This is a genomic window from Azospirillum agricola (genome assembly GCF_020005195.1).
Taxonomy (GTDB): domain Bacteria; phylum Pseudomonadota; class Alphaproteobacteria; order Azospirillales; family Azospirillaceae; genus Azospirillum; species Azospirillum agricola.
Genome location: NZ_JAIFZR010000003.1, coordinates 115,343 through 173,013 on the forward strand (window position 1 = coordinate 115,343; position 57,671 = coordinate 173,013).

The window sequence follows — 57,671 nt, forward strand, 5'->3', positions numbered from 1 at the left end:
AGCATCATTTCACAGATCGCCGTGCAGGCCACCCCGGCCCCCGGCTCGACGAACTCGATGCCTTGCAGGAACGGTGATTGCCCGAACAGGGCCGTGGTGTTCAACGGCACTTGGACGATCAATCGGCCGACACGCTCGCGCACCGCGGGCAGGAACCTGGAATACTGGATGAAGTCACCCAGACCGTTGCTGTTGATGATGAGCAGGATGTCGGTGCGGCCGCCCCGCCACATCGTCGGCAAGGCGTCACGGAAGATGGGCTCCCAGCTTTCCCATGCCCAGGCCGACGCGTAGTCGCCCCGCGACAGGTGCGCGTACATCCGCTGCCCCAGCGCGTGCAGGGACGCCGGATCGTAGCGCACGGCGCATTCGGCCAGTTCCAGGACCTTGTCCCGCGGCCCCTGCTCCATCGCCACGCAGGACGCGTTGTGCAGCATGATGGCCACGGCCTCGCGGACCGGCGGATCGAGGGCATCTCCATGCCGATCGTGCAGCGCGCGGGCCTCCTCGATCAGCCCGGAGAAGTCGCGCGCCTCGTAACGCCCCTTGATCGCAAGAACACGACCCGCCTGAGTGCCGTCCTCAACCATCACCCACCCAGCCAATCTCCGCCGCCGGGCACAGCCCGCCTCGCCACGGACTTCGTCGCACGCCGCTCCTCCGCAGGCAATCGCCGAACCGAGACGCGTCAGCCGACCGCCGCCAAGCCGGGAACTTCGGCGGTGACGCCGGGCTTCCGGCCCGCGCGCAGATCCTCGATCAGCCGGAGCTGGGCGGGCAGGCAGATCCGCTCCAGATCGAAACGCTCCACCACCGTGCGACGCGCCGCCGAGCGCAAGGCCGCCACCCCGTCCGGATCGTCGCACGCGCGGTCGAGCGCCTCCACGACCCGGTCGGCCACCGACCTGGAATCGAAGAAATCGGCCAGAAGGCCGTTGCGGCCATCCTCGATGACCTCCTGGACTGGCTGGGTGGCGGAACCGATCACGAGGGCTCCGCAGGCCATCGCTTCCAGCAGGGACCAGGACAGCACGAAGGGGTAGGTCAGGTAGACATGGGCACGCGACAGCCGGACGATCTCCAGGAACCGGTCGTACGGCACCTTGCCGAGGAAATGGATGCGGTCGGGATCGGGGCTGACCTCGGCCAGCATCTTTTCCCGCCAGTTGGCGGCATCGGCGGGAGCTGTGCCGTAGCTGACCTCGTCACCCCCGACCACCAGGATCCGGGCGTTCGGACGGCGGCGCAGGATGTCCTCGGCGGCGCGCATGAAGGTGGGAAAGCCCCGGTAGGGCTCCAGGTTGCGGGCGACGTAGGTCACCACCTCGTCCCGCCGGGTCAGGACCCGGCCGTCGGGAAGGGTGACCACGACGTCCTCGTCGGGACGGCAGAGGTCGGTATCGACCCCATCATGGATGATCGAGATTTTGGAGCGGAAGGCCTCCGGATGCTGGCGGAACTGCCATTCGGTCGGGCTCATCCCCCAGTCCGCCGCCTCCAGGCTGGTCAGCAGGGCCGCGTTCTTGGCGCGGATGCGGCAGCGCGTGTCGAGCGTGACCGGCCGCTCCGGGTCGAAGCCGACGTCCGACCCGTCGGCCCGGTAGAAGAACTCGCAATAGGTCAGAAGCTTGGCGTCGGGGAAGACGTCCTTCAGGAACAGCGCCTCGCCCCAGCCGGGATGGGCGCAGATCACCTCGGGGCTGAAGCCCCGCTGCTGCAGCGCCAGTCCGGCCCGCACCGCCCCCTGCCCGTGCAGAACCTGCCCTTCGAAGAGATGGATGTAGGGATGGGTGGCGGTTCCCGGCTCCCGGTTCGGCTTGTAGGTGACGGTGGCAACGCGCGGCATCTCGCGCTGGACCTTGCCGATGAAGGCGATCTGGTTGGCTGGATCGGACGCCAGACGCCGGACCAGATGCTTGTACTGACCGGGAGTGTTCTGGTGGACGAAGAGTATCCGCATGGCGACCGGTCCGAACGATGGTGGTGCCGGCCACGATGCGTCACCGGATGGCGGGTTGTCGACCCCTCCGGCGGGGACATCCGGAAGGCAGGGGCAAACTCCCTCTTCGGCTGCCGTCCCGTCAGCCGCCGGTCGCCACGTCGAGGATCAGGCGATGCCGTCCTCCCGGCTGGTCGGGCGGCAAGGCGTACAGCGTCTTGATGCGGATCGCCTCGCCGGATTCGAGCAGAAGCCTGGTCCTGCCCCCGGCCGTCTCGACCCGATAGGACAGGGATTTGCCGAGCAGGCGTCCCTGACGGGACGGCTGCCAGCCGGCCGCCAGTTCGATTCCGGCGACGCGCGGTCCGCGCTGGGCCGCACGCTCGGCCCGCAAGGCGGCGGCGCTGTCCAGCACGACACGGACGAAACCCGCATGAGCCGCCGAGCGGATCGACAGGACTTGGGCAGCCGCCGGCCTGGTCACGGAAGCGCCCTGCGGCTCTGCCTTCGGAGCGGAGACCGGCTTCCGGCTCGGAAGCAGGGTCGGGATATCCTCTTCCGAAGAGAGGGCGGGCGGCAGAGGGACCGGCGCTTCGGAACGCGCCGCCATGACGGTTGCCGGTTCCGGAGTTGGAGAAGGCGGCGGAGATGCCGGAGCGGCAGGGGTAGGCACCGGAGATGCTTCCACCACCGGGAGCGGGTCCCCAGACGGCAGCCCGTCGGGCCGCCCGCCCGCCCGGCCATAGCGGACATAATGCTCGTAACCGCTGTGGTATTCACCGCGCCGGACCGCCTCCATCACATCGGGGTTGCGGGCGAAATACAGCGCTTCACGCCAGCCGGGGGGCGGCTGCTCGCGCAACGTCTCGGCGCTGTTGTCACGCAGCCAGGAGGACAGGAGCGCCGACGGCGACAGAGGAATGTCCATCCGATCGACCAGCACCGACAGCCACCAGGGAAGCAGCGCGAAGGCGGTCAGGAAGAGAATGCCCTTCAGCATCGGTTCGCCACGGATCCCCTGTTGCGTTGCGGCCGGCCGGACCGCCGACTTGGACGCCCTCTCCATAAACCATTTGGCGCCACCGCCGGAAGTGGACAGGGCAGGCTTGCTCCAGGATGTCATGCGGGGGATCCTCCGCCATCCTCTCCCGCGAAGGAACCGCCGAGTGCCACCCGATGCCCCGCCCCCGCCCTGCCCGCCAGCCGGCCCCCACCGCATCGTCGGGCGCCGGATCGCCGTCACGAACAGCCGTTTCGAGGTGATGCTCGATCATGTGGATGGACCGGCCGGCGGCGTTGCGGACTACCTGATGGTGCGCCCCAGGCAGCGCCACGCCGAGCTGGTCAGCGGCGTCTGCGTGCTGCCGATCATGGAGGGGCAGGTCGGGTTGATGCGGGTCCAGCGCCCCCATTTCAGCGAACCGCTGTGGGTCGCCCCTTCGGGTTTCATCGAGCCGGACGAGGCCACGGATGCCTCGGCCCTGCGCGAACTGGAGGAGGAGGCCGGGCTGACCTGCGACCCGGCGGATCTGCGGCCGCTCGGCCTGCTGCTGCTCGACCCCGGCGTGCTGGAGGCCCGGGTCGCCCTCTACGCAGCGGAACGGGCCCGGCCGCTGGCCCAGCCGGCCGCGCAGGCGGGCGAACTCGGCACCGGCGACCTCGTCCTGTTCGCGCCGGAGGAGGCCGAGGAGCTGGCCTTGACCTCCGCCTCGATGGACGGCGGCACCGTCGCCGCCTGCCTGCGCTGGTCGATCCTCCGGCGGCGTGGCGGCTGACCGGTCGGCCGTCAGGCAGTAGGCGGAACCCAGCCGGCGGGGGCGAAGAAGGTGTTGAAGTAGTGGCCGTGGTCGATGCGGTGGCGCTCCTCGTAGCCGCGCGCGGCGAACCAGGCGCGGACCGGCCGGTCGGTCACCGTGTCGGTCTCCATCATCACGAAGGGCCGGCTGGTTTGGATCAGCCCCTCGGCGCCGGCCAGGAAGCCCATCTCGCCGCCATCGGTGTCGACCTTCAGAAAATCGACCCGTTCCGCGACGAGGCTGGACAGCGCGCTCTGCGGGAGCCGCGTTCCGCCGATCTCGACCGGCTCGCCGTCCGGGTCGCCGATGAAGGCGTGGTGCAGATGGATGTCGGCGCCGCCGGCGTTGTTGGCGCGGGCGTTCTCCCGGATTTCCTCCAGACAGGACACGTCCGCCTCGAACAGGTGCAGCGTCCGGGGCGACAGGTTCTTCAGGAAGAAGGCCGAATGGTTGCCGAGGAGCACCCCCACCTCGGCGATCACCGGAGCCCGGCCGAGAACCGTCTTCAGGTAGCGGAGTTCCTCCATCTCGGTCAGCTGGCCGGCGCAGTGGGCGACGCTGCTTTCCATCGCCTGGGGGGTGTGGACGGCAAGGCCGAACTCGTAGGTGAGCCCATCCACCGGAAAGCTCAGTCGCCGGATTCCGCGCAGCAGGAAACCGGCAAGCCGACGCGACGCGTCGAGGGGAAGCGGCGGGGTGGCCGTCATCCCGGTGGAAAAGGCGAGATAGGCCTCCAGGAACTGCCGCTTGGTCAGCGCGATCATTCCGAGCAGATGCAGGGCCCCGGAATCCTCCGGGTTGGCGGCGACCAGCCGGCGGGCCGCGTCCAGGGCCTCGACCCGCTCCGCCGCCCTCTGATCGCGCACCCACAGGGCGGTGGCGAGGGCGCGGAGGACGTCCGTGTCCTGCGGCGCAACGGCGGCCACCGCCTCCAGCCCGGGGATGAGGGCGGGTTCGGAGTAATGCCCGTACTGGATGAGAAGCAGCCCGGCCACCCGGCAGAGCGCCAACGCGTCACGCCGGGCGACAGCCTCGACCAGAAGGGAGCGGGCACGCTCGCCATCGCCGGACGCGACGAGGTCGTGGATCCGCGCGGCAAACTCGCGAACGGTCTGGCTCATCCTGCTCTTCCGCCTGAGATCATCAACCGCCACCGTATAGAGCGCTTCGGCGGGACAATCCACCACACAGGCCTGCCCAAGACAGAGACCCATCCCGCCTCCACCCCAAGCGGCAGCGGTACCGGCTGAGCGGAGTACCCCGTCTCCCGAATGGCAATCCCAGCGTCCAGGCAAATACTTGGGGGTAGGGGATGCCGTATTTTCCCCGAACGATCGGACATCGGGACAGGATGGGAACGGGCGACGATGGAACACACAGCCGACGGAGCGACTCCCAGGGACGTGGCGGACGGACGGCTCAAGGAGACCTCGGGGAGCAGCCCGTCAGGCGCCCCATCAGGGGGACCGGTGCGCGATCCGGGCATCGCCGCCCTGGTCACCGCCCTGCGGATCCTGGGAATGCCGGCCGACCATGACACGATCCGCCATGCCTGCGGCGGCGCCAGCGTCGGCACGCGCGAGCTGATCCGGCAAGCCCGCCGGATGGGGGCGAAGGCCCGGCAAATCTCCACCAAGTGGGAAAGGCTCGAGCGCACCCCCCTGCCGGCCCTGGTGCCCTGCGCCGACGGCAACTGGCTGGTGCTGGTCAAGGCGGCCTCCGACCGCGTGCTGGTCTTCGAGCCGCTGAACGGCCAGACCCGCATCCTGGAGCGTGCGGCCTTCGAATCCCTCTGGGAGCGGACGCTGGTCTGCCTCGGCAAGGGCGGGGTGTTCAGCGGCTACGGCGTGCCGCGCTTCGACCTGTCCTGGTTCGGGGGGGCGGTGTGGAAATACCGCTCGATCCTGGGCGAGGTGCTGCTCGCCTCCTTCTTCCTCCAGCTGTTCGGGCTGGTCACCCCGCTGATGTTCCAGGTGGTGATCGACAAGGTGCTGGTGCACCACAGCCTGGGCACCCTCGACGTGCTGATGATCGGCATGCTGGTGGTCATCCTGTTCGAGGCGGTGCTGGGGGCGCTGCGCACCTACAGCTTCGCCCACACCGCCAACCGCGTCGACGTGGAGTTGGGCGCTCAACTGTTCCGCCGCCTGCTGGCCCTGCCGATGAACTATTTCGCGGCGCGCAAGGTCGGCGACAGCGTCACCCGCGTGCGCGAGCTGGAGAACATCCGCAGCTTCCTGACCAGCTCCACCATCACGCTGGTGCTGGACCTGCTGTTCACCGTCGTCTTCCTCGGCGTGATGCTGCTCTACAGCCCGGTCCTGACGGCGGTGGTGGCGGCCTCCTTCCCGCTCTACATCGTCATCAGCCTGATCGCGACGCCGCTGCTGCGCCGCCGGCTCGACGAGAAGTTCGCGCGCGGGGCGGAGAACAACAACCTGCTGGTCGAAGCGGTCTCCAGCATCGAGACGGTCAAGGCGATGGCGGTCGAGCCGCGCCTACAGCGCCGCTGGGAAGACCAGCTCGCCTCCTATGTCCGCGCCGGCTTCCGCGCCGCCAACCTCAACACCATCGCCAGCCAGTCGGTCCAGGTGGTGTCCAAGCTGACGACGCTGCTCGTGCTGTGGCTGGGGGCCAAGCTGGTCATCGACGGCGGCCTGTCGGTGGGCGAGCTGGTCGCCTTCAACATGTTCGCCGGGCGGGTGTCGCAACCGGTGCTGCGCATCGCCCAGCTCTGGCAGGATTTCCAGCAGACCCGCCTGTCGATGGCCCGCATCGGCGACATCCTGAACACCGCGCCCGAGCCGGTGCAGGTCGCTGGGCGCGGCGCGCTGCCCGCCATCAAGGGCGACATCACGCTCGACCACGTCACCTTCCGCTACCGCGCCGACGGGCCGGAGACGCTGAGCAACGTGTCGCTGCACATCCCGGCCGGCCAGATCGTCGGGGTGGTCGGCGCATCCGGGTCGGGCAAGAGCACCATCGCCAAGCTGCTGCAGCGCTTCCACATTCCGGAACGCGGGCGGATCCTGGTCGACGGCATCGACCTGTCGATGGCTGACGCGGTGTGGCTGCGCCGGCAGGTCGGGGTGGTTCTGCAGGACAACGTGCTGTTCACCGGCACCATCCGCGAGAACATCGCGCTCGCCGACCCGACCATGGACATGGAACGGGTGGTCCAAGCCGCCAAGCTGGCCGGCGCCCACGACTTCATCGCCGAACTGCCGGAGGCCTACGACACCATGGTGGGCGAACGCGGCGCCTCGCTGTCGGGCGGGCAGCGGCAGCGCGTCGCCATCGCCCGCGCGCTGGTCGGCAACCCGCGCATCCTGATCTTCGACGAGGCGACCAGCGCGCTCGACTATGAGTCGGAGCGGGTGATCCAGGCCAACATGCGCCAGATCTGCGCCGGGCGCACCGTGCTAATCATCGCCCACCGGTTGTCCACCGTGCGCATCGCCGACCGGATCGTCACCGTGGAGCGCGGCCGCATCGTCGAGGATGGCGCCCACGACGCGCTGATCCGCCAGGGGGGCCGCTACGCCGCCCTGTTCCGCGGCCAGCTCGGCCGGGAAGCCGGTTGAGGAGGGGGAGGACGATCATGAGCCAAGCCATCGCAACCCAGGAAGCCGGCCAGGGAACGGCCGCCTCCAAGGTCGTCGCCCTTCCCAAGGCGCCGGCGAAGCCCTCTCCCCGCCACCGCGAGGAGATCGAGTTCCTGCCGGCGGCGCTGGAGATCATGGAGCGCCCGCCCTCGCCCACCGTGCGGATCTTCTCCGGCACCATCATGCTGTTCACGGTGCTGGCGCTCGCCTGGTCGTGGTTCGGGCAGGTCGACGTCGTCGCGGTGGCCCAGGGGCGCATCGTGCCGAGCGGCCGGACCAAGACCATCCAGCCGATGGAGATCGGCGTCGTCCGCGCCATCCACGTCCAGGACGGCCAGACGGTGCGGGCCGGCGATCCGCTGATCGAGCTGGACCCCACCACCGTCACCGCCGACCGCAACCGCCTGGAGACCGAACTCCTGTCCGCCCGCACGGAGGTGGCACGGCTGCGCGCGGCCCTGACGCCGGACAGCGGCGCGCCGGGAAGCGATCCGTCCTCCGCCTTCGCCCCCCCGGCCGAGGCCCCGACCGCGCTCGTCCGCATGCACGCCCAGCTTCTCCTCAGCCAGCTTGCCGAACAGCGGGCCAAGCTCGCCGCCTTCGACCGCGAGCTGGCCCGCAAGGAGGCCGACCGCGCGGCGGTCAACCAGGCGATCACCAAGCTGACCATCACCATGCCGCTGATCCGCGAGCGCGCCGACGCGCTGCGCACCCTGTCGGCCCAGGGCACCACCTCGCGCTTCCAGTATCTGGCGCTCCAGCAGGATCTGGTGGAGCACGAGCAGGAGCTGCTGGTCCAGAAGACACGCCTCACCGAGTCCGAGGCCGCCATCGCCTCGGTCGGCGAGCAGCGCCGCCAGGCCGAGGCGGAGTTCGCACGCACGCTCTACACCCAGCTGGCCGAGGCCGAGCGCCGCGTGTCCGACACCGCCCAGGATCTGGCCAAGGCCGAGCAGCGCGTCGGGCTGCAACGTCTGACGGCGCCAGTGAACGGGACCGTGCAGCAGCTCGCCATCCACACGGTGGGCGGCGTGGTGACCCCGGCCCAGCCGCTGATGGTCATCGTGCCGGAGGACAGCCAGCTCGAGGTCCAGGCGTCGATCCTCAACAAGGACATCGGCTTCGTCCAGGTCGGGCAGCCGGCGGCGATCAAGGTCGACACCTTCAGCTTCACCAAATACGGCCTGATTCCCGGCCACGTCGCCTCGGTCTCGGGGGACGTGGTGCAGCAGAAGGAGGAGGATCCCGCCAAGCAGCAGGGGCCAGTCTACGCCGCGCGGGTGGCGCTGGAGAAGACCAGCCTGGACGTCGACGGCCGCAGCACCGCGCTCTCACCCGGCATGGCGGTGACGGTGGAGATCAAGACCTCGCAACGCCGGATCATCGATTACCTGCTCTCGCCCATCTCCCGGCGTAGCCAGGAGGCCTTCCACGAGCGATAAAATATTTCATAATTTCATGACATAAAATATGCGGGTCACGGGGTTTGGTTCCCGTGGCCCGCTTTGGTTTCCTGCGGCGGCCTCACCGACGCAGCGGGCGAGAATGAAAAGTCTGGGTGCCGACGGTCCCGCCCCTGCCTCACCCGAAGATCGACGAATCCTTTCTCACGCACACGTAATTCTGATAGGCGAACACCTCGCAGAAGGTCGCCGAGTATTGGGAAATGTGCAGCGCCCCCTTGGGAAGAAGGCGGTGGAATTTGTAATTCGGCAGAAAATCCCAGAAATCCTTGAAGAAGACCCGGGACACCACGTTGGTTTCGTTGAATTCGAATTGGATAATGTCCACGGCGTTCGAGCGGATCAACCCCTCGGCACCGCGCAGCACTTCCAGCTCGTGCCCTTCCGTGTCGATCTTCAGGAAATGGATGCGCGACACCCCGAGCTCGGCGGCAACCCCGTCGAGGCGACGGATCGGCACCCGGTGGCAAACCGATGGGCGTTGGTGGATGTCTTCGATGACGCCCTTGTAAAGGGAGGCGTGTTCACTGCCGTCTTCATTCTGATAATCGTAGAATTCGGCGACTTCGTCGACCGCACCGGCACCGATGTTGAAGGCCCGGATTCGGGGATCACCGTTGTCTGTCAAATTCTTGAAGTTGATCGGGTGCGGCTCGAACGCGAAGATCGACGCTGACGGACAGAACTCAAGAAGGGTCTTTGAATAGATCCCGGAATTCGCCCCCACATCGAAAATCACGGGAGACTGAAGTTTCGTCATATTGGCTCTTATGAAATGCTCTTCCCCGCTTTCCTGCATGTTCCGGTAATTCAGAATTCCGACTCCGTTCAGGGATTTGTAATATTCTTCAAAGATGTCCATGTCTCTGTTGCTCCGAAACACAACCGAAAGCTGGAGAAGCAGGCTTCCTCCTGTGTCCACCTGATCCCCATGAGGGAGTCCGCTTTTACGCCTCGGCGGCGCATCCCGCCAGCAAGGCGTTTCGCACAACCGGAAAAGCCTCTTCCAACCACCAATCGGCGCCCCTTTCCTACCTCCTATTTGCGTGCGCCGCCGATGTGAAGGCTTACCCATCGCCTCGCTTTTCAGCCTGTTCCCAGGAGAAATCGTATAGCCTGAAATCACCCCGGTAAATCATCTCTACTTCCATCATATCGGGCGAATTACCCGCCCATTCTCGACGGCCTTATCCCGATATTGCGAATTGTGGGAGCGGCAAGGACACCCTTTATTTGGTGTCGTCAACGCCACCGTTCTTCACTGTTGTCGCATCGGCTGCCAAGTGTTCTTGGCAGAACGGGGATTCATTTCCCGAGGCCGAGGCGGCGGCGCCCTTCGAGGAGTTGCCGAAGTGCACGAAATACTGATCGCGGATGCCGGCCTTCACGACGTCGACGACCTCGTCGACCGGCGACACCCAGGCATTCACACCATTCTCGTGTCCGCCGATGACGACGCCCACGCCGTCCTGGCCCAGGCTCTGGCCGTGCAGCCCCGCACCGTGCATCTCCTCGCCCATGGCGAGCCGGGCCGTGTCTTGCTGGGCAGCCGCCCGCTGGACGCGGCGTCGCTCGTCGACCGTTCCTGGCCGCAGGCCGGGGATACCGAGATCCTGATCCATGCCTGCGATGTCGCGGCGGGCGAGACCGGCCGCCGCTTCGTCGCGCGTCTGGCCGCCGCCACCGGCGCCCGCGTCGCCGCCGCCAGCCACACGGTCGGCCACGCCGATCTCGGCGGATCCTGGGATCTCGACGTCGCGACCGGCCCGATCGCCGCGGCGGCTCCCTTCACCGGCAGCGAGACCTGGGTTCACACCCTGGCCTACACCGGCACGCCGACCTCGGGCGACGACACACTGGTCGGCGACAACACCGGCAACACCATCAACGGCGGCGCGGGCAACGACTCGATCGTCGGCGGCTCCGGCACCGACAGCCTGATCGGCGGTGCGGGGGACGACACGCTGGTGGCCGGCGGCAACGACGGCCTGGTGGGCGACGTGCTGAACGGCGGCCTCGGCGCCGACCATTACGTCGGCGGTTCCGGCTTCAACGCGGTCACCTACGAGAACGCGACCGAAGGCATCATCCTCGACCTGACCAACCCGGCGAACAACACGGGGGAGGCCGCCGGCGACACCTTCGAGAACATCCAGCGCTGGATCGGGACGGAGCACGCCGACAGCCTGACCGCCGGTGACGATCCGGTGTGGTTCTGGGGCCATGGCGGCAACGACATCGAGCATGGCGGCGCCGGCAACGACACGCTGGAGGCCGGCGACGGCGACGACACCGTGTTCGGCGGCGGCGGCAACGACCTGATCTTCGGCCGCGCCGATAACGACGAGCTGCATGGCGAGGCCGGCAACGACACGGTCGGCGGCGGTGGCGGCGCCGACCTGATCCATGGCGACGCCGGCAACGACCTCCTGAAGGGCGACTGGGAAGCCGACACCATCCATGGCGGCGACGGCGACGACACCATCATCGCCGGCATCGTGACCGCCGGCACCTACACCCAGGTCCAGGCCGACGTGATCTACGGCGAGGCCGGCAACGACCGCTACATCGTCGCCAGCCAGTACGACGCCGGCACCGTCAGCTTCGACGGCGGGACCGGCACCGACACGCTGGAGATCTCCTCCGACAACATCACCGATCCGGAAGGTTACGTCGACGTCGCCTCGCCGGTGATCGACATCAGCGGCATGACGCTGACCAGCGTCGAGACGCTGGCGCTGACCGGCGCCGCCGCCCACGACATCACCATGACGGCGGCGCAGGCCGCTGGCTTCCAGACCATCACCGGCGTCGGGGCCGGTGACATCCTCCGCATCAACGGCGCCAACCTCTCCGGCACGGTGACCACGGGCAACGGCGCGGCGCTCGCGGCCGGCGCGGTGCAGATGGAGGTGGTCGGCGGCAACACCGTCCTGCACATCGGCGTCGACGCCACGGCCGGCGCCGACCTCAGCCTGACCATCGCCGGCACCCTGACCGCCGCCGACATCCAACTCAACGGGTCGGCCATCGGCTTCGGAACCACCCCGACCGGCGGGGGACCGGTCTCTCCCCCGCCCCCGCCGCCTCCCCCGCCTCCCCCGGTGGGTGGTGATCCGGGCGGCACGCCCGACGGCACCCCTGGCACCCTGGTTCCCGGCACCACGGGCAACGACACGCTGACCGGCGGGGCCGGCGACGACACGCTGGTCGGCGGCGCCGGAGCCGACAGCCTGGACGGCGGGGCCGGTTTCGACGCGGCCGGCTACGACGCCGCCACGGCCGGGATCACCATCAACCTGCTCGACCCGACGCTGAACACGGGCGACGCCGCCGGCGACACCTACACCGGCATCGAGCAGTGGATCGCCACCAACCAGGACGACACCCTGACCGGCGACAACAGCGGCGTGCGCTTCTGGGGCCGCAGCGGCGCCGATCTGCTGGTCGGTGGCACCGGCAACGACACGCTGGTCGGCGACTGGGGCCAGGACACGCTGCGCGGCGGTGCCGGCGACGACCTGTTCCTGTCCGGCCAGAACGCCGCCACCGGCTATGACGAGGTCCAGTCCGACGTGATCGAGGGTGGTGCCGGCAACGACCGCTTCCTCGTCGTCAACCAGAACGACACCGGCACGACCAGCTTCGACGGCGGGACCGGCACCGACACGCTGGAGATCACCAGCACCGACGTCACCAGCGTCGGCGGCCACGCGGTGATCGACGGGTACACCTTCCGCGCTTCGCCGGCGGTCGACATCAGCGGCATGACGCTGACCAGCGTCGAGAGGCTGGAGCTGACCGGCAACGCCGGCCACGCCGTCACCATGACCGGCGCGCAGGCCCAGGGCTTCGACAGCATCGTCGGCGGCACCGGCACCGACGTGCTGACCATCGCCGGAAGCGCCGACCTGTCGGCCAAGTCGGTCAGCGGCATCGAAGGCATCGCGGTGACCGGCGCCGCCGCCACCCTGACGCTCAGCGCCTCGCAACTGGCGGCCCTCGGCACCCTCAGCATGGCCGACGCCGCCAGTGTCCTGGAGGTGATGGCCGGGACCGCAGGCGGCGCCATCGATCTTGGCCGGACCGGCCTGTCGGGCGTCTCGCACGCCGTGATCCATGGCGGCGCCGGCAACGATGCGATCACCCTCGGCCACACCGGCAACGTGGAGATCGTCGGGGCGGCCACCGGCGACAGCCTGCTGCTGACCGGTGTCACCCTGTCCGGCACCGTCGCGGCCGGCAATGGCGCCGCGGCCGGGAACGGCGACGTCCAGATCGAGACCGTGGGCGGCCGGACCGTGCTGCACATCGGGACCGACGCCGTTGCCGGCGCCGACCTGACGGTTTCGCTGGATGGCACGTTCGAGGCGGCGCGTTTCGCCCTGACCGCCGGCGGTATCGGGATCACCGACCTGCCGGTGTCGCCTCCCCCGCCCCCGCCCCCGCCGCCCCCTCCTCCTCCTCCTCCGCCGCCGGTGGACAACGGTGGAGGCACGACCGATCCGGGTCCGGTGTCCCCACCGCCTCCCCCTCCTCCCCCGCCGCCGCCCGTCGACACCGGCAACAGCGGACCGGGGACGATCCCGGGCTGGATCGACGAACTCCTCAACGGCACTCCGTCGACCGGGACGCCGACAACCGGAACACCGACCGGCGGCACCGGCGCCGAGTCGGGCGGAATCGTCGGGCCGGCCGACCAGACCCTGACGCTGGGCAGCGGCGGTGGTGTGGTGACCGTTGGTGATTATTCGGTCCTGCTGGGCGGGGCCGGACAGGACATCGCCATCCTGACCGACAGCAACCACGTCCTCACCGTCGCCAACACCGAGACGCTGGTTGGCGGAGCGGGCATCGACACGGTGACGCTGGCCAGCACCGGCAACACCATGCTGATCCGTGGGGTCGACGCCCTGGTCGGCGGCGCCGGCTTCGACGTCATCACCACCGCCGACATCGGCAGCACGATGTGGGTCAGCGGCATCGACGTGCTGGTCGGCGGGGCGGGGCCCGACATCGCGATGATGGCCAGCGAAGGCGTCATGACCGTCGCCGGGATGGAGACGGTGGTCGGCAGCGCCGGCACCGACACGCTGCGGCTCGGGGATGGCGGCAACGCCCTGTCGGTCGCCGGGGTCGAGGCGGTGGTCGGCGGCGCCGGCATCGACAAGGTCAGCTTGCTGGCCGCCGGCACCGTCTGGGTGTCGGGCGTGGAGAGCGTCACCGGCAGCGCCGGGGCCGACACCGTGATGGTGTCGGAGGGCACCGTCCGCTTCGAGGGCGGGGCAGGTGGCGACACCATCGTCCTGGGCCTCGGCACCACCGGTGGACCTGCCGACCGCGACCAGATCGTCTTCTCCAGCCCCGACGACGGAGCGGCTCCGGGCATCGCCGCCGGGTACGACCAAGTGTCGAATTTCGCCAGCGGCGTCGACGAGGTCGTCCTGTACGGCCAGCTCCGCGCCCTGATCGACGACAATCTCGACTGGTCGCTGTCGGGCGCGGTCCGGGGTGCCGGCGAGATCAGCCTTGCCACCGACGAGGTGGTGCAGCTGTCCGGCACGATCGGCGCACTGGACGACGCAAGCTTCGCCTCGCTGCGGGCGGCGATGGGCACGCTGAAGGACACCACCGCCGACCGCGACCTTCTGGTGGTGGCGAACGACGGCACCCGCAGCGGTCTCTACCTGATCGGCGACGCCGACGGGAACAGCCTGGTCTCGGCCAACGAGGTGCGGCTGATGGGGACCTTCAGCGGCCAGATCGCGCTCACCGACCTCAAGCTCGGCTGATCCGCTTTCCAACGGGCGTGTCCGTCATCCGCGAGCACGCCGAACCTGGGGACGCTTCGCAAGAAGCGTCCCCTTTCTTTTGCAGAGGCTTCGACACGCACCGCCTCACCCTTTCCTGCAACATCCGCATTTTGCCACAATTTTTACTCAAATCGCGCAAACCGTCGTTAACGCCGATCTCCGAGCATGGCGCTCAACAGCTTCACACCCGCCAAAGCCCAAAGGCAGCGCCATGCCGAACTCCGCCTTCTTCGTCGCCGCCAACGGAAACGATTCCTGGTCCGGCCTGCTCGACGCGCCGAACGCCGACGGGACCGACGGGCCCTTCGCTTCGCCGGAGCGCGCCCTCGCGGCGATGCGGACCTCGGGCATCAAGACCACCTACCTGCGCGGCGGCACCTACACGCTGGCCTCCACCCTGACGCTGGGGGCGGCCGACAGCGGCGTCAGCCTGCTGGGCTACCCGGGCGAGGTCGCGACGCTGAGCGGCGGCGAACGGATCACCGGCTTCACGAGCCAGGGTGGCGGGCTCTACGCGGCGTCGGTGTCGCGGGTGACCGGGCTCGATCTGTCCATCGGCGGGGTGCGGCAGAAGGTGGCGCAGAGCGGCGACTGGACGGCCGGCGACGCGACGTCGGGCTGGCAGGTGCTGGAGCAGGCGGCCTCCGGCGCCAGCAAGACGGCGCTGCGCTACCAAGCGGGAGCCCAGGTTCCGGCGGCGGTGCAGGCCGGGATGATGATCCAGACCTTCGACACCGAGCGCCTGTCCGACGGCATCGCCGAGATGGCCGGCATCGACCCGGCCAGCCGGACCATCACGCTGAAGACGGCGGCGCAGTACGCCCTGCGCAGCGGCGGCACCTACCGCGTGCTGAACGACGACGCCCTGATCCGCGACGCCGGCGAGTTCGCGTGGCAGGCCGAGACCGGCCGCCTGATCGTGAAGCCCGCCGACGCGGCAGCGCTGCTGGCGCAAGGCGCCGTGGTGCCCCGGCTCGACACGCTGGTGCGGCTGAGCGGCGCCTCGGGCGTCACCATCAGCGGTCTGGCCTTCGCCGACACCCCCTACACCGGCACCGCCATCGACCTGCGCGGCGCCTCGGGCAACCGGCTGTCCGGCAACTATTTCAGCAACCTCGGTACCGCCATCACGCTGAACGGTTCCTCGAACAACTCGATCGACGGCAACCGGATGGAGCACCTGGGAGCGGGCGGCATCCAGATCACCTACGGCAGCAACGGCAACATCGTCTCCGGCAACCGCATCACCGACATCGGCACCGTGCGCAAGGACGTGTCCGGGGTCTCGCTCTACGGCGTGCAGAACAACACGATCAGCGGCAACAGCATCACCGACAGCCCGCGCTATGGCATCTCGCTGAAGAACTGGGACGCCAACACCGGCAATGTCGGAAACGTCATCGAGTACAACCGGATCGTCAACACCGGAAGCGAGACCGCGGACAGCGCCGCCATCGAGATGCTGGGCCGCTCCAACCTCGACACCAGGACGATCATCCGCGGCAACTACATCGACGGGGTGCGCGGGCTGGCGACCGACTCGTCGGGCAACTGGCTCGACCGCCAGAAGAGCTTCGGCGTCTATCTCGACGACATGACCAACGGTGTCACCGTCACCGACAATTTCATCCGCAACACCGGCTGGGCCAGCGTCTTCGTCCATGGCGGCGACGCCAACCGGATCGACAACAACGTCGCCGTGCTGGCCAACCCGCGCGAGCGCTTCGTCCGGCTGGAATGGGCGCCGCTGGGCGGCGACATCGGGCGGCTGGCCGACAACAGCATCACCCGCAACATCATCACCTCGACCACCGGCAACGATTACTGGGAGCTGTGGACCCCCGGCAGCTTCGCCATGAGCGGCAATCTGGTCCAGGGCGGACGCGGCTACAACGGGGCGGCCGGCGGCACCGACACGCAGGCCGACCCGCTGTTCGCCAACCCCGGAGCCGGAAACTACAGCCTGCAGGCCGGATCCACCGCCTTCGCTCTTGGCATCCACGACCTCGACTGGGCACGGATGGGGGTGGCGTCGACCGCCCCGATCACTCCGGTTGCGCCGGTCGTGCCGGCCAGCCCGGGCAGCACCAACCACGCGCCGGTGGTGGCCCCCAACGGAGCGGTGACCACGCGGGAAGGCATGTGGAGCCGCCTCGGCATCGCCGCGCCGACCGACCCCGACGGCGACGCGCTCTCCATCACCGTGGCGGCGCTGCCCGCCGGAACAGTGCGGCTGGCCAACGGAACGCCGGTCGCCGTCGGCACGGCGCTGTCCGCCGCCGACCTGACCGGGCTGACCCACGCGGCGCTCCCCGGCCTGGACGGCGACGCCGGCGTCTTCGCCTACACCGTCGCCGACGGCCGGGGCGGCACCGCCACCGGCGCGGTCGGCGTCACCAGCGTGTCGCAGGCCAGCCAGCTCGCCGGCTTCGACCCGCTGCGCTATCTGGCCAGCAACCCCGATCTCGCCGGCGTCTACGGCACCGACACGGCGGCGGCCACCCGCCACTATCTCGCCTACGGCCGGTCCGAGGGGCGGCCGACCGCCAGCTTCGACCCGGTGTCCTACATGGGGATGAACCCGGACGTCGTCGCCGCCTACGGCTATTCGACCAGCGCCGCGACCTGGCATTACCTGATGTGGGGCAAGGCGGCGGGCCGGCCGACCGAGGGCTTCGACGCGCTCTCCTACATCGCCGCCAACCCGGCGGTGGCGGACGCCTACGGCGCCGACCCGATCATGGGGCTGCACCACTACCTGACCTGGGGCAAGGCGGCGGGCATGAGCGACGCCGGCTTCGACGGGCTGGCCTACATCGCCTCCTACGACGACCTGATGAAGACCTACGGGGCGAACGCCTCGATGGGCGCCTTCCATTACGTCCAATGGGGCCGGCAGGCCGGACGGACGGCGAACTTCGATCCGTTGGAGTATCTGGCCTCCTACGGCGACCTGATGGACGCCTACGGCACCGATGGCCGCAAGGCGGCGGAGAACTACATCCGCTGGGGCCACGACGCCGGGCGCACGGCGAGCTTCGACGGGCTGGCCTACATCGCGTCCCACCCGGAGCTCGCCGGAGTGTACGGGCTGGACACGGACGCGGCAGCCCTGCACTATATCCGGTGGGGCCGCGCCGCCGGCTGGGGCACCAGCTTCGACCCGCAAGCCTACATGGCGGCGAATCCGGACGTCGCGGCGGCGGCGCAGGGCGACGCCGATGCGGCGACCCGCAACTACATCCTGTGGGGCCATGCCGCCGGTCGGGCGACCTCGGTGGTGGGCACCACGGCGGCCGTCAAGGCGGCGGCGGCGATGGAGTTCCAGGCCGGAACGGAGCAACTGATCCTGGACGCGTCCAGCGGAACGGCTGTTGCGCTCATGGCGGTGCCGATCCAGGTCCTCTCCTCCTCGACGTCACCGCTTCTCATCGACACCACCAGCCAGACGAACGCACTGGCCATGGCCGCCATCCCGGAAAGCCCATTGCTGTCCACGCCCGACGATCCGTCACGCAACCTGGGCTGGGGAGTTCTCGGCTGAACGACACGGTGGGATCAGGCTGGTGTCCGGCATCCGGCAACAGGGCGTCGCCTCCAATTCCCGTCGGGAAGATGGTGGAGGGTACGGTGCCTGGGTGATCGGAAGCTTGCGACCAAGGGAATGGGCAGGTTTTCTGTAACCCATCGAGGTTTCGCGCCAGATAGGAAGATTTTCAGGCAGCGACAACCTGTGATTCGGCGACGAGATAAGCGTCGTGCTGGTCGTTCAGATCCATCAGAAGATCGGCCAGGCTGTCGCGGACGAAGGGGTCGTCGGCCACCGCCAGCCTGCCCTGAACCACGGTGATGAAGCGATCCAACACGTCCAGATGCAAAGCAACAGCCGCAAAGATGTCAGCGGACGAGGCAGTCGTCGTTGTCATGATCGCCATCTCTGGAAAATGAAAATTTGAAGAGAAAAAGCGTGCAAGCTCTTCGAGGCCGTCAGGCCGCGGTGGCAACCATGGTCGGAGCCGCGAAAGCGAGGTAGGTCTCGCGCTGCTCGGTCAGGTTGGCCAGAAGGTCGGTCAGGCTGTCGCGGGCAAAGGCGTTGTCGGTCGCAACCAGCTTGCCCTGGACCACGGCGATGAACTCATCCAGCACATCCAGGTGCAGGGTGGCGGCGCTGAAGATTTCGGAGGAGAAGTTGGTCTTCGTCATGGTCGTCATCCCTGGGCTCGAAGTGAAGATCAGCGGTGTGTTTCGATGACCTCATTGAGCCATCCCTCCAGTTAACGGGACGTTAATTGTCCCTTTCGCGCTTATGCCGTTTGGTGATTACCCCTTTCATGGAATATACAGTTAAATAATACACATGAAGAGGTACCTAATTCGATTTTTCCAATCTGGCATCTTTGTTTTCAGGGCTTGCCACAAGACCCTTTTCTTCCTCTCGGTCACGTTCTTGTCTCAAGTATTACCTCGCTTGGCTGTGCCATCTTGCCGGTCGCGCTGTTGGCTCGGGATGAGTAGTCCCGATCCGCAGCGTGGGATCGTCCGGCCCGGCCGGCGTAGAAGAGGAAGGCAAGAGATGACCATCGGCACCGCCGGCGTGCCCCTGACGGGCGACCCGAACATCGATACCCTGCTGGGCGCCACCCAATGGGCGACCAGCACCCTGACGGTCGGCTTCCCGGTCGCCGGATCGAGCTGGACCGGCTACGATGCGAACGGTGAACCCTTTTCCGGCTTCACCCCGCTGACCGGCGCGCAGCAGCAGGCGGTCGGCGCGGCGTTGAGCAGCTGGTCGCGGGTGGCGAACATCACTTTCGTGCCGGTGACCGAGCCGGGACAGGAGGGTGAGATCCGCTTCGCCGGAACCTCGAAGACGGCCACGTCGGAAGCCTACTACCCCTACGCCGCGCCGATCGGTGGCGACGTCTGGTTCGGGCCACGCCTGACCGGGACGGCCGACTGGATTCCCGGCCATTACGAGTTCCAGACGGCGGTCCACGAACTGGGCCATGCGCTGGGCCTCAAGCATCCGCAGGACACGCTGGGCGGCACGGTCGCCGACCCGGCCCAGGATTCCATCGAGCTGTCGGTGATGAGCTACCGCTCCTACCCCGGGGCGCCGTTGAACGGCACCTACACGCTGGGCGCCACCTCCTACCCGACCGGGCCGATGCTGAACGACGTGGCGGCGATCCAGGAGCTCTACGGCGCCAACTACACCACCAACGCCGGCGACGACGTCTACCGCTTCACGCCCGACCAGGGCGTCCTCTTCCAGACCGTGTGGGACGGCGGCGGCAACGACACCTACGACCTGTCGGCCTACACGACCGGCGTGTCGGTGACGCTTGCCCCCGGCGGCTGGAGCAGCCTGTCCTCCGCCCAGCTCGCCCAGTTGAACATCGCCGACCCGACCGCGTTCGCGCGTGGCAACATCGCCAACGCCTACCTGCACGACGGCGACCCGCGGTCGCTGATCGAGAGCGCGGCCGGTGGAGCCGGCAACGACACGCTGGTCGGCAACCAGACCGGCAACGTCCTGGTCGGCGGCGGCGGGGCCGACACGCTGATCCTGCCGGCCGACGGCGTGACCGACCAGATCGGCTACATCGCCGTCAACGATGGTTCCTCCCCCGGCGTCAGCGCCGGCTTCGACCAGATCACTGGGTTCGAGACGGGCGTGGACAAGATCGTGCTGGCCGGGGGCTTGCGGGCCCTGCTCGACGACAATCTCGACGGCCTCCTGTCGGGCGGCGACCGCGCCACCGGCCAGATCAACATGGCGATCGACGAGGCGGTCCGGCTCACCGTCCCCGTCGCGTCGCTGGTCGATGCGGGCTATGCGTCCCTGATCGCGGCGATGGGGCCGCTGGTGCCGGGAACGGAGCCGGCCGACCACGACCTGTTGGCGATCGCCAGCGACGGGCTGAACAGCGGGCTCTACCTGATCGGCGACGCCAACGCCGACTACCAGTTGGCGGCGACCGACATCCGGTTGCTGGGCCTGTTCGGCGGCAATGCCACCCTGGGCGTCGGCGATCTGGCGTTCGTCTGATCACGCCCCGCCGAGAATCAGACCCCGCTGACCATGCAGGTGCGGTCGGCCGGCATCGGCACGGCAACCGGCCGGCCATCGGGCCCCTTGCCACGCGCCTCACGGCCACCGCCGGGCCGGTCGATGATCTCCGGATCGACGACGCGGCCGGCGACGGCCCATTGTCGGGTCTTGGGATCCTGGCAGCGGATCTCGTAGCTGCCCTTCATCGGCTCGGCGGCGGCGCTTCCGGCCAGGAACAGCGCGGCGGCGAGAAGCAGCGGCGGAGTGAGGCGCGTCATGGGACGGGCCATGGAACGGGTCATGCGTCGTCTCCCGAGGTGGCGGCCCCCGCCAGGGCGCGGGCGATGTCGGCCTGCCAAACCATGCTGACCAGCGCGATCTGGGTCAACAGATGCATCTCGCCACGGCCGATGGTGGCCAGCAACTCGGCGCGGGTCATCAGCAGGATCTCCGTATCCTCCAGATCGTCGGACAACGGTTCGGCGACGCGGCGACAGCCGGTGGCGTGGAACATGTGCGACCACGCCCCGCCCTGGTTGGCGTTGACCATGTAACCGCCGAGGTCGATCCAGGACTGGGCCTCCATCCCTGTCTCCTCCAGCAGCTCGCGCTTGGCGGCGGCGAGCGGTTCCTCGTCCGAAGACAGATGGCCACCGGGAAAGACCAGCCCGACGCGGCGCGGCCCATGCCGGTACTGCCGGTAGACGACGATCCGTCCATCCGCGGTTTCAGCGAAGATGCAGGCGAAGGACGGCATGTCGAGTTGATAGTAATCGTCGATCCGCCGGCCATCGGGCAGTTCGACCTCCTCCACGCGCAGCTTCAGGAAGGGTTCGGCGTCGACCAGATCACGGCTGTTGAGCACGGTCCAGGGGCGGTGAGGATAACTCATCAAAGTATCCTTGAAATATTCACAAAATTATCACACATCAATACAAATAAGACTCTCATTCTATCAATATAGAACCATAAGAAATATAGATTCCGTCCTTGACATTTTGATCTTCTCTTCCGTATTGAACTCCGCTTGTCAGCCGAAACGCTACGAGATTGACTGCTTTTGCCGTTGCGGATGGGTTCAAGCGGCTTATCGTAATTTCGTGGCTGGAAACCGGATACGATTCACTCCCCCTTTGACCGGTGCGTGAGAACTGCGCGTCTGCGAAAAGGCAAGATCGCCCGCCTGTGCAATCTTGCCGATACGTCCAGCAGCAGACTTTTGGCTCGCCATACACTACCGAGCATGCTCACGCCGCAGCCGTCAGCATCAGCCCTTGAACTTGGCGCGGCGTGCTTCAACTTCCGCCTTGTGGCTGTCGCGCCAGGAAATAAGCTGAGCCAACCCATCCCTCAACGACACCTTTGCCTCGAAACCAATCTCCTTGCGAGCCCGGTGGGTGCTGCCAATGCGGTTCTTCACAAAGGTCATGCCGCCGGGTTCATAGCGGATGGGCATCCGGCATCCAGTCAACTCGACGACCATCTCCGCCAACTCCCGAATTGACGTCCGTACACCCGTGCCAACATTGTAGAAGCGGTCTACGGGATCTGCCTGCATGGCACAGACGTTGGCCTGGGCGCAATCAGTAACGGCAACAAAATCATAGGCTTGGCTACCATCACCGTAGATGACGGGGGCGTCGCCACGGTCGATGGCATCCAACATTTTCATGATCACGGCGATGTAAGCGCCTTTGTAGTCCTGTCGGGGGCCATACACGTTCATGTAGCGCAGACCAACGTAAGGCAAGCTGTGGCGATGATGGATAGCACGCGCCATCGCCTCCCCGGCAATCTTGGTCGCGCCGTAGAAGTTGGTGTTGTTGAACGGATGGTCTTCGGTCATCGGTTCTTCCACCGCATCGCCATAGACGGATGCTGAAGACGAATAAACCAGACGCTGGACATTGGCCTCGACACAGGCTTCGAGCACGTTGAACGTGCCGCGGATATTGACGTCGAAGGCAGCACGCGGAAAGTCGTAGCATTGCAAAAGCCAAAGCGCGGCAAAATGAAAAACCCCATCGGCCCCTTTCAGAGCAGAAGCCAATATATCCGTCTGACCTATATCACCACCGACCTCAAAAATCCTTACACGGGTATCCTTGAGCGCGTCTGCCAAGTTCTCCATGGTGCCGCGGACGAAATTGTCATAGACGATGACTTCGGCGACATCGTGTTTGAGCAAGGCGTCGATCGTATGGGAACCGATCAGGCCGGCTCCGCCAACAACGACAAGCTTCTTACCGCGAATATCCATGACAGGAACCGGCCGTTATCCAGATTGGGGAAACCAGGGATCCATAGCACAGCGATGAAGCGACTCCAAGCCGCCGCCATTGCTCGGAACCGTCGCAGGAGGACCAGCCGAACGGACTCGATGGCTGGAAAAGTTTGCTGATTCCTCACGAGCCATGTGGCATGACTCCCCACCGATCTTATGATCGGATTAGGATGATCTAAGGTGCATGCGACAATGGCTCTGGTTGACAGCCTGTGGCGGTGGCGTAGACGACGGTTCATGGAACAACGCCGTTTCTACGCAACGTCTCCTTATCCCATCGCACTGTACCGCCGTTTTCTGGAGCAGGCACTCGCCTTCCGCCGCTGCGAAATCCGACCTTTCACGGAAGCGTCCTTCGGCGATGGCCCCCGGGCCCGCCTGTATGTCCGCCACGATATCGACACCGCCGCCTGTGTGGCGAACACACCTGCACTTCTCGAAATCGACCGGGAACTCGGAATCCCTGCTGCCGTCTATGTCCGTGTCGATGATGAGGATTATCCGGCCGAATCCTGTCGCGCCATGGTATCCCGATGCCATGAGATCGGGCTGGAGGTCGGCCTCCACACGGCCTGCTATACCCATGACGACAGTTTCGCCGCATTCTCAGACGAGTTGGACAAGTTCACCACCCTGTTCGGTTTTTCCCCACTTTCTTTCACCATGCATGGGCTCGGAACGAAACGACAACTTGAAAGACAGGATTTCTGTGCGAAAATCATTAAGAGCATGAAAAAATACGGCCTTCGTTTTACCGACTGTCGACCTGAATTTCGCAACTATGATTATGTGATCGAGGATTGCCACCTTGAAGGCGGCGGAAGCAATCAAAGATTCTTGTACAACGATGTATACAGGATTCCAAAATTCTTCAGACCAAGCCGGGATTATCTTTTTTTGACGCATCCGTGCTATTGGACCTGATACGCTGAATTGATTCTCGCCGATCCGGATTCTTGCCAAGCGCTTGGCCTGTTCCGTATTCCGCCAATGGGTTAGGTTGAGTGCCCCACGCTAACGGTACGACGGTAATGCGAACGATCTGGCGAGCAGACCAACTTCCCCGCGAAAATCCGCTCTATATCTTTGGCGCGGGTCAAGGAGGTCAAGCTCTTCAAGCCTACCTCAGCCGGAGCAGGAAACACCGGCCTGTCGCCTTTCTGGACAACCACAAGACCGGGAATCTTCACGGCAGCCCGATACTGACGCTGGACCAGTTTCAGCCGAACCATGAACCCGGTGCCATCGTCCTCATCGCAAGCCAGCACGTCAAGGAGATCGCCCGGCAGCTTGATGACCGCGGGATAAGAGACTGGTACAACGCGCATCCCTGCGCCATGAGCCTGATCGACCGCGATATACGGCGCAAGGGGCGCTTCATCACCGCCGCAGCGCTTCTGCCGGTTGTTCTTGCGCTCTCTATTTTCCTCTGACCAAGCGGTCGGACACCGCAAACCGGCCGTACCATTGACAACCACCAGCAGCCTGTCCCCATATTCCGCCAGCGTCAACGAAAGGTGTGATCGATGCGGGTCTTCATTACGGGTGGTGCCGGTTTCATCGGATCCAACCTGGCCGACAGGCTGCTGGCGCGTGGTGATGCCGTGATGGTGGTTGATAATTACGCCACGGGGCGTCGGGACAATTTGAAAGCGCATGAACATCTCACCATGGTGGAAGGCTCGATCACCGACGGCGCGCTGGTGCGCGCGCTGGTGGGCGATTTCAAACCGGATCTGATCGTTCACGCCGCCGCCTCGTACAAGGATCCGGAAGATTGGGCCGGAGACGCGCTGGTCAACGGCGTCGGGACCGCCAACATCGTCAAGGCGGCACGCGACAGCGGATGCGGGCGCGTGATCTATTTCCAGACGGCGCTGTGCTATGGCCTGAAACCGCTGGAACAGCCCATCACCCTGGCTCACCCGATCCTGCCGGGAGGATCGAGCTACGCCATCAGCAAGACCGCCGGCGAGCATTACATCCAGTTGTCCGGGCTCGACCATGTCAGCTTCCGACTGGCCAACGCCTACGGCCCCCGCAACCTGTCCGGCCCTCTGCCTACCTTCTATCATCGGCTGACGACCGGAAAGCCGTGCTTCGTCACGAACACACGCCGCGATTTCATCTACATCGACGACCTTGTCGATTGCGTCGTCTCAGCGGTGGACGGACGTGGGCATGGTGCCTACCACATCTCTTCCGGCTCGGACTATTCCATCTCGGAGCTTTTCAACGAAGCCGTGCGCGCTCTGCGGATCAATCTGGAGCAGCCGGTCGAGGTGCGTGAACGTCACCCCGACGATGCCTATACGATCCTTCTCGACCCTTCGCGTACCGGGGAAGAGTTCGGCTGGCAGATCCGCACCCCTCTCGGCGACGGGGTATCACGGACGATCGACTGGTACCGGGAGCACGGCATCACCCAGACCTTCACCCACCTCATCCAGTCGAAGGAATAAGGGGCATGAGCCGATCCGAGTTCTGCGGTTCCACCGTACTGGTTACAGGCGGGGCCGGCTTCATCGGCTCCAACCTCTGCCATCGCCTGCTCGACGACGGGCCGGAACGGATCGTCGTCGTCGACAACTTGCTCTCTGCCGACATGGTCAACGTACCGGACCATCCGGCCATTGATTTTCGCCTCGGCTCCATCGCTGACGACCGGGTCCTCCAGCAGCTTCCCCAGCAATTCGACTGGGTCTTTCATCTGGCGACCTATCATGGCAACCAGAGTTCGATGCACGATCCCCTCGCCGATCATGCAAACAACACCCTGACCACGCTGAAGCTGTTCGATCATCTGGCAACGAGACAGGCTCCCAGGAAGATCATCTATGCATCGGCCGGCTGCACTGTGGCGCAGAAAACTTTTGATGCTGCGGAAGCAACAACCGAAGATGATCCAGTTTCTCTTTATCTAGACAGCCCATACCAGATCTCCAAGATCGTTGGCGAGCTCTATGGAAATTACTATTTCACAAAACACAAGCTGCCTTTCGTGAAAGCGCGCTTCCAGAACGTTTATGGTCCGAGGGAGATCCTTGGCGCGGGACAATGGCGCGGCACGCCGGCAACAGTGTGGCGCAATGTCATTCCGACCTTCATCTGGAAAGCGTTGTGCAACACGGCGCTGCCGGTGGAAAACGGCGGCATCGCCACACGCGATTTCATCTATGTCGGGGACCTGGTCGAAGGGCTGATTGCCTGTGCGCACAAGGCCCTACCTGGCTCAGTCTACAATCTGGCGACGGGCGTCGAAACGTCGATCGGTGAACTGGCCCATCTGATCAACTCGGCTGCCGGCGCCCCTGCGCCTGTCGATCTGAGGCCCGCACGGACCTGGGATCGTTCCGGCAAGCGCTACGGCGATCCGACCAAGGCACGCACCGAACTCGGTTTCACGGCGGCGACTGCGTTGCCCGAGGGGTTGCGGCAGACCGTCGAGTGGACGCGCGCCAATCGTTCGGTTATCGAACGCTGCATAACGCAGCACCGTCATTTTCTCGACCGCAAGGCTGGCCTTTGATCCCATGACGCCCCCCCTCCCGCTTCACGACCCCGTGCAGGTGCCGCGCAGCCGGCCGATTCATGTGCATGGAGAAGAGGCAGCCGTGCGCACCGTCATGGAGGCGATGGCGACCGTGCCCTATGCCGGTCCCGTTGCCACGATGGTGGAACCGATGGAAGGGATCGACGAGGACGCCATCTTGGTGCTGACGGGTCAGGCCCCGCAAGCTCTGCTGGCATGCTGGGGGAATCGCTTGGTCTATGACGCAGCCCCTTGGCTCACCTCCGTCGCCCACCGTGCCTCCTGCTGGCAGGACATTGAATTCCTTCTCGCCGAATGCAGCATCGATGGTCGTCATCATCTGGAAACGGAAGACGATTTCTCCCGTCTGCCGCCACACCGGCCGATCTACCTGTACGGAGTTGGAGCGGGCGGACGTCGCATCCGTCGGGTAATCGACGCCGTTTCCGGCTTGACCTTGATCGGCTTCATTGACACCAGCACGCCGGGCGAATGCGAGGGGCTTCCAGTGTTCGATCTGCCAAGCTTCCTCCAGCAAGCGGTCGCCAATCCGATCATCATCATCGCCAGCCAGCATTGGCATGAGATTGAAACCACGCTGCTGGCGCATGGTATCCAAGACGCCCTCAACGCCTATCCATTCCTCAGCCGGGAACTTTGGATCGACCATTGGAACCGGCAGCATGCCGGACGGAGCAATGTATGAACCGCCGTATGCGCATACTGACCATCGTCGGCGCCCGGCCGCAGTTCATCAAGGCCGCTGAGGTTGGCCGTGCCCTTGCCGCGGCCGGGTTGGAAGAGATTCTCGTGCACACCGGCCAACATTTCGACGCCGCCATGTCCGACGTGTTCTTTGCCGATCTGTGCATGCCGCCCCCCGCCCACAATCTATACATCCACGGCGGTGGCAACGCGTCGATGACCGGGCGGATGCTGCAGGCGCTGGAGCCTTTGCTCGACCGCGAGAAGCCCGACTGGGTTCTGGTCTACGGCGACACCAACTCGACGCTGGCCGGTGCTCTGGCCGCTGCACATCGTGGCATTCCGGTCGCGCATGTGGAAGCCGGGCTGCGGTCGTTCAATCGCGCCATGCCGGAAGAGCTCAACCGGGTGATGACCGACCACCTGAGCACGTTGCTGCTCTGCCCAACGCCGGCAGCCGTCGCGAACCTGCAACGCGAAGGCATCGCCGCCGGCGTGTATCATGTCGGCGACGTGATGTACGCCAGTGCCTTGTCACTGGCCGGACGTGCCCGGCGCACCTCCACGGTCCTGGACCGGTTGGGGGTTCACGACAGCGGCTTCTCGCTCGCCACCGTGCACCGCGCGGAGAACACCAACGACAGCGGGCGTCTGGCCAGCATCCTCGCTTACCTGCGCGACGCCGCAGCGGAGGAAAAGGTGCCCATCATCCTGCCTCTGCACCCCCGCACACGCGATGCTGCGGCCCGTTTCGGCTTGGATCTCGGTGGCTTGACGGTGCTTGCGCCTGTGGGCGCCCTGGACATGGCCCGACTGCTGGCCGGCTGCACGCGCGTCTTCACCGATTCCGGAGGGGTGCAGAAAGAAGCTTATTTCCACGGTAAGCCCTGCATCACGTTGCGCGACGAAACGGAATGGGTGGAGACCATCGAGAACGGATGGAACCGCCTGTGGCGCGGCCCCGGCTATCGGCCACGCCGTCCCATCGCCGACTATGGCGACGGGCAGGCGGCTTCCCGCATCGCCGCACTTCTGGCTGGCGGCGCAGGGTAAGCGTTCAGTTCAAGTCCAGGAGGTTGCGGCCCTCCGCCAGCAGATACCGCACCGCGAAGGAGGAGCCCGGCTTCGTTCGGGCCTCGAAATTGGCAAAGCGCCATACGACCTGTTCGCGCCAGTGAAGAAGTTGGCGGCACAAATCCTGGACGAAGGGCAAGCGGCGTGCCACCACCGGCGGCGCTTCGACGATTGTCTCCTCAATGTCCTGGACGAAGCTGCGATAACTCCAACGTCCCGATTCCACGATCTCCTCCCGGCACCGGCGGGAGATCTGTTCGGTCAGGCCATGGTCGGAAAAGGCTTCGAGCGCCTCGTCCAGGTTGCTGTAATCTGGACGCACGGGGATATAGTGGCGCCACGGCTCGAAGACCCCATTGTAACGACCTTCCAGCAGGATTTGGCAGGTTCCCGTCATCGCCGCCTCGAAATGGCGCGGCGACAGGCAGGCCAGACCGATGGTGTGGTCGCGATCCGGAAAGCAGGCAGCGCGCGTTTCTTCGAAAGTAGCGCCAGGGTGCCTTTCCAGATAATCCGCAACCCGTTCCCGCACCGAACCGTCCCAATCCAGCACGCTCGCCCCGCCTTCGACACCCAGCACCCCGCGGCAGCGCAGAAGGAACTCGAACCAACGATCGCCGATCAGGAAGTCATGCGCATCCAATGAATTGATGTCGACGGTAAAGCCGCGGCGCCGGGCAGCCTCTCCGACCTTTTGGCCGACAAGCACCTTCTGCTGGCCATGCTCGCCCAGCCAATAAGGGTTGCGCCAAGCCCGATAGCCGATATCGATATCGCGCAGAGGGCGGGGAACGTCGCGCAACCACGCCAACCGTCTCTCATCGACATAGCCGGTCAAGGCCGTCCGCAATGACGTGCGCGACTGGTCGAGCGTACCGTACAGTGCCGCCCAGTCCGGAGGATCGGCGCAGGTCAGCACATGCGTGGCACCGACATCCCGCAGGAAGGGGACGACAAGGTGCATATGCATGAACTCATCCTGCACGACGGCAATTTTCGGGCAATCGAAACTTCGCAACCGTCGGCATGGACCGGCGCGCCACTCGAACAGCGCAGGATCCCAATGCATCGTCAGGAAGATTGTGTCGAAGATGATGGCATCGATGTCCAGCCGCTCCAGCAGCCGCCAAGGCACGCCGAAGCCAACATTCACGTATAGGACATGATGGCGTGAGTAGCGCTTCCAGGAAAACAGATGCGCTTCGTTGGACGAGCGCAAGGGCAGCGAATAGCGCGCGTTGTAGAAGACGACCAGCGTTCGCCGCCCGCCCTTGGAGGAATCAGTTCCGCTCATGCCGCGCATGGCCGGCAGGTGGCGGCGTGAATGGCATCGATGACGCGCGTCTGCGCATCGGCAGCGAGGTACGGATGCATGGGCAGGCTGATCACCTCGGCCGCCAGCCGCTCCGATACGGGCACGCCGCCCGGTGCCACCGGGTAGCGGCGATAACCGCCCTGCCGGTTGAGGGGTATCGGATAATACACCGCCGTTGCGACACCGGCCGCCTTGAGGCTGGCGGCCAGCGCGTCACGGCGATCATGGCGAATCGTATATTGCGCCCAGACGGAAGTCGCCTCCTGCGCCACCACCGGAAGCCTGACGGGATCGGCCAGCCCGGCGGTATACCGGTGGGCGACATGGTTGCGCGCCGCGATCTCCTCTTCAAAGATCGACAGCTTTTCGATCAGCACGGCCGCCTGCATCGTATCAAGCCGTGAGTTAAGGCCCAGGCGTACGTTGTCGTATTTGTCTACCCCCTGACCATGCATCCGGATGGAGCGGAGCGTCTGAGCCAGCGTATCGCTGTCGGTGAAGACGGCACCGCCATCGCCGTAACAGCCGAGCGGCTTGGCCGGAAAGAAGCTGGTCGCCGTCGCATCTCCCAGGCTGCCGACCCGCTTGTTGGCCAGCGTCGCGCCAAAGCTCTGCGCCCCATCGGCAAGCAGGAACAGGCCATGCTCGCGGGCGATCTCTCCGATGGCCCCGTAGTCAGCGGGCTGGCCAAACAGATCGACCGGCATCACGGCGGCCGGCTTAAGCCCCATTCGGCGCACCTTGTCGATAGCCGCGGAGAGGCTGGCCGAATCCATCGTGAAGGTGTCTTCCAGGACATCGACGAAAACGGGCGTGGCGCCCAGCAGGGCTGGCGCTTCTGCCGAGGCTACGAAGGTAAAGGCCGGTACGAAGACGGCGTCGCCTGGTCCAATGCCTTTCGCCATCAGCGCAAGCTGCAGGGCATCGGTGCCGTTGGCGCAGGTGACACAGTGCCGGACATTGGCGAAAGCCGCCAGTTTCGATTCCAGTTCAACCACCTCCGGCCCCATGATGAAGCGGCCATGGTCCAGCACTCGTGCGATGGCTTGGTCGATGCGGCCTCCCAACCGGTGCCTCTGCGCCTGAAGATCCTGGAACAGGATGGGCTCGGTGGTGGCACAGCCTGCTGGTTGGGACATGATCGGTTCCGTTCTTGGGGCGGCCCGAAGGCCCGGATTGGCAAGGTGACTCCGGTCGCCGAGTCTTCTGTGCGTCACTCTATGGCCGAATTGCTAACAATCCTCAATTTATGCCTTGCCCGTCGCCGGGCTGTCCGCGTTGCGCCGCGTGAACTCGTCAATGGCAGCGTTCAGATACTCGAGATCCGGGGCCGCCGTGGCTGCGGCCCCCCCATACCCGAACACCCAGCCATTGCCCAATGCGACCCGACCGAAGGTGTCGGAAATGAGCAGAAGGTCGTCATCAAGGCGGACAATATCGACCGGCATGCGGTTGGAGGCGATGCATGTGCCGTCTTCCAGCATCATCCGCTGGAAGCCGTTGCGACGATTGGCCCAGGTCACCGGCATCCGCTGCGGCACGCCGGAAAAGGAGATGGCCGCCAACCGGGCGCCACCGGCCAACTCATGCCGCAGCAGCGCAGAGCGCGAGGCATGGACGCGGGCATATTCGTCTTCCAGTATGGGAAGGGTCGGCAAGCAGCCGCCGTCTCCCAGCGCAGTGCGCAGGATACCCGACCAGAATGCCTGATAGCCGAATGTCTCCGTCAGCCAGCGATGTCCCGCTGCGGCGATCCGCTCGCGTTCGGCATCGTCGCCCAAAAGGCGCAGAATCTGCGCAAGGCATTCCTCATGCCCATCGAACAATGCTGCCGCTCCGTCAGGGATGAAGCGGCGCGTCTCGACATTCGCATCGGTCAGACAGGCGACCCGACAGGCCATATAGTCGAAGATCTTGCCCTTGATCTGCACCCGTGCCGGATCGGTTCGGGAGTTGAGGCAGAGGCTCGAGCGGTTGATGATGCGAACATATTCTTCCCATGACACCCAATCGTCGGTGAGCTTGAACGCTCCCTTGCGCGAATTGACCAGACCGCCCGCCTTGTTGAAGCGAATGCCGCGCTTGGGCAGTTCCTCGGTCAGATAATCCACCAGCCGCGCCCGGTCGCCTTCGTTCGAGCCCAGCAGGGTGACATCGAATTGCTTCGGTTCATCCGGCAACGGACGCAGCAGATCGGTGAACACTTGGCCGCCGAAAAACACGATTCTGGTCTGCGGCGTCAGTCTTTCCGCTACGGTCCGGCAGCGCAGATAGGTGTGCAGGCTGTCGCCAACCACCAATATGCTGCTGCTCCCCAGCAACTCGGCCTCCGCCGTGGTCGGCTCGATCCAACTGTCCCACAGCATGCTGACCACCGGCGTCCCGCCGTCGCGAATCGCTTTCAGAACGCCGGGTGAAAGGTTCTCATGCTCCCATGTCGCTGAATAAATGACCAAATCGGGTCGAAACTCGGCCACGGCCGCCAACGCGCGCCGATCCATTTCAGCGCGACCATGCGCCCGCAGGTCGCGCTGATAGACGCAGTCACGGTGCTCAATCGGTAAACTACAATTCAGAATCGGCAGGCGGAGCTGAATATTGCTCGGTTCGTTTTCGAAATCGACATATTGCTCAGGATTGAAGAAAAGAATCTTTATCATTTCAGTTCCTCATGGACGAGATGATTATAAAAAATCGAATTCATATGGCACGCAAGATCCTTGATCTTCTCATTTATTATCGCCGGCGACACCGATGAAAACATCTCGATGAAACAATGGGGCGCAATGATAAAGCTCTCCTTAATGCCGTTGGAGCGGATCTTCGATCTGTTTCCAACGACCGAATCACAGGCGAAGCAGGACTATGGCCCGGCACGCTCGCTCGGCGCTTGACCGGCCATGATGCGGTCGTAGACAGTCTCGTACCGTTCGGCGCAAGCGTCGGCGGACCACCATTTCAGCGCGTAGTCGCGGCTGGCGGCTCCAAGTTTCCGCCGCTTCTCCGGTGCGCGCACCAAATCTTCCAGCACCGTCTCCAGGGTCGACGCGTCGGCCTGGACGGTCGGGCAGTTGCGGACATAATCCGACATGCCGTCCGGACGGTCCTCGGATGCATTCATGTGGACAACCGTGGGTTTGCCAAGCATCATCGCCTCACGCCCGTTCGCTCCGTGCCGGCCATAGAGAATCTGGTCGACAACAATATCGGCCTGCGCCTGCGCAAACCGGATTTCCCGGCTGGGCACGCCCTTCACAAAATCGAGACGGACCTTCAGCCCCTTGCGCTGCAAGGCTTCGACCGCATTGACGATGGCATGCGTGCCTTTAAGGTTGCGGCCATCCCGGGTGCGCAGGTCGTAATCGCCTACCGCGTGGTAGATGATCACCTCGTCCGGATCCTTCAGCCGGCGGAAATGGTCAGGGATGGGCAGGTCGGGACGCCACAGTTCCGGGTCGAGGGCGCAGGTCAACGGCTCACGATAAACCTGGGGGCCGGCCTTGAAATCGAGCATGGCGTCGATCTCGATGCTGATGAGATCGCAGAGCGCCTGGACCCGGCGCCCCCAGGCAAGGTTACCGGCGTCGGAACAGACGGCCAGCTGGTCCCGCGATACGCAGACGCTGCAGCAATGTCCGCCACTCCACCGGTCGAAGCTCGATTGCGACACGGAATCCTGGCAGCCATAGGTGCTGTAACCGATGCGCAAACCACGCGCCTTGAGGGCCAGCAGATCCCAGGGCACCCCCATCACGCCGGAATTCTCGGGAAAGAATGCCAAGCGCCCTTTCCCGTACAGATGAATCATGCGAAATCGGCGCGCCGCCACATCGTAGAAGCTTCGCAGGTTGCGCAGGAATTCGCGGCCATCGGGAAGGCGCAGATTCAGGTCTTCGCCATGGAACAGAAGCCCGTTGTCCGTATCGTCTTCAAGATTGACCGAGAGCGCGTCCCATCCCCGGCGCCGCAACGCCGCAGCCAGATACAGGAAGTTGTAGTAGCTGTTTCCCAGAAAGACCACCGAACGCCGGGATGTTTCCTTTTTTCCGGAAACCGTCCTCTCCGGTTCCGGTCCAGCATTCCAGGCCGGGTCGTCGAACGGCGGAGGCATGCCGCGCCCATCCAGTGCGGCGCACAGGCGGGCCAGCGGCAGAAGGGTCTCCGGCTGCCGCAGTGCCGCAGCGATGACGGTTTGGGCGACGGCATCGGGATCCCGACGCCGGAGGGACGTCAGTTCCAAAAACCGGGGATGCTTGGCGAAGGCCCCGCCAGCCGGCTCTGCAGCCAATGTCATCGGCCGATCTCCTCAAAGGCCACGCCCAGTCCGCCGGTGCCGGCAAAAGCAAGATCGTTGATGGTGTGGCTCAGCCCGTCAATGCTTCCCTGCCGCAACCCTTCCACGAAACGTCGCGTGTGATTGCCTGGCTCCGTCACGCAGGTGTGCAGAAAGACGATCAAACCGCCATCAGCGACGATCCGGCGGACTGTATAATACAAAGTCATCACAAGATCGTAGCGCACGGTGCCATCGATGATGACAACGTCGAGTGGACGCATGTCGGACAACGCACGATAGAGAAACGGCAGATCGCCGATCAGACCGAAATGGATTCGGAAACGTCCGTCCTGCAGTACCGGCTCGGGAAAAGGACGCAGACTGATGGCCTCCACGGTCTCGAAGAGCTCTCCCCACAGCCGGCAACTGAGACCGCTGTAGAAGTCCGAGATCAGCACACGCCGTCGCGGGCGGCCACGACCCGCCAGCAGATTTATGAGTGCGGCGGTCTCCGCACGGTCATAATGGATGGCATCCGCGGTTGCGTCGCGACGGTCGCCGTTCCAGCGCCGCGGCCGTACACGCGGTGGCCAGAAGCTGCTTATCGGAGACGAACCGTAAGGGTCGTAGGCTTCGAAACGGCGCAGCAGGTCTTCAGCGCATACCGGTGCCGTCCCCGTCATCGCGTGGCGCGCTCAATGAAATCGGCATGAAAGGCAGGCCATTTGCGCCGAATGATCTCACGCGTCATCGCACCGTTCGCATGGGCCAATCCCGGCGGATGGGGAACATGGACAGCCCGCATGTCCGTATTGAAGAAGACCGCAGTGCCCGAGCGCAGGCCGACCTGATAGCCGAACAGGGTGTCCTCCAACTCGCCGTAGACAAGATCCTCGTCGAACCCTCCCACCTCCATGAAGAGCTCCTGGGAAACGGCCATATTGCCACTGATCACCTGATAAAAACGATCGGTTGGCCGGTTTGGGGCTTCCCAGACACCGTACTGGAGACGCGGATCCGGGCTGCCTTCGAAATAGTAACTGTCAACATAACCACACTGCACCATTCGATCACCATGGGTGCAGAAACCGCGCAGCACCGCATCGGTGTAGCCTGGCTCCACCAGGATGTCGGGATCAAGAAAGACGAGATAACGTCCATTTGCCAATTTGGCGCCCGTGTTGCGGGCCCGTGCGGCTCCAAAACCGTTCTTGCGCTGGTACAGGTAGACCACCTCCTCCGGCAAGACTGAAGCGATTCCATCGTCAGGGGAACCATCGTCAACGACGATCACCTCGATCTGATCGCTTCGGCATCCATCGAGGCGCTGTCGCCGCAGATGTTCAAGTGAACGCAACAGCACGTCGCGCTTGCGATAATAAGGGTAGATGACGCTCAACAGCTTCCCTGTTGCAAAGACCTTGGGAAAACGATGATTTTCGATGAGATAGGCAGGGTCTGCCAGGCCGGACATCAAGATCGTGCTCTCCCGGGGAATGCTGCGGGGTTTCGCTTTGCTGAAACAGGCTCCCCAAAGGAACACTGTAATATCTTTTCATTAATTAACAGGAGCTATCGTCGCGATCAAGGCATGGCCCATACGGAGCGGAGGGGCCTGCCGGTTCGGTGGGGTTCTTGAAAGGTTCCATTGATGTGTGGGATTGCCGGTATCGTCAACCTGAGGGGAGAACCCGTTCCCGGGCTGGAACGAATGCTGGACGTCATGAACCGGCTGGTGGCCCACCGTGGACCGGATGGCGCAGGTACTTGGACAAGCCCACAAAAGCATGTCGGCCTTGCCCATCGCCGGCTCAAGATCATCGACCTGACGGACGCTGGAATGCAGCCGATGATCTCCTCTCAGGGCAATGCCCTGACCTACAACGGCGAGATATACAACTATCGTGAGATTCGCCGCACCCTGGAACCTGTCTGGAACTTTCAAAGCCAATCCGATACCGAGGTTCTCCTTGCTGCCCATGATCGGTACGGCCTTGATGCATTGGCGGAACTGCGGGGAATGTTCGCCTTCGCCCTGTGGGATGAACCCCGGCAGCGGCTGTTCTGTGCGCGGGACCGCTTCGGCATCAAGCCATTCTACTACGCCACCGTTGGTGATTTTTTTATCTTTGCCAGCGAAGCCAAAGCTCTTCTCCCTTTTTTAGCCAGCATAGAGACTGACAGCGGAGCCCTGGCAGAGTACCTGACATTTCAATACACCATTGGGGAACACACATTATTCCATGGCGTGCACCAGCTGTTGCCAGGTCATTATCTATTGGTCGAAAACGGACGGGTAATTACCCAGAGATATTGGGATATATCTTATCAAATTGATTTTGACCACAGTCCGCAATATTTCCAGAGGCGCCTTGCGGAATTGATTGATGAATCACTGGAGTTGCATCTGCGCAGCGATGCGCCGATCGGTGCCCATGTGTCGGGCGGTATCGATTCCAGTCTCGTCTATCTGCTGAGCGACCGGCGTTCCGGTGGGGCGATCAATGGCTTCCACGGCCGGTTCGGCGCGTATCCGGGCTATGACGAGAGCCACCATGCCCGCACGGTAGTCGGCGCGGCCGGGGGAAAGCTGCATGAGACCGATATCACCGCTGCCGATTTCCGCGACTCTATCAGTGCCGTCATGTACCATCTCGACTATCCGGTGGCTGGGCCAGGTGCGTTTCCCCAATACATGTTGTCGGCACTGGCGGCACGGCATGTCAAGGTTGTGCTCGGAGGGCAGGGCGGCGATGAAATCTTCGGTGGATATGCGCGTTATCTTATAGCCTATTTCGAGCAATGCTTTCGTGCCGCCATCGATGGAACCTACCGGAACGGTAATTTTGTCGTCACGGCTGAATCCATCATTCCAAACTTGGGTGTCTTGCGCGAGTACAAGCCTCTGCTTCAGGAGTTCTGGCGTGAAGGTCTGTTTGGTGGACTCGACGACCGCTACTTCCGGCTGATCGACCAAGCCAAGGACATGTCGGGCGAGATCCGGTGGCACGAACTCGATCGCGAACGCGTGATCACAGCCTTCCGCGAGATCTTCAACAATCAACGCAATGTGCGCAAGGAAGCCTATCTCGACAGCATGACTCATTTTGACCTGAAGTGCCTGATCCCGGCGCTGCTGCACGTCGAGGATCGCATGAGCATGGCGCATGGGCTGGAAAGCCGGGTGCCGCTGCTCGATCACCGGTTGGTCGAATTCGCCGCCACCGTGCCCGCCGATGTGAAGTTCACCGATGGTCGCATGAAACACCTGCTGAAGACCACCTTCCAGGACGTCCTGCCGGTCCCGATCGTCGAGCGCCGGGACAAGATGGGGTTCCCCGTGCCGCTGGCCGAGTGGTTCTCGGGCGAATTGCGCGACTGGATCGGTGACCTGTTTCGCAGTGAGCAGGCACGCAACCGTCCGTTCGTCAACGTGGACCACATCGTCGACGGGATGGCGCGCACCGGCCGCTTTTCGCGGAAAATCTGGGGCTTACTGTCCCTGGAATTGTGGCAGCAGTCTTTCCACGATCAGGCGGCACGATACCGTGCCATGTTGAACGGCTAGGTCCATCAATGCTGGAAAAACTCAGGCTGCTCCAAAAGGCGATGCAGGCGGAAAAGATGGCGCGTTTCATGCGCCGCGTCTCCTTCGGCGACCTGGTGACCGACCGATGGGAAAACGCCCGAGAATACGGCTTCGGTGAAGGCACGTCCTGCTACGACAATGTTCTCATACTGGGTGACGTGAAGGTCGGCCGGCACAGCTGGATCGGCCCGAATGTCATTCTGGACGGCTCCGGCGGACGGCTGGAGATCGGCGATCATTGTTCCATCTCGGCCGGTGTGCAGATCTACACCCATAACACCGTGAGATGGAGCCTGACGCAAGGCGCCTACCCGCCGGAAATCCAAAGCACGACGATCGGCAACGGAGTCTATATCGGTCCGAACAGTGTCATTGCCATGGGAAGCGTCATTGGCGATTGCGTGGTCATCGGCGCCATGTCTTTCGTCAACAGCTCAATCCCGGCTGGCAAGAAGGCATGGGGCTCCCCGGCCCGCATCGTCGGCGATGCGGCAGCGGGGGAACCATAACGATCTGCGGCGATCTCGATCCTCACGGCGATTGGGGACTCGCGCTAAGATCGGAAGGAGGCGTGCTTTTTGGCTTCACCGACTTCCAAAAACTCTTGAAATAGAGCTTCGGATGCCATTGATACAGTTTCCAGATACCGTCATAAGCCTTGAAATCGAAAGCATGCAGGAAGAACAGGCCATGGCGGAGCCGGACCACCGCTACTGCGAAGAGAAGCCGGAACAACAGGACACATAGGCGGTCCTTTGTCGTCGCTACCACAATGTTGTTAATCATCATTGGGATACCAGCAAGCTGCGAGTATTTCTCTGTGAGACGCAAAATTTCCCGGTCGCGCCGGGTCGGCTCGAACAAGGTCCATTGACCGCAGAGATCCCAGGCGGTGTTCAGGTCGATGTCGGCGTAATCGTAGACGGTCTTAGGGTCAAAGCCGTTTAGACGAGCAGCATCCATCATCGCCGTTCCAGGCAATGGGAACAGAGTTCCAAAATATACCGACAGATTTGGATTGTGCCGGTATAGATCGAGGCCGGCGCGAATATCCGACCTGATTTCACTGGGGCGCTCGTACGGAAGCGCCATAAGTATACCAGTCTGCAACATTACCTTGGGTGCAAGGCGGGCAAAACGTTGAAGCATGACAACTACATCTTCATTGGTTTGCTCCTTTTTCATGTTGGCCAACAAGCGCGGCTGCAATGTTTCCAACCCGAAAAAGACGGATTCCACCTCGGCGCGAGCCAACGCCTTGATCTCTTCTTCACCCATGAAATTCGTTTTCACGTCCACACCAAATACCCGGATCCCTATGGCGTGCAGTCGCTCGATAATGTCAATGGCCCGCTTCCGATCCACAATGAATAGATCATCAGAAACAGAAATCGTATGAAAATAGTATTTTTGACGTAGAGCTTGCACTGTGTTGACCACGAAATCAGCGCTGTGCTTCCGCCAGCGACGCTTACTAAAATAATCATTATAACAAAATGTGCAAGCAAACGGACATCCACGGGACGTCATCAAAAGACCGGTAATTCTCCCATCAAATATATATCTGTTAAGATCAATTAATGAAAAATCCGGCTCATATTCATCAAGCTCTTTTGTGATATCTCGCCGCGGGTTGACAATTATCTTTCCATTTTCGTCTCTAAACGCTAAGCTCTTTACATCTTTCGGCTCCATATCGCCGTTGAGCATATGGGCGATTTCGACGATCACGTCCTCCCCATCCCCCATGCCTACAGCGTCAACAAATTCCTCCCGCAGACAGACTTCGGAAATGGCCGTGGGCTGAACGCCTCCCCAGACGATCGGTAGCGTGGATTTGATCGCCTTTACTTTTCTTGAAAAAGCAATGGCAGATCGCAATGAGAATCCGGTAAGGACCGAGCAGACACCGACGAACAGGATGTCATGAAGATCCAGGCTGGACAACATCTCGTCCACATGCTCGTCCTGAACATGGAAGACGCTGACGTCATAACCAGCGCGCTTCAGCGAACCTGCGAGGTAAAGCATCCCCACCGGCAACCGCATGTCCGATTGGACGCCCCGCCAGACAGGATAAACCTGAAAGAGCAGCACACGCTTAGACGGACTTCTGCGCAGCATGTGTCCTCTCCTCTATTCGTCACACCGGCCGCTATGCATGGCCATGAAATGATGCGAACGCTTCAGTGGAATATTTTCCCAATCATACGAACCAAGCGCTTTCATCGGGTTAATTCGCCAGCCATTTCCCCACCTTCTGGTCATGCACTCAGGCAGCGGTTTTCCCGCCTCTGGATGCAATCAGCGCTTCCAGCTGATTCCGCGCCCAGGTGATGGAAGGATCAAGCTTCAACGCCGCATTGTAGGTGGCCACGGCCTCGTCGATCCGCCCCAACTCCTCCAGCGTAAACGCCAATCCGGCATGATTGCGTGCATTTTGCGGCCCAAGGGAAATAGCGTGATGATGCAGTTCGAGGGCTTCGGCGTCCCGGCCCTGCCGCTGTCGCGCGTGCGCCAGATTAAGCCAAGCGGAATCACGATCCGGGACGAGGTTGGCAACCCATCCCAGTTGCTCAGCGCCGGAGGCGATCCGGCCAATGGCGATGAGGCAAATGCCCATCTCCATCATGGCTTCAGTCATTTGCGGATCAAGGGCGATGGCCCGCCGCAAGGGACCGAGCGACGCCAGATCCTGCCGGATCCCACGGTATGCGCAGCCGAGCATGAACTGGGTCGGCGCAAAATCCGGCGACAGCCCCGCGGCCTGGATGAGGCTGACCAAGGCGGCCTCCGACCGTCCCTCGCCGAACATCACTTTGCCGATGCGGAAATACTCCTGCGCCAATTCCTCCGCCAGTTCTCCCGTGACTCCGGCAGAACGGCCCAGCGCCTCCTGCGCCCGCTCCACCTCGCCACTCGACAGATGGATCAGCCCAACGAACGCGTGAGCTCCGGGGCAATCCGACCGCCGGGACAACAGCTCCTCCATCCAGGACAGCGCCTCTTCAGGCCGGCTGTTGCGGAAGAGCTCCAGGGATATGCGCCAGCTTGCCTTCCATTCGTAATCGGGATCCAAGGCCGCCGCCGCGCGTCGGATCTGGTCTGCCTCGGCATTCCGGCCGATGCGTTGCAGGGCTTCGGCGAACTGGTGGCTCGCCTCCGGATAGTCGGGCCGGATGTCGAGTGCACGCCGGAAAGCCTCGTGGGCCTGTGATTCGCTGCCCTCACCCAGCAGTGCGCAACCCATGCCGTAATGATAGCCTGCGAAAGTTTCCACCCGAATGCGGTTGCGCCACCCGTCGATGGCTGCCGGCGTCGGCTGCGTTGCGCCGGCCACAGCCCGGCCCGAACCGATTCCAGTAGACAAGACACCCTCCAGTTCATCGACGCAGCCCATCGCGATCGATGACGATGATAGAAGTTGCACCGGAACGGATCAATCCGGATGTCCGCTTGGCCACGTCCTTCAGCACGGGCGCGGCAGAACGATCGACTGGACTTGATGAATTCTGGAGGCCGGACACGGAATGCGACCAGGATCGGATTATTGGAAGAGTGAAGCCGACCTGACGATACAACCAAGCTCTTGCCTTCATCATCTTCGTGAGAGAGGTTGACGGGGCTGTCCATCGCAGCCTGCCACAACCCACGCCGCACCGTGGTCGAAGCCGAGGGAACGTCTGGAAATGAAGCCATTTGCACTGATCGGCGCCGCTGGTTACATCGCACCGCGTCACATGAAAGCGATCAGGGACACAGGCAACGATCTGATAGCCGCTCTCGATCCGAAGGACAGCGTGGGCATACTCGACAGCTATTTTCCGGACGCTCATTTCTTCACCGAATTCGAGCGCTTCGATCGTCACGTCGACAAACAGCGCCGGAAGGGTGAACCGGTCCGGTATGTCTCGATCTGCTCGCCGAACTACCTACACGATGCCCACATACGTTTCGCCCTGCGTGTCGGCGCCGATGCCATCTGCGAGAAACCGCTGGTCCTGAACCCCTGGAACGTCGACGCCCTGGCCGATATCGAACGGGAGTCGGGCCGACGCATCTACAGCGTCCTCCAGCTTCGCCATCATGCCGCCATCCAGGCGTTGCGGGCAAAGGTCGCGGCCTCTCCGAAGGACAAGATACATGATATCGACCTTACCTACCTGACCTCGCGCGGACGCTGGTACCAAGCGAGCTGGAAGGGCAGGATCGAGAAATCCGGCGGCATCGCTACCAATATCGGGGTGCATTTCTTTGACATGCTTGAGTGGGTCTTCGGCCCTCGGCAAAGCTCCATCATGCATCTTCATGAACCCGACGCGGCCGCTGGCTATCTTGAATTCGCGAAAGCCAGAGTGCGCTGGTTCCTGTCGATCAACGCCACCCATCTTCCAGCCGAGATTCTAGCCGCCGGGAAACGGACGTTCCGGTCGATCACGATCGATGGTGAAGAGTTGGAGTTCAGCGAAGGCTTCACCGATCTTCATACCGTTACTTACGAGAACATCCTTGATGGGCAGGGGTTCGGCCTGGAAGATGCCCGCCCATCGATTGAAACGGTGTTCGATATCCGTACGGCGCCCCCACGGGGTATGGTGGGAGATTACCACCCGTTTTGCGCTGCAGCATTCTCTTCCCGTTCAGCCTTGAACGCTGCCCAGGAACATGCCTAGCATGCTGATCCATTCCATTTCAGAATCTTTCGGCAATGAGCCGGCTGATCCACGGCCATCGGTCACAATCGGCGAATGCAATCCAGCGTCTCGCGACAGAATTTCGATCAAGACATGCCTGTGGCTCCGAAGTGTACATCTCCACTTGCACTCCGTTCCAAAGAGCCAATCAACATTCTCTTAACCTAGGGCAGTCCAAATATTGACTGTCGCTTGAATGCATCGGCTGGTGCCGGTATCGTCCCAGCGATTTCAACCGGCGATGTTGCGCCGGCCCGGATCGTTCGGAAAGAGGGCAAGGATTGCAAATGCTTACACTACGTCATACCAGCGATCTTCCTAAGAACACGCCCCTCTTCATCTTTGGCTCGGGCGCCGCCGGGCAGCATGTCCGGAAAGCCCTGGGCAAGGTTCCGGGACTTACCGTGCTGGGCTTCATCGACAGCTACAAGTCGGGAACGTTGGACGGTTTGCCCGTGCACCGGTTCGATGAATTCATCGACAGCCGACCGGCACAATCCGTCGTCGTCATCGCCAGCATGTACGTCAACGAGATGGCCGAGCAACTCGCCGGCAAGGGCATGGTCAATGTTTACAACGGCTATCCCTATGCCATGTCGTTAATCGATCAGGCCGTATTGATTAAAAATCTGATGGTGGTCGGCACGGTGGCGGCGGTGATCGCCGTGCTCGCCGGCTGGTTCCTGTTCTGACCGCTGATTCGCGGAGCGGACCAATGCCCCTTAACATCAATCCTTCGCGCAAGCCTGGCTTCATGAGCTTTGGCTACCGCCCTTGTGGAATTCCCTACCGGGACGCTGTGGGGCGCCTGTTCGGTCATCCGAATCTTTTCAAGCGTCTCCAGGCGCCCGCCATCATGCGAGCTCTTGATGCACAGCCGTCTGACCGGGTCCTCGACCTTGGGTGCGGTGCGGGATTCATGACGGTCGAACTGGCCAAGCTCACGACCGAGGCCATCGGCGTGGACGTCAATCCGGCGCTGCGTGGTTTCCGCATTCCACTGCCGCTGGCGGACCGGTTGCGTTATCTGCAAACGACCGGCGAACGGCTTCCCTTTGCCGATGACTATTTCGATCGCGTGCTCGCCTCGGAGGTGCTGCCGATGCTTCCCGATCCGGGTGATTTCCTGAAGGAGGTCGCCCGTGTTTTGAAACCTGGCGGACGCCTCGTCGTTCCGAACGGCACCGGCCCGCTGGTGATCGAAGAGGCTTATCGGGTGCGTTCGCCACGCCTGGAAAGGCTTGCCCGACAGTATCCCAACCGGATGCCGAAGAGCTATGAGGCGTATTGCGCGGCGCTGCAGGAAAAGTTCGGCACCGCTCAGCGCCATTTCTTCCAGGAAGATGAGGTCGTGGCTCTGCTGAGACAGCATGGCTTCACCGCACGGTCGGTCAGCTACGCCCCCCGCGCCGTTGCCGGCAACTGGATGGCGTGGCAGCAATTCCAACATCATCTCGACCCCAGCCGCTCCTCGGCCTATGCCCAGTCGCGGGGGCTGACCTTCCTGCTGTCTCTGCTGTCGCTCTTCGACCGGAAGGACTATCGCGGCGGATTGATCGTGGTGGCGGAGAAGGCCCTTTCCTTCTGAAAGTCCGGGCCGTCACGCTCCGGTTCGGCCGGACGGACCGGCCCGTAGACGCGATAGGCCGCGTTGTCCATCAGCACCGGCCAGCCGGTGAAGTCGTAATCGATTCCGTAGCCTCGCCGCACATCCGCCAGTTCGGCCTTTGAGACGACCAGCAGCTCCACTCCATGCCGCTCCATGTTCGCGCGGAGACGCTCCGGAGCGGGATAGGGGTATATGCCGGAACCCGCCGGACCGATGAGCTCCTGGAAATCCTGGAAGAGGTGCCCGTCCGGCATATTGGCCAGAACCCACAAGGCACGATGCCGGGTCTCGTAACAAACCGGAAAACAGAGCCGGCCGGGAATGGCGACGAACGTCGTCGGTGGTATCCTCTTCAGTGCGGTGATCAGCGCACCGGCACCCGGAGGGGTGGTAAGCGAGATGAGGGTCGGCGACAGGATGGTGCGGAGTTGGCGGCCGACGCTGTAGACCACGATGGTCAACCACACCACCAGCCCCATCCCACCCTGCCACGCGACCAGCGCTCCCAGAAGGGCCATCGGAAACAAGCCATATTCCAGGTAACGCTCGGCCTCTCCCAGGAACTTCAGCGCATCGGCCAGGATTGCGGTGGTGACCAGCACTGCCGCCAACGCCCACATCTCCAGCCAGGCTTTCATTTCCGTCGAGCTGCCACCGTAGTCCGGTCGCGCTGAAAGAAACCAAGCAAGGAACAACAGCCATGGCACCTCCGGCAGAATGCGCATCACCGGATGCGTAGCGGCCATCCTCCATGCGTCACGCAGCCGGCCCCGGCGGAGGAGGCGGGCCGCGTCGACGAACTGCCTCAGTGAGAAGGATCGTGTGAAGGCGTGGACGTGAACGATCCAGTTGCGGTAGTGGCGGGAGTGGCGGATGGTCCCGCGCAGAACCCGCAGGGCGTAGCCACGGCTCAGCACCGCCGCCGCCAGCATGATCACCGGCAGCGCCAGGACCGGCAGCGGATCCATCCGCAGAGCCGCAAGCGCCAAACAGACGAAAACGACGGCCTGGACACCGAATTTGCTGCTTACGGCCGTGACCGTGAAGGCGACCGCCGCTCCGGCAAGCCATCCGGGATGAAAGGTATGGGCGAAAAGCACGACGGCATACAGGGTGGCGTTGGCCCAGAGAAAGCCGAAGGCACGCTCACCATAGACGCTCGACCGCGCCGGATCACGGATAAGGTAGGGGGTGAGCATCATGCCCACCGCTGCCATCATCGCAACCGGCCGCGCCGCCGCAGAATCCAGCTTACCGCCCAGCAGAGCGGCATCGGTCAGCAGATGATGCGCTCCCGCATAGGCGACGGCCGCGTGAGCGGCCTCCCAGGCCGGCGTCACCATCCATTCGATCCGCTCCAGAAGCCGCCGGGACAGCCATGCGTGCAGCTTATGGAATCCCAGCGGATAATCGGATGGCCCACTCAGGAGAAACTGGTGATCGCTGTCCGGAATGCGCCCTTGATGCTGGCGTATGCTCTCGGTCATGTACAGATGGGTCATGCCGTCGCCGCTGTAACCTGCCAGTGCGAAAGCTTTTGTCGGCAATTGGGGATCATGGTAGAGCCTGAAGGCCATGCGCAGCACAAAGATACAGGCAAAGATGATCGAAGCATCGATCAACAGCATGGATGTCTCCGGAGTTGACCGGCACCGGGCCCCGTATCATGCGTGACCTCGTCCGGCGGCTGCTGGATCGTGCGTTGGTAAGAGTTCTCGGCGGCGGTTTCCGCCCACGCTCGGTGCTGCACGTATCCTACATGGTCCATGTGCCCTACTACACGGTGCAGATCCTCCGGCAGGAGGGCTTCGACGCCGCGTACATGGCGGTCGACGAGTCTCCTCTGTGGGATCGGGCGGATTTCCGTTTCACGCCCAACCACCGCCTGGGCTTCGTGCGTCTGAACGAGTGGTTCTGGTTCTGGCGAATCATGGCGCGTTATGAGACCGTGCATTTTCATTTCATGATCACGCCGTCCGAACTGGGCTGGGAAGTGGAGGAGTTGAAAAGGCTGGGTCGCAACGTGGTCGTCCATTTCCGTGGATGCGAGGCACGCGACCGTGACCGCAACATCGCTCTTCATCCGGTGCTCAACATCTGCCAGGACTGCGATTACCGTCCGCACATCTGCAAGCTTCCCCGCAGCACTCTGCGCCGCGACCTCGCCGCCCGTTACGCGGACCTCATCCTGGTGACCACACCGGACATGCGTGATTTCCTGCCCGAGGCCCAGCACTTCCCATTCTTCGCACCGGTCGATGCGGTCCTGCCGCCGCCGTCCGGTGTGCTGTGGCCCGAGCGTTCGAGATTCAAGATCGTGCACGCCACCACCCACCCGGGCATCGAGGGGACCACCGCCATCCAGGCAGCGGTGGACCGCTTGCAGGCCAAGGGCTACCCCATCGACTTCATCTTCCTGCGCAACGTCAAGCACAGCGAGGTTCTGCAGGCATTGGCGGATGCTGATCTCGCAATCGGCAAGATGAAAATGGGATATTACGCCAATGCGCAGATCGAAAGCCTGTGTTGTGGCGTCCCGACCATCACATGGATTCGCCCGGACCTGATGAGTGCCGAGCTGAAAGAAAGCGGATTCATTTTCTCCAATCTCCATGATTTGGCTGATACCATAGAATATTATTTCAACCATCCCGAAGAACTTGCCTACAAGCGTGCCATCGCCCGCCAATCCATCCTGCGCCTGCACGATAACCGGGCCGTCGCCCGGCAGCTGATCGCCCTCTACGACAGCTTGAGCGAGCACCGGCGGGATGGCATTGCGCGCTGACCGACGTAGCGGACGCTCGCCACCGGACAGGCTGTCCACTCTCTCCGATCGGAAACCTGTGACGGCCCGTCAAGGCTTGCCGCAGGCGGTCGGCCGTTCCATACGCGTGACAGTCGGAATTCCACTCATCCCGCCTCCCCTTTCCCGGCACAGCTCGACCAACCCCTCCTGCGCGCTTACCATCGGTCCGCCAAGGGTCCTGGTCATCAGGCCGATGTCGGCAACCATGTCGCGACCGGCTTGGCCACACTCCGTTACGAAGACCGGCTCACGGTCCAGGATCCGCCCCAGCATTTCTCCAGCCTTGCGCAGGGTCAGCACGTTCGGTCCGGCAATGTTGATGACATGCGAGGCCGTCAGGTCCAGGCTACGGTGGATGGCACGCACTGCGTCGTCCACATGAACCGGGTTGAACGCCATGCCCGCTTCGCCTTTGAGATGGATCGGGCGACCGTCGATCACCGCGTCGCGCAGCCGCGGCATCAGCATCCCAAGGTTCTGGCCCGAACCATAGACGAAGAAGAAACGCAGGACTGCCGTTACGAGCAGACCGGCGAAGGGAGCCGTGAGCGATTCGGCGGCCTGTTTGGCAGCAAAATAGAAGGCGAGTGGTCCCTCGTCTCCATGCAGGGGATCGCCTTCACGCAAGGGGCGCTCGGACCAGCCGTAGAGACCGCCCGTGGAGGCCACCACCATATGCCGCGCTCCGGCCCGCTGCGCCCAGTCAAGCAGGTGCATGCAGGCTCCGGCCGATACTGCATGGATCTCGGCGGCACGCGCCGGGAAGTCACGGTAGTGAGGCGATTGAGCGAGATGCACGATGGCGTCGATCCGCCGCGGCAGCCCGGGTGGCGCCTCCGGGCGGGCGAGGTCATGGACGATCCAGCGTACGCGCGGATCGCCACCGCTCGGAATGCGGCGCGCCACGACCCAGACAGTGTGTTCGTCGATCAGGCGCGCGATCAGCCTACGGCCGATAAAACCGGTTCCGCCGGTGATCAGGATGTCGGCCATGGCATTCTTACGCTCGGCAGGAGATGAGCCGGGGTCTGCAGAGCCCGACTGGCGAATTCGTCAGGCAGCGTTCGCATGTCCGCCGTCACGATGCCGGCAAGGTCGAGCGCCGGCAAGATTTGCAGGATTCCCTGCAGATCACTGGAAAGAAGGATGCGTCCGATCACCATGCCTCCCTGCCTCACAAAATACGGGCGACGTCCCTGGTTGCGGTCACGGCGCCGCCATCCAGGAAAGTGCGGCACCATTGTTCGAGCGAAAGCAGGGACCAGATGAGCAGCCGACGGTTGACGCGGCCGTCCAGATGATCGGCCACCAACGCCTGCACGGTTTCGCGGTCTATGAACTCATAGATACGCGCGCGGCTGTGGAGCAGCATGCGTCGCACATACTCGATGCTTTCGCCACGGAACCAAGTGGCGTCGGGAGCGGAAAATCCCTTCTTTTGCCCTTCGCTGACCCTGTCGGGCACATGCCGCCGCATCGCTTTGCGAAGGATAAGCTTCCCGTCATGGGTCTTATCGAAATACTGCTGGGTCTTCGGTCCCGGCTGATTCTCGTTGAGGCGGATGACTTCGCCCAAGTTGCCCAGTTTCAGACCCACCGGCGTGCGCATGGCGAAATCAACCAGATCATTGTCGAGAAAAGGCACGCGCGTTTCCAGCCCATGCGCCATGCTCAACTTGTCATCGACCACCAAAAGTCCATGAAGGAAAGTTTTCGCTTCCAGATATAATGAGTGATTGATGTAATCTTCAGGTCTTGTCAGATCAGCTGCATGACTATCGAATACATTTCGGAAAATATCTCGGGTGGACAGATCCCGGACGTCACTCCATATCGGACGGAGCAAGGACGGCATCAGGGAGGCTGGGACCAGCCTCTGCCAATACTGGTGGTATTTATCGACATATGCTTCAAAGTTCTGATTGATGACAGCGCGGTAGTAACGCCATGGGTAGCCTCCGAACAGTTCGTCCCCGCCCGTTCCAGCCAGCACCACCTTGCCGAACTTGCTGGCAAGCTGGGCGGCATAAAAGTTCGGGTAGCTCTGCCCGACCCGCGGTTCTTCCAAATGCCAGGTCATGCGGGGCAGGATCCGCTCCATGTCGCCGGCCTTCAGCACCATCTCATAATGTTCGGTTCCGAAGAGATAGGACATGTGCTCGGCCAGTTCGCGCTCGTCCATGCCAAGCTCAAGACCCGACGCCGAATGCAGATCGAAGCCGACGGTGAAGGTCTGCATTTCGGGTTGGTAGCGTGACGCCACCGCCGTCACCGACCCGGAATCGATGCCGCCGCTGAGATAGCTCGACACCGGTACGTCACTGACCAGCTGCCGGCCGACCGCCTGACAAAACAACCGGTCCAGCTCCTCGACATAGGCATCCGACGTCTCGGGCGTCTCCGGTTCGGTAAAAGCGTAGTCCCAATAGCGGTTCAGCCGGGCTTCACCATCGTCCAAGCCAATCCGCAGGATACAGCCGGCCGGCAGCAGACGGACGTTGCGGAACAGCGTCCGGTCGGTGAAAAAGTTCTGGAAGCTCAGATACTCCGCCAAACCGGCCGGGTCCATTTCGGCGCTGAACCTTGGATGCGTCAGCAGCGCCTTGACTTCCGAACCGAACAGGATGGTGGCGCCGGTCCGGGCCCAATAAAGGGGCTTCACTCCGAAACGGTCTCGCGCCAGCAGCAGTTCACGGCGCTCAGCGTCCCAGACGGCAAAGGCGAACATGCCGTTGAAGCGGGAAAGCGCCTCCATTCCCCACTCGGCGATCGCCTTCAGGACAACTTCCGTGTCGCTGCGGGATACGAAACGCTGCCCGGCGGCCTGGAGTTCGGCGCGCAACTCCTGAAAGTTGTAGAGCTCGCCGTTGTAGGTGATGGTAAATCTTCCGTCGGCGGTCGTCATCGGCTGCCGACCACCGGCCGTAAGGTCGATGATGGCAAGACGTCGATGGCCCAGTCCGCAGGGGCCGCAAGTCAGGACACCGTCCCCATCCGGCCCCCGGTGCGCCAGCATGTCGGACATGCGCTGCACCAGCACCGCCGCCGCCGGCTCCCCGTCGAGATTGAGGAGCCCCGCTATGCCGCACACGACCGGTCTCCCTCCATGCCCGGCATGATCAAGCCACCTTCCGCGCGATGACGGCGATCCCAGCATCCTCGACATGTTCGCGCTCGATGATCAAGCCAGCTTCCTCGCACCAGACGCGGACCTCCTGCGGGCTTTGGCGGTGCGCATTACGCGGCGCGTACCAGTCGAAGTTGATGTGGTTCATTTCCTCCAGCGTTAGGTCAGGCCGGTAGAACGCCTTGAAGACATGCCAATAGAACAGCCGCTGCAGATCGATCCGCCCAGCCGGGATCTGAAGCAGATCGATCGCCTCGGGCACCTTGATCTCGAGCTTTAGTTCCCCCAGCGCCTGTCCAAGCCGGGTCAGCGGTATCATCGCCGCCCAGGCATCCTCCGGAGCCATCTCCTGTAGTCGGTCGCGGATGAGGTCGTCGGTGAACTCACGGACCGGCCCCTTGCGCCGGTACACGTAGAACAGGAAGCGTCCGCCCGGCTTCAGCAGCCGCGCCAGACCGAGCAGAGCCTCCCGGGTCGAATCCGTGTGGTGCAGCACGCCTTGCGAATATATGAGGTCGACGGAGGCCGGGCGAAGCGGCAGGTCCATCAGGCTGCATTGCAGAAAGCCCGGCTCCAGTCCCTGGGCGCGGAAGCGCATGGCCGCCGCATCCACGGCGGTGGAAATGTCCACGCCAAGATAGCGCACGCGCCGCAGCCGGTCGCCGAACAGGCCGAGCGCCGAAAGACCGGCGCCGCAGCCCGCGTCGATCAGCAGCGGCCGGTCACCGTGTTCCGCCCACCAGGAGGCATCCGCGACCGGGCCGTACAAGGTCCGGTACCAGTCGCCCAGCAGCTTCAGGCTCTCCGGGCTTTCGAAGCGCCCCTCGCCTCCCCACAGGAAACCAAAGGTGTCTCGTGTCTGCGCCTGGGCCCGCGTGGCGTCGGCCTGTACGCGTGGAATACCCTTATGAACCGTCAGGACACTCCCGTCCAGCGACGCTTGACCGCCCTCCTCCGGCAGCGCGATGCCCAAAACGCCAGCGAGCCACGCCGGCGGTGCGGCGGCTCGGTCAGAGGCTGTGCAGGGTGTCGATGACGTGGGTGTAGTCATCATGCGTCATCCTATTGTGCAGCGGGATCGCCATGCTGTGGCGATCGCAGTCGCGGGCTCCGGGAAAATCGTCGGGACGCAGGCCGAAACGGTCGCGATAGTGCCCCAGCATGTGCACGGCGTGCGTTCCCGGCCGTGTCGCAATGCCCTGCTCCTGCAGGAGTTCCATCATCGCGTTGCGTGAATGGGGAGCCGTTTCCGGATTGACGGAGACGACGAACGCCTGCCATGCATGCCGCCCTTCCTCGGGCTCCGCCGGCAGGCGAAGCCACGGCAGATCAGCCAGGGCTTCGCGGTAAAGGGCGGCGGCGGCGGCGCGCTCGTCGACGAAGCGGTCGAGTTTTCCCAACTGGACGAGCCCCACCGCCCCCTGCAGATCGGTCATCCGATAATTGAAGCCCAGCACGTCGAAGGCCGGCAGAAGGAACGGCTTGGGACCGGTGTGACGAACCTCTTCAGGCGTCGAGGCGCCGTGGTTGCGCAGCATGGCGACCCGTTCGGCCAATACCGGGTCGTTCGTGGTCACCATCCCGCCCTCGCCGGTGGTGATCGACTTGCGCGGATGGAACGAGAAAACTCCGGCGGTTCCCAGCCCGCCGGCCGGGCGGCCGCGGTAGGAGGCGCCGGCAGCGCATGCCGCATCCTCGACGAGATGGACGTCCGGCGGCAGCGCCGCACGGATGGCATCGATTTCAGCGCACCGTCCGAACAGATGGACGGCGATGACGGCGCGGGTGCGCGACGTCAGGCAACGCTCGACCTCGTCCGGGCGGATGTTGAAAGTGTGCGGATCCACGTCGGCGAACACCGGCACGGCGCCGCACAGGAGGACGACATTCACCGTCGACACCCAGGTGAAGGCGGGCACGATGACCTCGTCGCCCGGCCCGATGCCGAGTGCGGCGAGCACCAAATGCAGAGCGGTCGTGCAGCTGGTCGAGGCGAGGGCGAACCGGACGCCGTGCCGTTCACCAAAAGCGCGCTCGAAAGCTGCGACTTTCGGTCCTTGCGTCAACCAGCCGGTTTCGATCGGCTCACGCAACGCGAGCCATTCCTCCTCCCCCATGCAGGGAACGGCGATCGGGATCGGGGGCTTGGGAGCTGGGTTCATCTTCCCTTACGTCTCCGGCACTTCCTCAAGGATGTCCGGGCCAATCTCCCGGTAGCGCTGCCCGGTAGCCGGGCAGACCAGGTCGGAGCCCAATCGCTCGCCTTGGCGGCTTACCCAGCCGATCCGGCGGGCCGGGACACCGGCCATCAGGGCATAAGCCGGCACATCGCGGGTTACCACCGCACCGGCGGCGATCAGGCAGTATTCGCCCAACGTGTGACCGCAGACAATGGTTGCGTTGGCGCCGATGCTGACCCCGCGCTTGACCAGTGTCCGCCTGAAATCCGCCTTGCGCTCGATCTCAGCGCGGGGGTTGATGACATTGGTGAAGACACAAGATGGGCCGCAGAAGACACCATCCTCCAGAACCACCCCCTTGTAGACCGAAACATTGTTCTGGATCTTGCAGTGATCTCCGATCACCGCGTCGGGGCCGATGGAGACGTTCTGCCCAATGTTTACGTTCCGGCCGATGCGCGAGCCGGGCAGTATGTGGCTGAAGTGCCAGATCCGCGTTCCCTCACCGATTTCCCCTGGGACGTCCACATAGGCACTTTCATGAATGCTGACGTTCGGGAACGGTGACGAGGCAGGAGCCGTTCCGATCGCTTCCCCCAGCGACCGGCAGACCTGGGACAGCACACGCGGCACGTCCAATTCCTCGCTGCAACCAGTCCGCCGTGGGGAGCCGGCGGTGATGCAATCGAGAAAATACCGACACTCCTGCCCGAGCGGTTCGTTGGGGGTGAGCACCGCCGGCTCCGCCGGCACAGCCGGAATGAGACCCTGTCCGTCGACGCACTGGCGGTAAAGAATCAGCTTGCGGTCCCAGGGCTCGCCATCATTGAACACGGCTGTCGCCTGTTCGCCAACGACGACCAGCTTCTGTTCCTGAAACGGATGCGGCCATGAGACGAAGGCATGCGCCTGCTCGCCACGGGGAAAGCAGAGTCGGGCCGTGACGGCGTCGACGACACCCGTGCGTGGATTCCGGCCGCTGGTTGCCTCAACGCGCTCCGGCTCGGCTTCAACGAGGGAAAGGATCGTGAAGAGATCGTCCGAGATCAATCCGTACGGAAACTCCTCCCCACAACGGGACTCGCCATGACCAAACCGGTTCGAATAAATGCGGGTCAGCCGCCCCAACTCCCCACGCTGGATCAGTTCCTTCAGGTACAGGAAAGCGGGGTGGCGGCGCATCCGGCGGCCAACCATAATATGCAGACCTTTGGACGCGGCGACCCTACACAGCCGATCGGCTTCGCCGGGGTCCAGGCCCCCCCCCCCCTCAACGAACACATGCTTCCCATGCTCCAGCGCCGCGTGAGCCAATTCAAAATTTCGAACCGCTGGTCCGGCGATGACGATCCCGGCAATGTCAGGAGCGTTCAGCAGGTCGCTGAAATCCAGTCGAGCGGCGCCGTATCGCGCGGCAAATGCGGTGGCTCTGGTTTCGTCATCGTCGCATATGGCCGTGAGTGCGCCCAGTTCCGCGAAAACACGTCCAAGGGCCTCTCCCCGAAAGCCACATCCGATAACGGCAACCCGTGGCGCAGTGCCGGTGCTATCCCGCATTGTCTTTCCCGCATGCAGTCCGAGCAGACTTCCCTCCTGCACCTGGAATCCAGGCCGGCAGCACCGATGGTGAAACGGTAGGCAGTCAACCCTTTCCAAAACGTCAATTTTCCCGTTCCGCATCGGTTCGATGAGTTACCGTGAAAAGCGGAAGGGCGCAAATTATTACACGAGGCATCTGTCTCGGCCAATCTGGCACCACACACCGGCCACTCCGAGGAAGGACTTTGCCACCCGTGCCGCCCCAAGGGCCGTGGCAACAATCCCCAGGCTATTCCTCCCGTCCAACAATTCTGCCGAAACAGCCCCGGTGAAAGGCCCGGATCCGTTCCTCGTTGCGACCAGGCAGCGCCGGCCAGCGGGCCTGCCGCAGCCCCTGCTGCACCGATTCGCTGATTGCCCGATCTTCTTCCAAGACCTTCAGGTTGATCACACGAAGAGATTCTTCGACATGGGTGCGCACCGGTCCAGTCCGCCGGTCCTCCCGCCGCGTCGCCGCCATGAAAAGGTGAAAGCGCAGGCTGCATCGGCCGGGCGCCACCGGATCGTAGGTCTGCACGCTCATCATCGCGCCATGGGTGATGCCGACCGCCAGATTGGGAAAGATCAGGTGGTTCTCGTAGCCGGAATACCGGTCGCTGCCCACCAATCCCAGATGCCTGACGATGCCGTCCCAGTAGCGCTCCCCAGCCGGCGACAGCACGGTACGGCCCGATGAGTGCAGCCCTTCCGTCCGGATGTCCCAGACCTTGCCGAAGAAGGGCTGGAAGGTTTCGGGATGGACGCTGTCGACGTGGTAGACCTCCAGCACGCTTTCCACCCCGACCTTCCAGTCCGCCTCCCAGACGGCCGTCCGGTCCTCGAACCGGTCAGGAAACAGGGCCGAGGCGTGGTCGAGCATGGCACCGCAGGCCCCCAGATGCTCGTCCAGGCCAGAACCGCCCAACTCCAGCCGGACGAAAACGAAGCGGCCGCGCACGCCTACCTCGAAGCGTTGCAGGGCGCGGGCCTGCCGGGCCTGCCGATCCAGCCCGAAGAACGCCTCGTTGCCGGGGATCCCGACCGGTACGCCGTCACGGTTGTAGAGCCAGCCGTGATAGGGGCACTGCAGCCGACGATTGCCACAGGAGCCGTCCTGGATACGGGAGAAGCGATGGGAACAGATGTTGTGAAAGGCCCGCAGTTGGCCACCGAAATTCTGCACGACCACCGAGGTGCCGGCAAGTTCGGCCGTGATGTAATCGTTTTCGGCCGCGAGATCGTCGGTAAAACCGACGAACAGCCAAGAACGACGGAAGATCCGCGTCATTTCATCGCGGAAAACTGCTTCGTCCGTGTAGGCATGGGGTGGCAGGACGCCTGTCGCGTCCACCAGCCCCGGACCGGACGGCCGTACCGGTGGCGGAGCCGGCTGTTCTGTCGTATCAACCATTTCTAAACTCCGCCCTTCCAGGATTGCCGCCACGCTCCTGTTATGCGCCGGGTGATCAGGTTTATCCAATCCCGGGATCTGTCCAAGCCGGGGACGGCGGAGGTTCGAGATGGTCAAGGCGGTCGTCGATGGGGTGCGCTTTGCCGGATTCCAGGCCGCAGTCCCGGCCGACCGCCACTCCTTTCTGGACGATCCTGCCCCCTTCACGCGAGAGGAGGCGGAAAAGCTGGCAGCTTCGACCGGCGTGCGGGGACGGCGCGTCCTGCCACCGCATCTCTGCGCGTCCGACCTCTGCGTGGCGGCGGCGGAAGGGCTGCTGGCACAGATCGGTTGGGAGCCGGGCAGCATCGATGTGCTGGTCTTCGTCTCGCAGGACGCCGACTACAACCTTCCGGCCACCGCCTGCGTCATCCAGCAGCATCTCGGCCTCTCCACCTCCTGCGCGGCGTTCGACGTCAATCTCGGCTGCTCCGGCTTCGTCTACGGCACCTGGATCGCAGCGCGGCTGCTGTCCGGAATCGTGACGGAACCGGGCCGGCCAGGCCGGGCGCTGGTCCTATGCGGCGACACCTCCACCCGCCATCTGCGGCCCGACGACCGCTCCACCCTGCCCCTGTTCGGCGACGCCGGCTCCGCCACCGCGCTGGAACGGGACGAGACGGCCGGGCGCCTCTTCGTGGTCGCCGGTACCGACGGGGCAGGCGCGTCCCACATCCGCATCAAGGCCGGCGGGCGGCGTGACAGCCTGGTGCCTCCCACCGCCCCGCGCAGTCCGGAGGAGGAGGAGCGGCTGTTCCGCGACGCGCGGCTCCATCTGAACGGAGCGGAGGTATTCGGCTTCACCCTGAAGGCGGTGCCGCCGCTGGTGCGGCAGACGCTGGACCATGCCGGAACGACGGTGGACGCCATCGACTGGTGCGTGATGCATCAGGCCAACAAGTTCATGCTGGACCATCTGCGCAAGAAGACGGGCTTTCCCGAGGGCCGCTTCGTCGTCGACATGGAGGAGTTCGGGAACACCAGCTCCGCCTCGATCCCGCTGGCGATCAGCCACCGCCTGTCGACCGATCTGGCGGAGCACCGCCGCCGCGTCCTGCTGGCCGGCTTCGGGGTGGGATGGTCCTGGGGCGCCCTGGTCGGCGACATCGGTCCGCTCCCGCCCCCGGCGGTGGTCGAGGTCGGAAGCGACCGCAAGCCCATGCTGCCATGACGGCGCCACGACGCATGCGTTCCTCCGTCATCGCCCCCTTTGCCCTCATCGACCGGCTGGTGCAGGCACAGCGTTGGGACGCCGCCGTCGCCGCGCTCGACGCCCTGCCCGAGCCGCTGCCGACGGACGGAGCCGCGCTGCGCCGCCGCCGCATGGCGCTCGCCATCGGCGGACGGGTGGCCGAGGCCCTGGAGACCGCCGAACGGGTCGCCGCCCTGCCCGGTTCCGACGCCGCCGACCTACAGCATCTGGCTCATATCCGGCTGCGCGCCGGCCGGCCCGAGGCCGCCTTCGAGGCCGCTGAGCGTGCGATCCGCCAGGATCCTTCGCTGGTGCGCGCCTTTGCCGTCGCCATCGCCGCGACGGTGCTGGCCCCTGCCCTGCTGCCCCGCCTGCGCGATCTTCTCGGCCCCGCTCCGGATCAAGATCCGACGGCCCTGCCGACGGCCGGACACATCCGTGTCGCCATTCCCTGGCGCCTGCCGTTCTACCGGCCGTACAGCGGTCCGCATCCGGTCATCACCTCGGCGCTCGGGCAAGGAAGCCGGGTGGGCGCGCGCTGGGCCGATCTGGCGGCAGCGCTGGAGCCGGCCCGCGCGCTTGCGCTGCTGCCCGACCTGATCGCCTGGGCCGAGCGGGTGGAGCCGGCCCGTCGCGCTGCCCTCGCCGATTTTCTCGTGCATCGGCTTCCCGGCGCCTTCTTCGCGGTGCCCGCAGCCGATCTGACCTTCCACCACACCGTGCCCTTCGCACTCGACGGACGGCCCTGGATCTTCCATCTGGAGCATCCGAACATGGTGGCCGCCCCGATGGCGACCTACCCCACGGTGACGCTGCGCACCGGCGACGCGCAGACGGTCCTGCTGCGCGAACGGCTGGGCGATCCGTCCTGCCTGGGCGTCTTCACCCACATCCGCGAAACCAGGAGGCGACTCGGCCGGTTACTCGACGACTCCGCCGTCGCCACGAAAACCGCCTACATCCGCCTCGGCATCGACCTGGAGTCTTTCCGGCTTTCCGGCCGGCCGAAGGCGCCGGCGGTCCGGCGGGCGGTAACGACCCTGCTGTTCACCAACAGCCTCGCCCGCGACAACTTCCATGCGCGCGGCGGACCGGACGTGCTGGCCGCCTTCCTGCATCTGGCCGGTCGGCACGACGGGCTCCGGCTGCTGATGCGCTCCGACCTGCCGGCGGCGGGGGCCGAAGGCTTGATCGGCCGTTCACGCCGCCATCCGGCCGTCACCTGGATCCGCGAGCGGCTGAGCGACGGCGAGATCGACGCGCTCTACCGGGAGGCCGACCTGTTCCTGCTGCCGTCGGGATTGCTCCACGCGGTTTCGATCGTCCGGGCGCTGCGTGGCGGGCTGGCCCTGGTGGCGAGCGACGTCTACGGCGTGGACGAGTTCATCCGCCATCGCGTCAACGGCTGGGTGGTGCCGGGACGCCGTGCGTCGGTAACGCCGCGCGGGGTCGAGGATGCGGTCTATGCCGAGGATTGCCGCTCCCTCCTCGACCCCACCGCCGAGCCGGCGGATCCCGCCTTCCAGCGGCGGTTCCGTGCAGCGATCGCGCGTCTCCTCGACGACCCGCGCTTGACCGGCACGATC

Annotated in this window: 46 protein-coding genes (2 of these 46 running past the window's edge); 20 read left to right on the forward strand and 26 right to left on the reverse strand. The window is 64.0% G+C overall.

What is annotated here, in order from left to right; translation table 11 throughout:
• The 3 genes from JN22_RS08580 to JN22_RS08590 all read right to left on the reverse strand — a co-directional run.
• Positions 1-593 carry the start of a glycosyltransferase family protein gene (locus JN22_RS08580; protein ID WP_143268230.1) on the reverse strand. Its footprint begins 598 nt before the window's first position, so only the first 593 of its 1,191 coding nucleotides appear in the window; it begins with the start codon at positions 591-593; the stop codon falls past the left edge of the window.
• A 95-nt stretch (positions 594-688) separates the two neighbouring features.
• Positions 689-1,960 carry a glycosyltransferase family 4 protein gene (locus tag JN22_RS08585; RefSeq protein ID WP_085553561.1) on the reverse strand — a complete coding sequence of 424 codons (1,272 nt, stop codon included), beginning with the start codon at positions 1,958-1,960 and terminating at the stop codon, positions 689-691.
• A gap of 121 nt (positions 1,961-2,081) precedes the next feature.
• A complete protein-coding gene (locus tag JN22_RS08590; RefSeq protein ID WP_143268231.1) occupies positions 2,082-2,939 on the reverse strand; it encodes a hypothetical protein in 858 nt (285 codons plus the stop codon).
• 166 nt (positions 2,940-3,105) lie between these two features.
• Here JN22_RS08590 and JN22_RS08595 point away from each other — a divergent pair, with 166 nt between their 5' ends.
• Entirely contained in the window at positions 3,106-3,714 is a 609-nt protein-coding gene (locus tag JN22_RS08595; RefSeq protein WP_179166092.1) for an NUDIX domain-containing protein, read from the forward strand.
• An 11-nt stretch (positions 3,715-3,725) separates the two neighbouring features.
• Here JN22_RS08595 and JN22_RS08600 read toward each other — a convergent pair whose 3' ends face one another.
• Positions 3,726-4,856 (reverse strand): FkbM family methyltransferase, encoded by a 1,131-nt coding sequence (locus JN22_RS08600; RefSeq protein ID WP_085553564.1) that lies wholly within the window; start codon positions 4,854-4,856, stop codon positions 3,726-3,728.
• 246 nt (positions 4,857-5,102) lie between these two features.
• Between JN22_RS08600 and JN22_RS08605 the strand changes: the two genes are divergently transcribed.
• Together JN22_RS08605 and JN22_RS08610 are read left to right on the forward strand one after the other, a co-directional pair.
• Complete coding sequence (locus JN22_RS08605) at positions 5,103-7,319, forward strand: type I secretion system permease/ATPase (protein WP_085553565.1); 2,217 nt, start codon at positions 5,103-5,105, stop codon at positions 7,317-7,319.
• Positions 7,320-7,336: 17 nt separating this feature from the next.
• Positions 7,337-8,782 carry an HlyD family type I secretion periplasmic adaptor subunit gene (locus JN22_RS08610; protein WP_085553566.1) on the forward strand — a complete coding sequence of 482 codons (1,446 nt, stop codon included), beginning with the start codon at positions 7,337-7,339 and terminating at the stop codon, positions 8,780-8,782.
• 139 nt (positions 8,783-8,921) lie between these two features.
• Here JN22_RS08610 and JN22_RS08615 read toward each other — a convergent pair whose 3' ends face one another.
• The gene (locus JN22_RS08615) at positions 8,922-9,665 is read right to left on the reverse strand and encodes an FkbM family methyltransferase (RefSeq protein ID WP_223677635.1); all 744 of its coding nucleotides are present in this window, start codon (positions 9,663-9,665) and stop codon (positions 8,922-8,924) included.
• 490 nt (positions 9,666-10,155) lie between these two features.
• On the opposite strand from JN22_RS08615, the gene JN22_RS08620 reads away from it, so the two are divergent.
• A complete protein-coding gene (locus JN22_RS08620; RefSeq protein WP_143268232.1) occupies positions 10,156-14,595 on the forward strand; it encodes a DUF4347 domain-containing protein in 4,440 nt (1,479 codons plus the stop codon).
• A 232-nt stretch (positions 14,596-14,827) separates the two neighbouring features.
• Positions 14,828-18,160, forward strand: a complete 3,333-nt coding sequence (locus JN22_RS08625; protein WP_085553567.1) for a right-handed parallel beta-helix repeat-containing protein — start codon at positions 14,828-14,830, stop codon at positions 18,158-18,160.
• Positions 18,161-18,332: 172 nt separating this feature from the next.
• On the opposite strand, the gene JN22_RS08630 is transcribed toward JN22_RS08625, so the two are convergent.
• Positions 18,333-18,542 (reverse strand): hypothetical protein, encoded by a 210-nt coding sequence (locus JN22_RS08630; protein WP_085553638.1) that lies wholly within the window; start codon positions 18,540-18,542, stop codon positions 18,333-18,335.
• Between the two features lie 61 nt (positions 18,543-18,603).
• The gene (locus tag JN22_RS08635; protein WP_143268233.1) at positions 18,604-18,819 is read right to left on the reverse strand and encodes a hypothetical protein; all 216 of its coding nucleotides are present in this window, start codon (positions 18,817-18,819) and stop codon (positions 18,604-18,606) included.
• Between the two features lie 370 nt (positions 18,820-19,189).
• On the opposite strand from JN22_RS08635, the gene JN22_RS08640 reads away from it, so the two are divergent.
• Complete coding sequence (locus JN22_RS08640; protein ID WP_179166093.1) at positions 19,190-20,668, forward strand: M10 family metallopeptidase; 1,479 nt, start codon at positions 19,190-19,192, stop codon at positions 20,666-20,668.
• Positions 20,669-20,685: 17 nt separating this feature from the next.
• Here JN22_RS08640 and JN22_RS08645 read toward each other — a convergent pair whose 3' ends face one another.
• From JN22_RS08645 to JN22_RS08655, 3 genes are all read right to left on the reverse strand, one after another.
• Positions 20,686-20,973: a hypothetical protein gene (locus JN22_RS08645; RefSeq protein WP_223677636.1), complete on the reverse strand. Its 288-nt coding sequence runs from the start codon at positions 20,971-20,973 to the stop codon at positions 20,686-20,688.
• Positions 20,970-21,563: an NUDIX hydrolase gene (locus JN22_RS08650; protein WP_085553570.1), complete on the reverse strand. Its 594-nt coding sequence runs from the start codon at positions 21,561-21,563 to the stop codon at positions 20,970-20,972. Before JN22_RS08650 ends, JN22_RS08645 begins: the two co-directional genes overlap by 4 nt.
• 375 nt (positions 21,564-21,938) lie before the next feature.
• Positions 21,939-22,931, reverse strand: a complete 993-nt coding sequence (locus tag JN22_RS08655) for an NAD-dependent epimerase/dehydratase family protein (RefSeq protein ID WP_085553571.1) — start codon at positions 22,929-22,931, stop codon at positions 21,939-21,941.
• Positions 22,932-23,192: 261 nt separating this feature from the next.
• On the opposite strand from JN22_RS08655, the gene JN22_RS08660 reads away from it, so the two are divergent.
• From JN22_RS08660 to wecB, 6 genes are all read left to right on the forward strand, one after another.
• Positions 23,193-23,879 (forward strand): polysaccharide deacetylase family protein, encoded by a 687-nt coding sequence (locus JN22_RS08660; RefSeq protein ID WP_211099612.1) that lies wholly within the window; start codon positions 23,193-23,195, stop codon positions 23,877-23,879.
• 107 nt (positions 23,880-23,986) lie between these two features.
• Positions 23,987-24,388: a nucleoside-diphosphate sugar epimerase/dehydratase gene (locus tag JN22_RS08665; RefSeq protein WP_085553572.1), complete on the forward strand. Its 402-nt coding sequence runs from the start codon at positions 23,987-23,989 to the stop codon at positions 24,386-24,388.
• Positions 24,389-24,481: 93 nt separating this feature from the next.
• Positions 24,482-25,417, forward strand: a complete 936-nt coding sequence (locus JN22_RS08670; RefSeq protein ID WP_085553573.1) for an NAD-dependent epimerase/dehydratase family protein — start codon at positions 24,482-24,484, stop codon at positions 25,415-25,417.
• 5 nt (positions 25,418-25,422) lie between these two features.
• Positions 25,423-26,484: an NAD-dependent epimerase/dehydratase family protein gene (locus JN22_RS08675; protein ID WP_143268235.1), complete on the forward strand. Its 1,062-nt coding sequence runs from the start codon at positions 25,423-25,425 to the stop codon at positions 26,482-26,484.
• An 85-nt stretch (positions 26,485-26,569) separates the two neighbouring features.
• On the forward strand, positions 26,570-27,193 hold the full coding sequence (locus JN22_RS08680; protein ID WP_085553575.1) for a hypothetical protein: 624 nt from the start codon (positions 26,570-26,572) through the stop codon (positions 27,191-27,193).
• A gap of 8 nt (positions 27,194-27,201) precedes the next feature.
• Positions 27,202-28,245: a non-hydrolyzing UDP-N-acetylglucosamine 2-epimerase gene (gene wecB / locus JN22_RS08685; protein WP_179166098.1), complete on the forward strand. Its 1,044-nt coding sequence runs from the start codon at positions 27,202-27,204 to the stop codon at positions 28,243-28,245.
• A 4-nt stretch (positions 28,246-28,249) separates the two neighbouring features.
• Here the strand turns inward: wecB and JN22_RS08690 are convergent, their stop codons facing one another.
• From JN22_RS08690 to JN22_RS08715, 6 genes are all read right to left on the reverse strand, one after another.
• Positions 28,250-29,560, reverse strand: coding sequence for a glycosyltransferase family protein (locus JN22_RS08690; RefSeq protein WP_143268236.1), 1,311 nt, complete (start codon positions 29,558-29,560; stop codon positions 28,250-28,252).
• Positions 29,557-30,720: a DegT/DnrJ/EryC1/StrS family aminotransferase gene (locus tag JN22_RS08695; protein WP_085553577.1), complete on the reverse strand. Its 1,164-nt coding sequence runs from the start codon at positions 30,718-30,720 to the stop codon at positions 29,557-29,559. The genes JN22_RS08690 and JN22_RS08695 overlap by 4 nt, the downstream gene beginning before the upstream one ends.
• 108 nt (positions 30,721-30,828) lie before the next feature.
• Entirely contained in the window at positions 30,829-32,241 is a 1,413-nt protein-coding gene (locus tag JN22_RS08700; protein ID WP_085553578.1) for a glycosyltransferase family protein, read from the reverse strand.
• A 203-nt stretch (positions 32,242-32,444) separates the two neighbouring features.
• Complete coding sequence (locus JN22_RS08705; RefSeq protein ID WP_143268237.1) at positions 32,445-33,875, reverse strand: glycosyltransferase; 1,431 nt, start codon at positions 33,873-33,875, stop codon at positions 32,445-32,447.
• Positions 33,872-34,540 carry a class I SAM-dependent methyltransferase gene (locus tag JN22_RS08710; protein ID WP_143268238.1) on the reverse strand — a complete coding sequence of 223 codons (669 nt, stop codon included), beginning with the start codon at positions 34,538-34,540 and terminating at the stop codon, positions 33,872-33,874. Before JN22_RS08710 ends, JN22_RS08705 begins: the two co-directional genes overlap by 4 nt.
• Positions 34,537-35,331, reverse strand: coding sequence for a glycosyltransferase family 2 protein (locus JN22_RS08715; protein WP_085553581.1), 795 nt, complete (start codon positions 35,329-35,331; stop codon positions 34,537-34,539). Before JN22_RS08715 ends, JN22_RS08710 begins: the two co-directional genes overlap by 4 nt.
• A 177-nt stretch (positions 35,332-35,508) precedes the next feature.
• On the opposite strand from JN22_RS08715, the gene asnB (JN22_RS08720) reads away from it, so the two are divergent.
• Both asnB (JN22_RS08720) and JN22_RS08725 read left to right on the forward strand, forming a co-directional pair.
• Complete coding sequence (gene asnB, locus JN22_RS08720; RefSeq protein WP_085553582.1) at positions 35,509-37,425, forward strand: asparagine synthase (glutamine-hydrolyzing); 1,917 nt, start codon at positions 35,509-35,511, stop codon at positions 37,423-37,425.
• 8 nt (positions 37,426-37,433) lie between these two features.
• On the forward strand, positions 37,434-37,955 hold the full coding sequence (locus JN22_RS08725) for an acyltransferase (protein ID WP_085553583.1): 522 nt from the start codon (positions 37,434-37,436) through the stop codon (positions 37,953-37,955).
• A gap of 22 nt (positions 37,956-37,977) precedes the next feature.
• Here the strand turns inward: JN22_RS08725 and JN22_RS08730 are convergent, their stop codons facing one another.
• Positions 37,978-39,570, reverse strand: coding sequence for a B12-binding domain-containing radical SAM protein (locus JN22_RS08730; protein ID WP_085553584.1), 1,593 nt, complete (start codon positions 39,568-39,570; stop codon positions 37,978-37,980).
• Between the two features lie 148 nt (positions 39,571-39,718).
• On the reverse strand, positions 39,719-40,816 hold the full coding sequence (locus JN22_RS08735) for a tetratricopeptide repeat protein (protein WP_211099613.1): 1,098 nt from the start codon (positions 40,814-40,816) through the stop codon (positions 39,719-39,721).
• Positions 40,817-41,135: 319 nt separating this feature from the next.
• On the opposite strand from JN22_RS08735, the gene JN22_RS08740 reads away from it, so the two are divergent.
• The 3 genes from JN22_RS08740 (at position 41,136) to JN22_RS08750 (ending at position 43,728) form a co-directional block, all read left to right on the forward strand.
• On the forward strand, positions 41,136-42,119 hold the full coding sequence (locus JN22_RS08740) for a Gfo/Idh/MocA family protein (protein ID WP_085553586.1): 984 nt from the start codon (positions 41,136-41,138) through the stop codon (positions 42,117-42,119).
• A gap of 308 nt (positions 42,120-42,427) precedes the next feature.
• Positions 42,428-42,832, forward strand: a complete 405-nt coding sequence (locus JN22_RS08745) for a hypothetical protein (RefSeq protein ID WP_143268240.1) — start codon at positions 42,428-42,430, stop codon at positions 42,830-42,832.
• A gap of 23 nt (positions 42,833-42,855) precedes the next feature.
• The gene (locus JN22_RS08750; protein ID WP_085553588.1) at positions 42,856-43,728 is read left to right on the forward strand and encodes a class I SAM-dependent methyltransferase; all 873 of its coding nucleotides are present in this window, start codon (positions 42,856-42,858) and stop codon (positions 43,726-43,728) included.
• Here JN22_RS08750 and JN22_RS08755 read toward each other — a convergent pair.
• Positions 43,680-45,377, reverse strand: coding sequence for a hypothetical protein (locus tag JN22_RS08755; RefSeq protein ID WP_085553589.1), 1,698 nt, complete (start codon positions 45,375-45,377; stop codon positions 43,680-43,682). The two genes, JN22_RS08750 and JN22_RS08755, sit on opposite strands and share 49 nt — an antisense overlap.
• A 38-nt stretch (positions 45,378-45,415) precedes the next feature.
• On the opposite strand from JN22_RS08755, the gene JN22_RS08760 reads away from it, so the two are divergent.
• The gene (locus JN22_RS08760) at positions 45,416-46,537 is read left to right on the forward strand and encodes a glycosyltransferase (RefSeq protein ID WP_179166094.1); all 1,122 of its coding nucleotides are present in this window, start codon (positions 45,416-45,418) and stop codon (positions 46,535-46,537) included.
• Between the two features lie 69 nt (positions 46,538-46,606).
• Here JN22_RS08760 and JN22_RS08765 read toward each other — a convergent pair whose 3' ends face one another.
• From JN22_RS08765 to JN22_RS08800, 7 genes are all read right to left on the reverse strand, one after another.
• Positions 46,607-47,551, reverse strand: coding sequence for an NAD-dependent epimerase/dehydratase family protein (locus tag JN22_RS08765; protein WP_085553591.1), 945 nt, complete (start codon positions 47,549-47,551; stop codon positions 46,607-46,609).
• Positions 47,536-47,721, reverse strand: a complete 186-nt coding sequence (locus tag JN22_RS08770) for a hypothetical protein (RefSeq protein WP_143268242.1) — start codon at positions 47,719-47,721, stop codon at positions 47,536-47,538. Before JN22_RS08770 ends, JN22_RS08765 begins: the two co-directional genes overlap by 16 nt.
• Positions 47,722-47,732: 11 nt before the next feature.
• Positions 47,733-49,649, reverse strand: a complete 1,917-nt coding sequence (gene asnB / locus JN22_RS08775; protein WP_085553592.1) for an asparagine synthase (glutamine-hydrolyzing) — start codon at positions 49,647-49,649, stop codon at positions 47,733-47,735.
• Positions 49,650-49,677: 28 nt separating this feature from the next.
• The gene (locus tag JN22_RS08780; RefSeq protein WP_211099614.1) at positions 49,678-50,658 is read right to left on the reverse strand and encodes a class I SAM-dependent methyltransferase; all 981 of its coding nucleotides are present in this window, start codon (positions 50,656-50,658) and stop codon (positions 49,678-49,680) included.
• Positions 50,659-50,695: 37 nt separating this feature from the next.
• The gene (locus JN22_RS08785) at positions 50,696-51,847 is read right to left on the reverse strand and encodes a DegT/DnrJ/EryC1/StrS family aminotransferase (RefSeq protein WP_085553594.1); all 1,152 of its coding nucleotides are present in this window, start codon (positions 51,845-51,847) and stop codon (positions 50,696-50,698) included.
• Positions 51,848-51,853: 6 nt separating this feature from the next.
• Complete coding sequence (locus JN22_RS35195) at positions 51,854-53,422, reverse strand: Gfo/Idh/MocA family oxidoreductase (protein WP_085553595.1); 1,569 nt, start codon at positions 53,420-53,422, stop codon at positions 51,854-51,856.
• Between the two features lie 271 nt (positions 53,423-53,693).
• Positions 53,694-54,854, reverse strand: coding sequence for an aromatic ring-hydroxylating oxygenase subunit alpha (locus JN22_RS08800; protein WP_085553596.1), 1,161 nt, complete (start codon positions 54,852-54,854; stop codon positions 53,694-53,696).
• 109 nt (positions 54,855-54,963) lie between these two features.
• Here JN22_RS08800 and JN22_RS08805 point away from each other — a divergent pair, with 109 nt between their 5' ends.
• The gene (locus JN22_RS08805; RefSeq protein ID WP_085553597.1) at positions 54,964-56,064 is read left to right on the forward strand and encodes a 3-oxoacyl-ACP synthase III family protein; all 1,101 of its coding nucleotides are present in this window, start codon (positions 54,964-54,966) and stop codon (positions 56,062-56,064) included.
• Between the two features lie 14 nt (positions 56,065-56,078).
• Positions 56,079-57,671 carry the 5' portion of a glycosyltransferase gene (locus JN22_RS08810; RefSeq protein ID WP_085553598.1) on the forward strand. The gene runs 114 nt beyond the window's last position, so only the first 1,593 of its 1,707 coding nucleotides appear in the window; it begins with the start codon at positions 56,079-56,081; its stop codon lies beyond the right edge, outside the window.

What these genes read in the sequence shown, in the direction of transcription:
- JN22_RS08585 (WP_085553561.1), bottom strand. Translation starts at nt 1,960, where the DNA reads ATGCGGATACTCTTCGTCCACCAGAACACTCCCGGTCAGTACAAGCAT.
- JN22_RS08590 (WP_143268231.1), bottom strand. Translation starts at nt 2,939, where the DNA reads ATGCTGAAGGGCATTCTCTTCCTGACCGCCTTCGCGCTGCTTCCCTGG.
- JN22_RS08600 (WP_085553564.1), bottom strand. Translation starts at nt 4,856, where the DNA reads ATGAGCCAGACCGTTCGCGAGTTTGCCGCGCGGATCCACGACCTCGTC.
- JN22_RS08605 (WP_085553565.1), top strand. Translation starts at nt 5,103, where the DNA reads ATGGAACACACAGCCGACGGAGCGACTCCCAGGGACGTGGCGGACGGA.
- JN22_RS08610 (WP_085553566.1), top strand. Translation starts at nt 7,337, where the DNA reads ATGAGCCAAGCCATCGCAACCCAGGAAGCCGGCCAGGGAACGGCCGCC.
- JN22_RS08615 (WP_223677635.1), bottom strand. Translation starts at nt 9,665, where the DNA reads ATGGACATCTTTGAAGAATATTACAAATCCCTGAACGGAGTCGGAATT.
- JN22_RS08625 (WP_085553567.1), top strand. Translation starts at nt 14,828, where the DNA reads ATGCCGAACTCCGCCTTCTTCGTCGCCGCCAACGGAAACGATTCCTGG.
- JN22_RS08630 (WP_085553638.1), bottom strand. Translation starts at nt 18,542, where the DNA reads ATGACAACGACGACTGCCTCGTCCGCTGACATCTTTGCGGCTGTTGCT.
- JN22_RS08635 (WP_143268233.1), bottom strand. Translation starts at nt 18,819, where the DNA reads ATGACGAAGACCAACTTCTCCTCCGAAATCTTCAGCGCCGCCACCCTG.
- JN22_RS08640 (WP_179166093.1), top strand. Translation starts at nt 19,190, where the DNA reads ATGACCATCGGCACCGCCGGCGTGCCCCTGACGGGCGACCCGAACATC.
- JN22_RS08645 (WP_223677636.1), bottom strand. Translation starts at nt 20,973, where the DNA reads ATGACCCGTTCCATGGCCCGTCCCATGACGCGCCTCACTCCGCCGCTG.
- JN22_RS08650 (WP_085553570.1), bottom strand. Translation starts at nt 21,563, where the DNA reads ATGAGTTATCCTCACCGCCCCTGGACCGTGCTCAACAGCCGTGATCTG.
- JN22_RS08655 (WP_085553571.1), bottom strand. Translation starts at nt 22,931, where the DNA reads ATGGATATTCGCGGTAAGAAGCTTGTCGTTGTTGGCGGAGCCGGCCTG.
- JN22_RS08660 (WP_211099612.1), top strand. Translation starts at nt 23,193, where the DNA reads ATGGAACAACGCCGTTTCTACGCAACGTCTCCTTATCCCATCGCACTG.
- JN22_RS08665 (WP_085553572.1), top strand. Translation starts at nt 23,987, where the DNA reads ATGCGAACGATCTGGCGAGCAGACCAACTTCCCCGCGAAAATCCGCTC.
- JN22_RS08670 (WP_085553573.1), top strand. Translation starts at nt 24,482, where the DNA reads ATGCGGGTCTTCATTACGGGTGGTGCCGGTTTCATCGGATCCAACCTG.
- JN22_RS08675 (WP_143268235.1), top strand. Translation starts at nt 25,423, where the DNA reads ATGAGCCGATCCGAGTTCTGCGGTTCCACCGTACTGGTTACAGGCGGG.
- wecB (WP_179166098.1), top strand. Translation starts at nt 27,202, where the DNA reads ATGCGCATACTGACCATCGTCGGCGCCCGGCCGCAGTTCATCAAGGCC.
- JN22_RS08690 (WP_143268236.1), bottom strand. Translation starts at nt 29,560, where the DNA reads ATGAGCGGAACTGATTCCTCCAAGGGCGGGCGGCGAACGCTGGTCGTC.
- JN22_RS08695 (WP_085553577.1), bottom strand. Translation starts at nt 30,720, where the DNA reads ATGTCCCAACCAGCAGGCTGTGCCACCACCGAGCCCATCCTGTTCCAG.
- JN22_RS08700 (WP_085553578.1), bottom strand. Translation starts at nt 32,241, where the DNA reads ATGATAAAGATTCTTTTCTTCAATCCTGAGCAATATGTCGATTTCGAA.
- JN22_RS08705 (WP_143268237.1), bottom strand. Translation starts at nt 33,875, where the DNA reads ATGACATTGGCTGCAGAGCCGGCTGGCGGGGCCTTCGCCAAGCATCCC.
- JN22_RS08710 (WP_143268238.1), bottom strand. Translation starts at nt 34,540, where the DNA reads ATGACGGGGACGGCACCGGTATGCGCTGAAGACCTGCTGCGCCGTTTC.
- JN22_RS08715 (WP_085553581.1), bottom strand. Translation starts at nt 35,331, where the DNA reads ATGTCCGGCCTGGCAGACCCTGCCTATCTCATCGAAAATCATCGTTTT.
- asnB (WP_085553582.1), top strand. Translation starts at nt 35,509, where the DNA reads ATGTGTGGGATTGCCGGTATCGTCAACCTGAGGGGAGAACCCGTTCCC.
- JN22_RS08725 (WP_085553583.1), top strand. Translation starts at nt 37,434, where the DNA reads ATGCTGGAAAAACTCAGGCTGCTCCAAAAGGCGATGCAGGCGGAAAAG.
- JN22_RS08730 (WP_085553584.1), bottom strand. Translation starts at nt 39,570, where the DNA reads ATGCTGCGCAGAAGTCCGTCTAAGCGTGTGCTGCTCTTTCAGGTTTAT.
- JN22_RS08740 (WP_085553586.1), top strand. Translation starts at nt 41,136, where the DNA reads ATGAAGCCATTTGCACTGATCGGCGCCGCTGGTTACATCGCACCGCGT.
- JN22_RS08745 (WP_143268240.1), top strand. Translation starts at nt 42,428, where the DNA reads ATGCTTACACTACGTCATACCAGCGATCTTCCTAAGAACACGCCCCTC.
- JN22_RS08750 (WP_085553588.1), top strand. Translation starts at nt 42,856, where the DNA reads ATGCCCCTTAACATCAATCCTTCGCGCAAGCCTGGCTTCATGAGCTTT.
- JN22_RS08755 (WP_085553589.1), bottom strand. Translation starts at nt 45,377, where the DNA reads ATGCTGTTGATCGATGCTTCGATCATCTTTGCCTGTATCTTTGTGCTG.
- JN22_RS08760 (WP_179166094.1), top strand. Translation starts at nt 45,416, where the DNA reads ATGCGTGACCTCGTCCGGCGGCTGCTGGATCGTGCGTTGGTAAGAGTT.
- JN22_RS08765 (WP_085553591.1), bottom strand. Translation starts at nt 47,551, where the DNA reads ATGGCCGACATCCTGATCACCGGCGGAACCGGTTTTATCGGCCGTAGG.
- JN22_RS08770 (WP_143268242.1), bottom strand. Translation starts at nt 47,721, where the DNA reads ATGGTGATCGGACGCATCCTTCTTTCCAGTGATCTGCAGGGAATCCTG.
- JN22_RS08785 (WP_085553594.1), bottom strand. Translation starts at nt 51,847, where the DNA reads ATGAACCCAGCTCCCAAGCCCCCGATCCCGATCGCCGTTCCCTGCATG.
- JN22_RS35195 (WP_085553595.1), bottom strand. Translation starts at nt 53,422, where the DNA reads ATGCGGGATAGCACCGGCACTGCGCCACGGGTTGCCGTTATCGGATGT.
- JN22_RS08800 (WP_085553596.1), bottom strand. Translation starts at nt 54,854, where the DNA reads ATGGTTGATACGACAGAACAGCCGGCTCCGCCACCGGTACGGCCGTCC.
- JN22_RS08805 (WP_085553597.1), top strand. Translation starts at nt 54,964, where the DNA reads ATGGTCAAGGCGGTCGTCGATGGGGTGCGCTTTGCCGGATTCCAGGCC.